Genomic DNA, 57,671 nt, shown 5'->3' with positions numbered 1-57,671 from the left:
GCATGAATGAGCCGATTATACTGAGCACGACAACAAAAAAAGTGCTCACATAGAGGTCTGAGCCGTCTTTCCCCATCTTATCGAAGAAATACTTGTTTACAAAGACCGCGAGACTTATTCCGGCGGCGGCCGTAATGAGTAAAAAAAAACCTAGTTTTTTATCTACGTTGCCTAGTTCGCTGTGCTTTTTTGAGCCCATCATCGCCTTTCCAAACTTATGGGCAATATTGCTTGAGACCGCAATAACACCAGGGATGCCCAGGTTCATCATACCCGGAGTCATTAAAAAAGCCCCCCCGGAGCCTATGAACCCTGAGATTGTACCTCCAATGAAACCAAGCACCACCAGGCCCAGCATGTACCATGGATGCGCGTCAAAAATCTGTGTCATGATGCCAGCGCTTTCTACAACATGTGGATCTACCATTTTATAATCCCTCCTAACCGAATTTATAACGCCTGTACCTTATTTCTCAAGTCTGAACAGCTTTGGCAAGATATGCACCGTATTTCCCCATACCCAGGCATGGACAACAACCACGGCCAATGTGACGGCAGCCCCCGTGACTGTCATAGACATAAACAACTTCTCGTTAAGTGTTACAATCTTAGGGAACAATACGCCGTACATTATCAACGACCCTATGGCATAGGCCATGAACACGCCCATGTTTATGCCCTTTTTTGCCCTTTCAGGGGTTGAATCCAGGGCGCGGGCGGTCGTCACCGGAGCCGATAACTCCTTTTTAAGGATTATCCCGTTTCTTATGAGGCCATCAAAGACACTGTCACCCACCAGCACAAGGCTCGCCGGCATAAGACCCTTCATCTTGCCTATAAATTCCTCCGGTTCAGTACCCACCACGTATGAACTGAACCTGACCCCATCTCTGGCAAGCTGCTCCGCGGCAGAGTCCAACCGCTGCTTATTCAATTGTGTACTCTCTGAGGCCGCCACCGGCATGATGCCTATTATCTCGGTGTCAGCCGATTTTGACGCCTTTAGCGCATATCGCAGCAGGGGGGAGTCCATTGCCCATTGGTCATCAATTACTATTATCCTCTTCAAGCCTTACCTCCTTCAGTATTTCCCATAAATATCTTAGGTTGTGGTGATTTCCCTGTTTTCGATGCCTGATATTGCCGAAAGCGCCATATCTATCGTTACAACTGACACGTCCCACCCCCTGCCGTAAGCTATGCCTATATGATATTGGTAATTACAACCTGATATCAACACGCAAAAATACATATTATCAGCAGTTGAATTGCTTATTTATTATAGGTAAATTACCTATGGCAATTTGCTGGCATATTCGCTACAATAGACTCATTATGGAGAAAATGCCCTAATTGAAATGGCGCATATATTTTTTGAGCATGATTTAGACGTAATATATTTTGTCTATGGCCTGTCATTTTTTATCATGGGCTACAGCATCCTGACCCAGTGCAAACCAAACAGTATCTATAAAATCGGCAGGATTATCTGGCTCCTTGGCCTGTTCGGCGTACTGCACGGCATAAATGAGTGGCTTGACATGTGGGCGCTCATTAAGGGCAGGACAAAGGCGCTTGATTATACGAGGTGGATATTTCTCATCGTGTCCTATTGTTTTCTCATGGACTTCGGGCTAAGGATGTGTTGCAACAAAAGGAAACAGGTATTTGACTGCAAATCTTCTTACAACATCTGGTTCATTGCCTCTATAGTGGCGGCAATAGCGGCAATTTCATTTCAATCTGACAATTTTTTGGTTACATCAAATATCCTGTCGAGGTATTTTCTTGGACTAACCGGGGCACTGCTTACAGGGACGGGATTTATCATGTATTACTACAGGGAGGATGAGAAACTCAAAAATGCCTCTAACATGAAGTACAAGTTCTGGATATTGGCCATGTCCTTTCTTATCTATGGCATACTTGGGGGGTTAATCGTCCCAAAGGGCGATTTCTTCCCGTCAAACGTGCTGAATGTCGAGTGGTTCCACTCGGTCACAAACATGCCCGTGCGATTAATCCGGGGGATTTTTATAACTATTTCAGCGTTGAATATAGGCAGCATCCTTTCCACCTTCCAGCGGGAGACCAATTACCGGCTGGAGGAGGCGCTGGCTCACAGAAAGGTAATCGAAGATGAGCTTATCACCTCAAAGGGGCAGCTCCGGTCTTTGGCCACACGCCTCCAATCCCTTATTGAGAAGGAAAGGACAAGAATCGCCAGAGAACTCCACGACGAATTAGGCCAGTCCCTCACCTCGCTAAAGATAGACATAGACGAGCTGCTCATATCAAACGCCTCTGCCAGCAGGACGGTCTTAATATCTCAAATACACGACATAGAGAAGTCCATAGACACGATTATTGACCGTATGCACAACATTGCCACAGAGCTGCGTCCGAGCATCTTAGACCAACTCGGCCTGTTGGCGGCCATAGAGTGGCAGGCAAGGAAATTCGAGCAGCGTACAGGGATTAAGTGTAACGTCAGGTACAATGCAAAGACCACCTTCGCACTTGGCAGTTTTGGCGCCGAGGCCGCCACAACACTCTTTCGCATATTTCAGGAGGCCATAACAAACGTCTGCCGCCACGCAAACGCGAATAAAGTTAACGCCTTCATGTATAATAGAGGCGATGTGCTTGTGATAAAAATAGTTGACGATGGTATAGGAATAGAAGGGCCTAAGATATTCGATCATAATTCCCTGGGGCTTCTGGGGATGCGCGAGCGTGTGGCCATGAGTGGATGGCAAATGGAGATTAAGGGGAAATCAGGAGTGGGAACTGCCGTGAAAATATATATTCCGGGTATGAGTTCTGAGAGATGATAAAGATATTGCTGGTTGACGACCATCCCATAGTAAGGGAGGGAATAATAAAGATACTTCACAGGCAGCCGGACATTGAGACGGTCATTGAGGCCGAGACGTCAAAGGAGGCGCTGTCGCATCTGAAAACGTCACAATTTAACGTTGTAATTCTTGATATTTCCCTGCCAGACAAAAACGGCCTTCTCACACTTGAGCAGATAAAGCACGACTATCCGGGCTTGCCTGTGCTTATTCTAAGCATGTACACGGAGGAGGAGTACGCCATACAATCGTTGAAATTGGGAGCCTCAGGGTACTTGACGAAAAAGGCCCTGCCGGATGAGCTATTGAAGGCCATACAGAAAATCGCGGCGGGAGGGAAATACATAACCGCCACACTGGCAGAGAAACTCGCTTGTGAACTCGATAGAAAATCGGACAAGCCCCTATATAAGTATTTGACAAACAGGGAATTCCACGTAATGGAGATGATAGTAGCCGGAAGGACCCCAAAGGAGATAGCTGAGCTGTTGACACTGAGCGTAAGAACCATCAACACCTACCGAAGCAATATCATGGAGAAGCTCCAGTTGAGAAACAACGCCGAACTGGTACGCTATGCCATAGAAAATAAGCTGTTTGATAAGTAGTGGCTCATAATAGCAAGGGGATTAAAGACGAAGGGGGGGTAACCCCCCCTTCACCCCGTAAATCTCGCCATGTTTTGTCAATCAAGTTTCACCTGCCGCTCGTTGGCGGCTTCACGCTCCGGCTAAAGGCTGCCGCGCTGTCAATTTTGGGTCTCAACTCTTTTTCCCTGAGCCTGAATATCCAGTCACCATCACAACCAAAAAAGAGACCGTCAGGCCGATGGACAGGCCGATTATCTCCGCTAATTTCAGATAAATCAACACAAACAATGCCCCCATCACCACTATCAGCCTTACCATATTGAATATAAGCATAACAGGGGCAACATTATCCGTGTTGAGCAGGCTGGTGATACTCTTTGAAAGAAACACGAAGTTCAATAGTCCCACAATCCCACCCAATAATATACTCCGCGACAGATTTCCATACCCTGCCACAAGCGCAATAAGCACAACAGCCACTAAGACCACCAGTGTTACAATGGTGACATTTCTAATCATCTTTTGACAATTCCTTCTTTGTAGTCCTGAACAATTCAACAAAACCAGAGATAATCCCCAAGATAAGAAACGTAACGGTAAGATACGGCCCTGTCTTAAAGAGCATGTCAAGCCCCTTACCTATAAAAAACCCGACAAATGTCGCCACAACGATGTTAATCCCAACCTGGCTGGCAAACAGCAGGTGCTTAAAACCACCCGGGGGTTTTTCAGCCACTAACCACCTCCGGGGCGCACGGGGAAAATACTGAAATAGGGGGAAACGGCAACAACACTGAGCAACCGGCATGACAGAAAGACACCGCCCCCCTGCGCCTGTCATTCCCGCGAAAGCGGGAATCCAGAGAGGCCAGGACACAAGGAGCCACCGTATTTTGCAAATGGCTCAATGGACAGGGATTTTTCGCCTCTGTCCCTTTGGAATCAGACTCAGTTCGCCCTTATAAATGGGTATGGCCGTTTTCAGCAGGATTGTATAGATAAGCGCCCCTACTGACCAGATACCGGCAGACACAAGCAGTTCTGTTGCCGAGGGCAGGTAATCGTATATCTCACCCAGCGTGTCGGGGATAAAGCCGGGGACAATCAATCCCATGCCTTTTTCTATATACACACCTATCAGCACCAAAACACACGCTATATTCATCGTAGTAAACCTATGCCTCATGCCGGGCATTAAGAAGATTATGAAGGCAGTAACATTACAGCACAGCGCAACCCATGTAAACGGCACAAGGACATTGTGGTGTACCCCGCTCTTTTCCAAACCGAAAAACAGATAGTCCATCGGGGCCATATGAACGCTCTGCGAATAAAACTCCTTAAATATCTCGGCCGCATACAAGAAAAGATTCAACCCCATCATGTACGCAATCAATTCGGCTATCTTTTGAATGGCCTCGTTTGACACATCAACCTCGGAGACCTTCCTTGCTATCTGAAAGACCAGAACCATAAGCGCCGGGCCGGAACACAGCGCAGAGGCTATAAACCTGGGGGCAACAATTGACGCATTCCAAAATGGCCGCGCCGAAAGGCCATTGTACAAAAACGCCGTCACTGTGTGAATACTGAACGCCCAGGGTATGGACATAAACACGATTGGCCACATGACAGACATCTTATACTCCTTCCCCTGCGCCGCCCTGTAGAGGACATACAGCACCGCCGATAGATTTATCAATAAGTAACCGTTTAACACAATGACGTCCCACACCAAAAGAGAAGAGGGAAAGTTAGGGTGCAGCATAAGGTGCCATGCGTAAATGGGCTTGCCCATGTCTGCAACAACGAACAGAATACACATTACCACCGCCATCACCGCCATCATCTCTCCGAAGAGGACGATTTCTTTTATCGGTTTAAAATTATATATGTACGACGGTATCACAAGCATCACGGCGGCGGCGGCCACGCCAACAAAAAACGTAAAGTTTGAGATATAAAAACCCCACGATACCTGATCTCTCATGTTCGTAACGATAAGACCCTTGTCGGTTTGCCAAAAATACGCGATTGCCCCCATGGCGATAAACAATCCCAGAACCGAAAGCCACGCATAATACAGTTTGTTACCCTTCATTAAGTGGCGCAGTAAGTCTTTAGCAAATTCTATCATGTCCTATGCCTCTCCTCTACAAACTAAAGAAATAAAAAAAACTGGGATGAGTGTTAAGTTCCTCTTTTAGCCTGAATACCCGCTTTGTCTCAATACACATACTGATTTCGCTCTCAGGGTCAAGGAGATTGCCGAATTTCCTCGCCCCTACAGGACATATCTCCACACACGCAGGGTACCTGCCAGGGTTTTCCCTCGTCCTCTGGATACAAAACGTGCACTTTTCCACATGGCCCTTGAACTTTGGACGATTGCCAAGATAGTGGGTATTCGCATTAAACTGCTCAGGGGGTACCTGAGGCTCGCCCCAGTTAAACTTCCTCGCGCCATATGGACAGGCAGCCATGCAATACCTGCACCCGATACACCAGTTGTAATCAACAACCACTATGCCGTCCGGTTCTTTCCATGTCGCCTTTGTCGGACACACCTTCACACAAGGCGGGTTGTCACACTGCTGGCACTGCACCGGCATATAAAAGTGTCCCGGTTCCGGCACCGTGTCGTGTTCATAGTATTTATTCGATTCCTCAAGGTCATTTACCCATTTCTCGCCATTTTTGAACTCTAATACAGTTATGTATTGTATCTGGGGGTTGCGCGAGAGATTGTTCTCGGTAACACAGGCATACACGCACCGCCTGCACCCTATACATCTCGAAAGATCAAGGCCATAGCCAAATTTTACACCCGGCAGGGCTTCGTTTGTCTTGATGTTTATCTGCACCCCGGTCTTGTCCTTGTACTCCTTTTCAAGCCTTTGGGCGACCTTCTTCTTTTCCTCCGGAGTCATCTCCCTGAAATATTTCTGAAAAAATGTCTCCCATAAAGACGCATCACTCTTGTCCACCGGCATAAGCAGTCCGCCAAGGCCAATCGCCGCACTTTTTATGAATTCTCTTCTTTTCATGTCCCGTACCCTATCCCTTATTTATAAAAAACCTTAATTTAGAAAAAATCCCTTCTACTTGTTAGTCTCGGGAATATATATCTTCTTATCTTCAATCATAACCGGCACAGAACCCTTTACTTTTGTAATGTCCAGGGGTTTGGCCGGAACCGGAAGCGGTTTTAATGGCTTAAACCTCGGAGAATGGGGATTGTGGCAGTTGACACAAAGATAATAGGTCTTTTCACCGTTGTAGTACCCTACTCTCTTGCCATGAATGCCGGTTTTCCAGTCCCTGTAAATATTTCCGTGGCATTGCCCACACAACCTGTACGAGTTCTCAAACGGGATCAGCTCCCCATTTGCAAGGTGCAGCATGTCTCTGTTTGAGATTTCATGGCAGTCCAGACACCAGCGCTGCTCCTGTGCGTGTTTTAATTGAATCTCAGTGTGAAACCCAAGCTCCCGCCTTTCCTTGTTCAGCGGCATAGACGCATGGCACGACGTACACGGGAAAATCCCCTCTGAAAAGGGCGGCTTTGTCGTAGTATACTTAGGCAGGCCAGCCTCAGCCGCCGCCAACTCTGGCAATATACAAAACACAAACATTGCTGATATGACTGCCGCTGATATGACCGCCGCCTGTAGTTTCCGTTTCATATTACAACACTCCTTCATTTACCACCCATAATAACGTTTTTGGAACCTCTGGCCAACCTCTGCCCAACCTCTGCCCAACCTCTGGCCTCTGCCAAAACTCCGGCAGGGGATTGCAACATCAACGTTCGGATTAATAGCAATTAATGCTTCGCATGGTCTTTACTACTAAGAAGCCCTTCCGTGAACCCGCAATCCTCTTCGTTGAAGACTTCGGTAAACACAGGAAGCACCCTGTTAAATATGAACAGCAGGATAAACGGCATAATCAGAAGTACCGTTATTGGGAACGGGCCTTCTTTGAATGCCTCAATGCTGTCGGGGATTATCGGAATCTTGTACGTTAAAAAGCCAGCAAAACTCCTCGACATTGACTGTCCACCGATTACCACGTCCCAACGCATCATAAATACACCTATTAACACCAGTGCCGCCGATATGAATGCCCTGAGCATCGTCAACCTCGGCAACAACAACAGGATAAGAGGCAGTATCATACCCAAGAGCCACTGAACGACTATCATCTTAATAGCAAACCGCTGAAACAACAACTCACTCATTATGCTCCATGATTCCTCGGCTGTGTAACCATGAAATATTAAATCCACACCTTCAAGCACAATTGCCGCTACCAAAAACCACAAAAGCACCTTGCACATACTCCTTATTGAAGCCCCGCATATAAAGTTTCTCTTCAGCGACATGCCCACGATGTAGGTTACTATACATCCTGCAACGCCAGAGATAATAGCCGACATCAGGAATATAAACGGCATAAGCGGCGTCTTCCAAAGGGGCACCGTTTTTACTGAACCAAAAATAAAGCCCACGTAACCGTGCAGGAGCGCCGCCGCGGGTATGCCAACCGCCGCCAGAATCTTTATTATCCTTTCGTCCGTGTGGCGCGCCTTTTCGCTTAGGTCAAAACTGCCAAGTGTCATAGCGTTATAGACAAGCCCAAGCAGACCCTTTTTCTCCTTTGCCTGCTCAATGATAAACGGCCTGAAAACGAACCATATCTCAGCCAGCACTACGGCCATGTACGACAGATAAACTATTGTAAATGCCGCAATTGCGGAGTAAAAATGCGGCGTCAGCATTAATTCCACTGAATTAAACGGCTGCGTCAGGTGCAACATCAAAGGTGAAGGGGCCATCAACAGCAACGCAAAAGAAAAAACCAGAGAAAACTTCGCTACGGGTTTTAACTCCTCCTTCCCAAAGACATGGTACATGCTCGATAACACGAACGCCCCAGCTACAAGACCCGTTATATACGGGTACACCACTATGTGTATCGTCCAGTAGATATACTCGTTTGGATACGTAAACCCTTCCTTTATAGTCCACAACGCCCCATGGGCCAGATGTGCTGCTTCCATCATTTCACCTCGCAAGTTTTATAAATTATTTTAAATTCCATTTGCCGTCAACGAACTATATCGTCCAAACCAATGTAAAACACGTGTGGTTCGTTGCCATACTCCGGCTTTAACACCATAACCCTTGACGTGTTGATAATCTTAAACACCTCGCTTGCCGGGTCGTTGAGCATCCCTATTTTTCTCACCCCGAATGCGCACGCATCCGAACAGGCAGTATTCATACCCTTCGTTATCCTGTGGTAACAAAAAGTACACTTGTCTGCTGTGTTGGTAATCGGGTGGAAAAAGCGCGCAAAATACGGACAATTGGTGATACAGTACCCGCACCCTATGCACCATTTCCTGTCAACAAGGACAACACCGTCGTCTGTCTTATATGTAGCCCCAACGGGACATACCTGCACACACGATGGTTTTTCACAATGATTGCAGAGCTTTGGAACGAAAAGCCCCTTTGCAATCTCGGCCTCATCAATGTCCTTGCCCTGCGGGTCATTCTTAGTAAAACCGTATCTTGCCCCATGTGGCGAGTCTATTATAACCTCGCCGTTTTTAAGCTGTATGTATCTCTCGACCCATGTCCTCTGGACATCGGTATCGAAAGGTATCTCGTTTTCCAATTTACAGGCCTTCACGCACATGCCGCAGCCCACGCATTTAGTCGTATCCACGACGAACGCCCAACGCTTTTTCTCGCTGTACGGACGTATCAGCGAGGCCGCCGCCTCTGGCTTGAATACCTCCAGCGCGCTTAACGGGATAACTGTGCCGCAAACGGCCAAAAGACCCATCTTTAAAAGTTCCCTTCGCGATAGATTCATTACATATCTCCTTATTTGCCTGCGGTCTTAAAACCGGCCGTGTGCACGTCATGGCACATAACACACTCTATGCCAGCGTTGTGCTTTGTCGGGTCAATCATCTTGAATGCAACCGTTCCTTTGCTTGTCGTGTAAGTTTGAGGCCTGTAGGAAAGTTCGGCATGGCACCGCTTACACAACTCGCGTGAACGTTCTATGCCTATATCCAGCAGGTAGCCAAAGTCCTCTTTCAGATTGATAGGATGGCTCTTCTTTGCCGGCTCAAACATGGCGTGGCAATTTTCACACTGTATGTTCTGATGCCCCGAATCCTTTATCTTATCGGCAAGCTCAGAATGGCATTGCTGGCAAAACTCCCTTCCCTTATGCTTAACGGGAAAATCCTTCCAAAACTGCTCACTGGCCAAACGATGCCACTGATACTTGTAATCCCCGTTTTTTGCGGTAAAGTCGGATGGAACAAATATAACCCGCACAACCAAAAGCGATACTACTACAGCTAATACTACGAACACTGGTCTCCATGCATGACTCATTTCATCGCACCTCGCTCATTTCATAGCACCTCATCGCACCTTTTTTTATAAAATTATGTTCATAATGTAAAACTCACGCTATTATAATACTTGCCCTATGCGATGTCAATGACTTTTTAGGCCGGACAAAAAAAAATTATTGCCCGTGTGGCCGGATTGTTGAATATTGCGGAGGCGGCAAGACTGCAAATATGTTCTGGCCTGATTTGATACACAGGAGCCGCCCCCCAACATGGGCTGGCGGCTCCTGTGCAATTATTAGCGCGGTCCTGCTATATGCCAGTCAGTATCGGAAAGCGTTGGCAGCACTTTTATGCTCTTTATTGTTATGCCGTTCATAAACCATATAACGTTGTACCCGTAGTTGGTTTTGTTTCTCCAGAGTATGTCCGGTTTGCCGTCGCCATCAAGGTCTGCCGTGCCTGCTATCTCCCAGTTGGTGTCAGCAACCGTAAGCGCTGCCAGCAAACCGGTTGAGGTTACCGTTGTCCCGCTCATGTACCAGTAGGCGATGCTGCCGGTCTGCTGATTTCTCCATAATATGGTCGTTGAGTTGTCACCCTTGAAGTCACCCGTGCCTGCTATTACCCAGTTTGTGTCTGTAACCGTGGGTATAGCCGTCTCAGTTTGGGCAGTGGTGCCGCTCATGTGCCACACGGCGTTTGCGCCGGTTGCGGTATTTCTCCACAGTATATCAGTGTTGCCGGTACCGCTGAAATTCCCTGTCCCCGCAATCGTCCAGTTTGTGTCGGTTACTGAGGGCAGCAACTCTGCCGATGTTGCATATCCATTGGTCATATGCCATACGGCATTGGCACCGGAGGTTTGGTGTCTCCATAGCAGGTCGGTTTCAACGCCGCTTCCGAAATTCCCTACGCCGACTAATTGCCAATTGAGTTCGGCAACAGTTGGCAAACTTGACGCGAGGCTCTGGGGGGCGTAAAGTCCGGCGGTTCTCCATAGAGAGTTTTCACCCGTAGAGTAATTTCTCCAAACAATGTCTGCCCTGCCGTCTCCAAAGAAGTCACCCTTGACAACCGGCGTAGTCACAGGCGCAGGCGTCGGTGTCGGCGTGGGGGTGGGGGTAGGCGTTGGTGTAGGAGTAGGAGTTGGTGTAGGCGTCGGCGTTGGTGTAGGCGTCGGCGTTGGTGTAGGCGTCGGCGTTGGTGTAGGCGTCGGCGTTGGTGTAGGAGTAGGCGTTGGAGTAGGCGTTGCGCCTGTGCCGCTTAACGTTATACTCGTAATGGCCGCGTTTGAGTTAATCTGCAGAGTGGTTGATTTCGCACCCGCCGATGTTGGTGAAAATGTAACGCCTATGGTGCAGCTAACACCTGGTGCCAGCACAGGCTGAATGGTCGAACATGTGAGGGCAGAGATTGTAAACATCCCTGTATCTCCCCCTGTAGTCGCTTCTGAGGTAACAACGACAATGCCTGAGCTTCCGGTGTTGGATATCGTAAATGTATTAACCGAAGATACACTTCCTACTTGCACCGCACCAAAATCAGATGTTGCGGGGCTTACGGATATGAATGGTGTAACACTGCCGCCACCCTGGTTTCCACCGCCACCGCCGCCGTTGTTGTTGTTAGGAGCGACATATCCGTAAGTCACAGGGTCCTTGATGTTGCCAACGCCAAGGTTGTTATCGCCTACCCCTCCTGAAACTAAATACAGGGTTGCCATCGGCACAGTCGTTCCATTACTGGTGGTTGTGCCTATGGTACCGCAGCCGGTGGACTGGGTTAGAACAGTGCCGCTTGGGTAGTGCAAAGTGCCGGCAGCGTAGTAAGAGCTGGTGAGAGTTGCTCCGCAGGTGAAGTCAAACCATGCGCTGTTACCATCTTGTTTGATTACCTTATTTACTGACGTTCCCGCAGGCAGAAGCATTACAACCGTGTTTACGCCCGCCGTAGCGCCATTAAGCTCAAAGGCCATCGAGCCTAAAGGGAGATAGTTGTTAGACGTGATGCCCAAAGTGCTCAAATCAGATGTAGTTGGCGCAGAGACACTCTGGACATTCGAAAATGTCTGGCTGGTATTAGTGGCCGCCATTGTCACATAGGTTTTCTGCCCGTTCGTATTGGTCGTTGTCATAGCCGATACGTTAGGCTTTGAAGCATCTGTAGTGCCGCCAAATAACGCACAGGTGGCGCAGTAGTTCGGGTCGTCTCCCGCAGGGCCGTATGTGCTGTTTGCCGGTTGACCGTCTACATTGCCATTTCGCGATGCCGCCGACTGGAATGTTGCGATGACAGTTTTATTGCCCGTACCACCCGTCAATATACACTGTGCGTTAGTTCCCATGCAGTCGCCGCTCCAGCCGACAAAAGTTGCGTCGCCGGCAACGAGATTCGGCGCGTCCGCGGCCGCGGCAGTCAACGTAATTGACGTACTCATGTCTATACCATCCTGAGAACACGCCGCCCCGCCGGTATGAGTACAGCCGGAGATAGTGCCTGTGCTGCTGACAGTGCCATTTTGGTTTGTACTGCTGTCAACAACTATGACCTTCACATCATAACCTGAAAAGCCCGTTTGTGCCTGGATAGGCGTCTGTACAATGGTTCCGCTGTCGCCTACCGCTATAAATGTCCCATAATCAGCCGCGTATGTTACCGCGTTGAGATTATTGGAGCTGATAGCGCTCACAGTCCATGTTTCGGCGTCAGGCGAGATAACCAATGTTCCGCTAGCGCCTACTGCCACGAATGTGTCGTCTGCGAATGTGACATCGTATATGGCATTACTTGTGTTTGAGGTCGCACCTGACCAGTTCACACCGTCTGACGACGTCTTTAATAATCCCTGGTCTCCAACAGCCACAAATGTACCATAAGATGTGTCGGAGAGGGCAGAACCAAAGGTTCCATAGGTTACACCCCAAAAGGTGGATGGAGATGGAGTTTCACTGCCTCCTGATGTAACGGGACGGTCTATATTATAGCCAGGTCCCCACCATGTTCCATTGTCTGAGGCTTTCAGCTTAGTTGCTCCTGACCCTACTGAAACCCAAAGGCCCATCGTGTATGCTGAACTATAGAGGGTGGCTGATACGTTGCTGTAGGATAATGTGTCTGACGGCCACACCCTCCATGTTATGCCGTCCACCGATTTCAGGATTGTTCCATTAGCGCCGGTGGCGATAAACATGTTGTTGTTGTATGTTACGCTATAAAGGGCTTGTGTCGTGTTTGGCGTTTGAGACGTCCACGTGGCACCGTCTGTTGAGGTAAGTATCACAGGAGTGCCGGACGCGGCTGAATGTAGTGCTCTGGGAGCATCGTCATTATGAACCACGCCTCCTCCTACGGCTACGAATTTAGCGTCGCCATAGGCCACACCCGTTAGTGTCATTGAAGTGCCGGATACAGCCGTCGTCCACGATTGCCCGCCGTTTGAGGAGATAAGAATAGTTCCGCTGTCGCCCACAACAACGGTAGTGTTCTGAGTAGAGCCGTTAACTACGAGTCCCCCGTATGCTATAGCGTTAAAGTTTATGCCTGTTGCACCGGCAGGTACGGTTCCTGAGCTCCAGTTGCTGGTTGCTTGTGTAAACGCTGCCGTTACCACACAATCCGCCGTAACGTTATCTATTGTGTAAACATTTCCGGTACCTAACGTGCCATGTGTTGCACAGTTATCGCTTACGTTTGTCGAAAGAAGTGTATATCTTTTGTCTGTTGGCGTAAAGGTTATGGTCGCTGAGCCGCCAAGCACGACGGGTTGAGACTCTGGAGCAGCGATGCCGCTTCCTGAAATTGATGTTGATACCAGTGCGGTACCGGCTTGCCTTCCCGTGCCGGTCATCGTTGTCAGTGACGGCGACGAGGCATCGTTTGACGCTATTCGCAGACTTGTAGTTTTAGCCCCCAATGACGTCGGCGAAAAGGTTACCTGTATAGTACAACTGCCGCTGGCCGCTATCGTTGGCGTCAAAGTCGCACATGTGCCGGTTGCGACGCTGAACATGGCCGCGTCGTTGCCGCTTGCGGCTATGGAGGATATGGCAAGGCTTGCGTTTCCTGTGTTGGATATTGTCACCGTCTGAGCAGCAGATGAACTTCCCACCGTCACAGAGCCAAAGCCGTTTATCGCGCTTACGCCTATTACCGCCGCTGTCCCCGTGCCGGTCATCGCTGTTAGCGACGGTGAGGAGGCATCGTTTGACGCTATGCGCAGGCTGGTTGTTTTAGCCCCCGACGACGTCGGTGAAAAGGTTACCTTCACCGTACAACTACTGCTTGCCTCTAGTGTTGGCGCCAGACTTGCACACGTGCCGGTGGTGACGCTAAACATCGCCGCGTCGTTTCCATTTGCAGCTATGGTGGATGATACGACAAGGTTCGCGTTTCCTGTGTTCGATATGGTTACTGTCTGGGCCGTAGATGAGCCTCCTACGGCAACATTGCCAAAGCTGTTTATCGTGCTTACACCTATTACCGCCGCTGTCCCCGTACCGGTCATCGTTGTTAGCGACGGCGAGGACGCGTCGTTTGACGCTATGCGCAGATTTGTTGTCTTAGCCCCCGACGACGTCGGTGAAAAGGTTACCTTCACCGTACAACTACTGCTTGCCTCTAGTGTTGGCGCCAGACTTGCACACGTGCCGGTGGTGACGCTAAACATCGCCGCGTCGTTTCCATTTGCAGCTATGGTGGATGATACGACAAGGTTCGCGTTTCCTGTGTTCGATATGGTTACCGTCTGAGCGGTAGATGAACTTCCCACCGCCACATTGCCAAAGCCGTTTATCGCGCTTACGCCTATTACCGCCGCTGTCCCCGTGCCGGCCATCGTTGTCAGTGACGGTGAGGAGGCGTCGTTTGACGCTATGCGCAGATTTGTTGTCTTAGCCCCAGACGACGTCGGTGAAAAGGTTACCTTCACCGTGCAACTACTGCTTGCCTCTAGTGTTGGCGTCAGACTTGCACACGTGCCGGTTGCAACGCTGAACATCGCCGCGTCGTTTCCATTTGCCGCTATGGATGATACGACAAGGTTCGCGTTTCCTGTGTTCGATATGGTCACCGTCTGGGCAGTAGATGAGCTTCCTACGGCAACATTGCCAAAACCGTTTATCGCGCTTACTCCTATTACCGCCGCTGTCCCCGTGCCGGTCATCGCTGTTAGCGACGGCGAGGAGGCGTCGTTTGACGCTATGCGCAGATTTGTTGTCTTAGCACCAGATGATGTCGGCGTAAAGGTTACCTGTATCGTACAACTGCTGCTTGCCTCTATTGTTGGAGTTAGACTTGTGCAATGCCCTTCCGCGCTGCCGGTCGCAACGCTGAACATCGCCGCGTCGTTTCCATTTGCCGCTATGGATGATACGACAAGGTTCGCGTTTCCTGTGTTCGATATGGTCACCGTCTGGGCAGTAGATGAGCTTCCTACGGCAACATTGCCAAAACCGTTTATCGCGCTTACTCCTATTACCGCCGCTGTCCCCGTGCCGGTCATCGCTGTTAGCGACGGCGAGGAGGCGTCGTTTGACGCTATGCGCAGATTTGTTGTCTTAGCACCAGATGATGTCGGCGAAAAGGTTACCTGTATCGTGCAACTGCCGCTTGCCTCTATTGTTGGAGTTAGACTTGTGCAATGCCCTTCCGCGCTGCCGGTTGCAACACTGAACATGGCGGCGTCGTTTCCATTTGCCGCTATGGTGGATGATACGACAAGGTTCGCGTTTCCTGTGTTTGATATTGTCACCGTCTGCGCCGTAGATGAGCTCCCTACGGCCACATTGCCAAAACCGTTTATCGTGCTTACCCCTATGGATGGGGCAGGTATTGACGAATCCACTGCTACCCCAAAAGGTTCGATCAGGCCATTACTGATGGTATAGGTTACTGCAGGATTATTTGTGTTTACCGGATATATCTTAACACTGCCTGCTGCGTCTGCCACATAAACATAGCTTGCATCCACCGCTACCCCAACAGGTTCATTCAGGCCACTACTGATGGTGTAGGTTGCTGCAGGATTATTTGTGTTTTTCGGATATATCTTCACACTGCTACTGCCTATGTCTGCCACATAAACATAGCTTGCATCCACCGCTACCCCAACAGGTTCACTCAGGCCATTACTGATGGTATAGGTTGCTGCAGGATTGTTTGTGTTTACCGGATATATCTTAACACTGCCTGCTGCGTCTGCCACATAAACATAGCTTGCATCCACGGCTACCCCAATAGGATCAGTCAGGCCATTACTGATGGTATAGGTTGCTGCAGGATTATTTGTGTTTTTCGGGTATTCGTAAACGGTCCTGGTGCCTTGGTCTGCCACATAAACATAGCTTGCATCCACGGCTACCCCAAAAGGCGCTGACAAGCCGCTGATGGTATACGTTGCTGCAGGATTGTTTGTGTTTTTCGGATATATCTTAACATCGCCATTACCTGGGCCTGTCACATAAACATAGTTTGCATCCACGGCTATCCCCTCAGGTACGCTCAGGCCATTACTGATGGTATAGGTTGCTGTAGGATTATTTGTGTTTACCGGATATATCTTAACACTGTTACTGCCCACATCTGCCACATAAACAGCGGCATCTGCCAAAGGTGAAATAAACAACATTACTAAAAAAACGACAGCTAATATAGGAGTTATTGAGTTTTTTAGGCTATACACAGTCAACCTCCTTTAAAAATGTTATCGTGGTAAGAAAATATTTTGATGCAAATAAACCCTTCAAGCCAATACCACTAGCCAAACTACGATATGTTTTCATAAACCCTCCTTAAGGCCGACTCTGCAACAATACGAAACGAGCTATCGCGTGATATAATAAGATTCAGTTCCCAACTCACCTCTACAGCATTGCCTTCAATGTTACCCTCCAGCCGCGATGGTGTAACCATTTCCATCACGGACTACTATATCTAAATAGGACTGACATTGTCAAGTATTATTTTCAACTGTTATGGATTTTCTTTATACACCTATTAAGATACATGGAATCCTCATCAGTCAATGACTATAGTCACAAGGCACAAATAATAACTAATAATCATGAATAATCATGGACAGTTTGATGACCGTTTCTTGAGGCAGTGTGGCAATCTAACTCATTGTTTTATAAAGATATATTCATGGTGGAGGCGGCGGGAGTCGAACCCGCGTCCGAAAGCACTACCCTCAAATCACTACATGTTTAGCCGGCCTATTTGACTACTTCGGGTTCCGGCCGCCAGCCAGCAGGCCCTCCTTCACCCAATCCCCTGTATCTTACACTGAATGCCGGGGCATTCCCTCAGTGCCAGCCTGCTTTATTACGCCCTTACCCGATAGCAGGTTTTTCAGGCAGGACGTCGCGCTTTGTTTAAGCGGCGAGTGCTAATTCGTTATTGGCGTTTAAATTGTTTCCCGCATTTTTACGTGGTTGCGGAGCCACGACATGCGACCTGAGTCTCATAACCCCCGTCGAATCCATTCGCCCCCATGTGCTACTGCCTTCTCATCTCTCTTTCCATCTCTCGCTCCTTTATACTCTCCCGTTTATCGTGCTGCTTCTTGCCCTTTGACAATCCTATTTCAACCTTTATATGCGCACCCTTTAAATATAGTTTCAGCGCTATCATCGTATAACCAAGCTGGCGCGCCTTGCCCCAGTACTTTCTGATCTCCTTCTTGTGCAGCAACAGCTTCCGCGTCCTTGATGGGTCGTGATTCATTATATTGCCATGGCTGTACGGACTGATATGGCAATTTATTAAAAACGCCTCCTCATCTTTTATTACTACATAGCTGTCCTTTAAGTTGGCCCTGCCCTCCTTTATCGCCTTTACCTCCGTACCCTTCAGGCTGAGGCCCCCTTCCACCGTCTCTTCTATAAAATAGTCATGGTACGCCTTCTTATTCTGTGCCAATATCTTCATGCATTATAATAGCATATCAGGCATACCATTAGTATCAGGCATAACGCGGTGAAAAGTCAACTGCCGATAAAGAGGCTGTTGTGGTAAAATGTGGTGTTAAAATACTATTATTATACTGTGGAAACGGCCTCTGAGATTCGCCTGACAGATGCTATGGCAGGTCTGCTTGCTGACGGTTTTACCGGACGCTCTATTGTGCGCTGGCACGCTGAGCAGATAGACGCCGTGGTAAGGGCGGCGCTGCCTGTGGGATTTGACGGCCACAACACGGCCGTGTTCGCCATTGGCGGCTATGGCAGGTGCGAGCTTGCGCCCTTTTCGGACGTTGACCTCATGTTTGTCATAAACGACAGAGGCGATACCCGGTATGTGGAGGCAATTTACTACAAGCTCCTCGATAGCGCCCTGCACCTAAGCCACAGCGTACGCACGATTGACGAGTGCATTGATGAGCTTAAAAAAGACGTAATCACAAGGACATCCCTTCTTGACGCGCGTTTTTTGGCCGGCAGCCGGACAATCCTCAAACAATACCGCGAAAAAGTGCAACCAGAGGTGTTCATCAGGGGACACAGGGATTTTTTCGTTGCAAGACTCAAGGAAAACCATAAGAGAATTACAAAATTCGGCAAATCGGTATACATGCTGCAGCCAAATATAAAGGAATCAGACGGCGGCCTCAGAGACGTTCACGAGGCCATGTGGCTTTCAAAGATCGCCCTGCACCTGAATTGCTTTGAGGACATGTCAAAAATCCTGCCCCCTGAGGACTACAAAAAACTCTTTAAATCGTATGACTTCTTGCTCAGGCTGAGAACGGCACTCCATATTGTCAGCGGCGCGGCCAATGATGTACTGTCATTTGAGCTGCAAAGTGCCGCGGCACGGGCGCTGGGGATAGCCGCGTCTAAGTATTTTCGCCCATCTGAGAGGCTCATGCGGTTTTACTACCTGAGGGCAAAGGCCGTCAGGGAAATCACGGCCAGAGTGAGAAACATCGCCGGGTCGGCCTATGTCAGAGTACCGCGCAAGTTCACTGTCGCCAAAATAAACGAGACATTCTCCTTGTCGCAAAACAGGATTATGATAAACTCCACCCTTGCCCTGGAAAAAGAACCCTGCCTGATTCTCGACGCATATCGTATGCGCGGCAGCTCCGGCAAAGATTTTACAGGGTTCTTACGGGACTTCATCAGGAGACACCTCTTCTTAATCAATAAAAAAACACGCTCATCCCCACGGGCGGTAAGCGCCTTTATGGACATACTAAAGGGCAACCGTGTCTTCACCGTCCTGAGGGCCATGCACGACGACGGCGTTTTAGACAGGTTTATCCCTGAGTTTGGGCATCTGCGCTCATTAGTCGTTTATGAATATTATCACGTCTATACAGTGGATGAACACACGTTGTTTACTATCAGGGCACTGGAGGCACTTGCCAAAGACCCCGACACCCTGTTAGGCATGACATATCATAATTACCGGCAAAAGCACATCCTTTATCTGTCACTCCTGTTTCACGACCTTGGAAAGTACAGGGGCGCTATGCACTCGGCCCAGGGCTATAAGCTCATAAAACCCATCATGGAGAGATTCAACTTAGGCAAGGACGAAAGAGACGATGTCCAGTACCTCGTCAGACACCACCTGCTGATGTCCCGCACCGCCTTCAACTCAGATATCGAAGACCCTGATGTGATTGCCTCTTTTTCTGATTCGATTAAGAATGAGCGCCTCTTAAATGCCATTTTTCTTATCACCTATGCCGATATGTCGGCGGTCAATCCTGATTTTTTCACCGACTGGAAAAAAAGCCTGCTTGCCAGCCTTTATGAGAGGACACTTAGATTCATGCGCGGCATCAAAGAAGACACTGACCGGTATATCAACGCATATCTGGACGAGAAAAAAGACCTCACCTCACCACAACTGGCCGCCGAGAAAATGGCAATCACAGGGTTTATCGGCTGCCTTCCTGAGCGCTATCTGGCCTCTGGCACTCCGCAGATGGTTGTAAAGGAATTCGCCCTATTTCTCGATTTCAAGCAATCAGGATGCGCGATTTCCCTGGAGAAACACAGGGACGACACGCTAGGCATAACCATTGTCGCCGCCGACAGGCCAGGACTTCTGTCCGGCATTGTCGGCGTCCTGTCATCAAGGATGTTTAACATCGTGTCATTGAGGACATTTAATAGCCTCGATACCGGCTTTATCATAGACAGAATCGAGTTATCAAACGTGAGCGCCCTGTGGTGGGACGGCCTTGAGCAACTGCTCAAAGAAGAGATAACCGCAGTGGCTATGGGCAAAAAAACCCCCGCTATCAGACAATATCCCACGAAGAAAAGCATATTTAGGCCTATGCTGGAGGTGGATAACGAGTCTAAGGTGCAATATACGATATTTGAGATAATGGCCGCGGACAGGGTCGGCCTCCTCTATGACATAACGCGCATATTCGCAAATAACTCGCTCAATATACTCCTGGCCAGAGTAACCACCGAGTCAGACCTTGCACATGACGTCTTTTATGTGTTAAACGGCCACCAGAAACCACAGTTCGATACGATAATGGCAGTGATGGCGGGGCTATGGCAAACCTTGAACTGAGAAAAAAATACCTGAAGTTTGTCCTTATTCTGGCCGTTATTTACGGGGCCATCCTCTCTGCCCACTACTATGGCTCGCGCTACGCGAAGGAGGCCATGAGCGTCGAACTGAAAAAACTCTTTGGTGACAGTGTGGCCATAGACTCACTGCAAATAAGCATATTCCCCCTCCAGGGCAGTATAAACGGCCTGTCCATCAAAGACGAACAGGGAAACCAGATAATAAAATTGAAGTCGGCAAGGGCCTACCTGAGGATACTTCCACTTATTTTTAAGCGCATCACCATACAAAAATTCTATGTGGACACACTGTATATAGATGCCGACAGCACACAGATAGACATGTTGATGAGAAAACTCAAAAAGGACGACAAATCGGGGGAATCCCCTTCAACTATCGAAATAGTATCCCTTGACATAAAAAGAAGCTCTGTCAAATTCAGAGATAAAGGGCGAGACTACAGCCTATCCCTTGCGGATATAAAAGGGCAGCTCACCACGCGTGAAATATGGGCGAAGCTCAGCGACATAGATTTTGACTCCAACGCCCTGAAACATGACCCGGCCATTAAGCCGCACATCAACTCCATTACGTTTAAGGCGGTCAGTACCCCCTCATCACTGCCCTCCGATTCCTATAATATCAATCTTCTTTCTATAATGGCCGATGGTGCTGAGATAAGGGCAAAGGGGGGGTTAAAGGGCGGTAAAATAGAACTCTTCACAAAGGCCAACATAAAAATAGACTACCTGAAGCGGGTCTTAGGCCTGAAGGAATCGGGGGTGGGTGATATAAAACTCTCCGGTGTGCTTGGCTACGACGGCAAAGAGCCAAACATGGACGTCTCGGTGGAAGGGAAAATCCCTGTCGAAACCCTGCTTGAACTCATAGGAGAGAAAGAGCCTATCTTCGGCGAAACGGCTTTTAAGGCGAAGGTCTCCGGCACATTGAAGACCCTGAAGGCAACTGGCCAGGCGCTTATGGCCAGGGGCGGTTTTTATGGGGTTGCGGTTGACACACTTTCGTGCGGCATCCTCTACGAAGATTTTAAACTTAAGTTTCACGATGGAAAGGCCACACTTTACAACGGCAAGGCAACGCGCGCGGAGGTGGTACTGAATATGCCCAAAGTAACCCACTTCACGCTGGATGTGGATGTCGAGGACATTGACAGCCAACCGGTGTTTAAACTGATAGAATGGGACCCGGGCGTCTCAGCGGGCAAGGTCTCTGGCAACATAAAATCAGCAGGGCGGCTATTCGACCCCGACGCGTCCTTTAAATACGTCCGGCTCAAAGACGCTAAGGCCACGTCGGCATTAAATATTGTAGAGCGTATAGACGAAATCACAGGCAGCGTCTCCGTGCGCGGCGATAATGTAACAATTCATGAGGCCAATATAAGAACCCCTCTCTCAGAGGGCAAAATTACCGGTACGCTAGACACAAAGACAGATGTCATAAACATGAGGGCAACTGTCAGGACAAGCGAAGCCGCCGATTTGCTGAGGCCATACAGCGAAGACCTTCACGGCACGGGCACATACGAGGGCGATATAAGGGGAACAGGCAAAAACCCGTTGATAACCGGCACTGTGGACTTGTCAAACGGCAACCTTTTTGGCATCGGCTTTGTCCACTCCAAATCCGCGCTAAGATATGTAAAAGAACGCCTCACAATTGAAAATGGCGCCGCCTCGTTAAACACCGGCACCTGTACCTATGACGGTACGGCCACAATAAAAGACGCGAAACATATATTCGACTTCAACAATCCGGCCCTTGCCATCTCAATAAGCGCAAAAGATATTGCTATTAAGGACATGGCAACAAAGCATCCGGCCGCAGCAGAGGCAGAGGGCATCATAAACACGTCGTTTAAGATAACCGGCACTCCACAGAGGCTGAGATTTGACGGAAGTTTGGATATCCCCGCTCTGACGGCGTTTAAGGCCAATATGGGGAGGCTTACGTCTTTGTTTACATACGAGGCTGATGTGATAAAGTTGGAAAATCTTACCGTTGCAAAGGGCGGCTCCAGCTTATCGGCGGACATGTCAATCTCAAAAAAAGGGAGGCCGTGGCATGATATTAAGGCCTTTACATATAATGTGAAGTCGCGGGGATGCGCTCTAAACATAAAAGACACCCCGGCTGCCGACTATGCCGTTGACGGGGCCTTGTCGTGTACTTTTAGCGGCGAGGGCAGTCTGAACTCTCCATCGCTCACATTTAGTGCGGCCTCAAAGGATTTAAGGGCAAAGGGTTTAAATATCGGGGCAACCGCCGTAAATGGCACCATGCGCAAAAACGCAATAGAGCTATCTGGCAACATATTTGACGGTAAGGTAGCCGCGCGGGGCAGACTGTCCCTGTCAAAGGCAATGCCGTGGTCTGCTGATGTTGAGATGAAACGTGGTAACTACGAGTTTCTGGCGTCTGGTTTTATGAAGGAAATCCCCCCGGAACTAAAACTCTATGCGGAGGGAAAGGCCGCGCTGTCCGGTACGCGGCACTCCATCACCGGCACTATGAATATGCCCCTGTTTAATCTATCCGCCGGTGAATTCACCTTTAGCAACACCGCCCCCGTGGGGCTTTCCATCGCAGACAGGGCAATAACATTTAACTCCTTCGCACTGAAAAGCGGCCCTGCTAAATTCACTATCACAGGCGGCCTTGTAATTGGCCGGAGTTATAATCTCAGGCTTGAAGGCTCTCCGAAATTAAAATTCTTTCAGGGTGTTTCAGAAAAAATCGCCCACCTCAACGGCGACGCCTCTATTTCGGTATCTCTCCTCGGAGATTGGAAAACGCCTCAGATAAGTGGAGAAACCGATATAAAGGACGGTTCAATCGGCTTTAAAAACGCCAAATATTTTATCAACGAGATAAACGGCAAGCTGATATTTGACAGCAACAAGATGGTCGTAAGCGGTCTCACAGGAAGGGTCGGCGGGGGAACATTCACCGGTAACGGGGCTGTGAATCTGAACGGTTTTCACATCAAACAGTTCTATCTTGATGGAAAACTAAAAGACATGCCCTTCACAGACTCCGATGGGTTTAAGCTGAAATACGAGGGCGACGTGGTATATAGGGGAACGGCGGACAGGCAAATCCTCTCAGGTACCATAGTGGTTGACATGGCCAAATACACAAAGGGCATAACGTGGCAGGACCTGATATTCGGCAGCCGGCCAGGGCAGTCTGCAAGCGGCGCGTTTAAGGACACACAGTTGAATTTGTCAATAAAGGGAGATAAGAACATCCTGATAGATAACAACATCGCCGAGACCGGCCTCAAGCTCGACGTAATTCTCAGGGGGACGCTGTCACAGCCGCTGATTTACGGCAGGGTTACAGCCGAGGGGGGAAAGGTGCGCTTTATGAACAGGGAGTTCGACATAATCAACGGCAACCTCGACTTTCCCGGCACCTCTGATATTAATCCATACCTGAACGTTATGGCGGAAACTACAATGAAAGGCTATAATATAAGGATGTTCCTTGATGGGCAGTTGAAACGATTCAATCTGACAATGACCTCTGAGCCGAAACTCAAAGAGGCGGACATCTTAAAACTCTTCGCCGGGCCGGACGGCGGCAGCACCGCGGCGGCAAGCATCATTACCGGCAAGTATCAGAACATTGTCGAGGAGAGAATCAGGGCACTCACCGGGCTTAACCGCTTTGAAGTGACATCCTCTACATCTGAGGACAAATCAACAGTCACACCGCAGGTAACTATATCCAAAAAATTCCTCAACAACAAACTCAACGTACTTCTAACCAGCGGCACGACCAAAGGTGAGGTCATAAAGCTCGAATATAAGCTAAACTCAAACACATCGCTCGTTGGCGAAAGAAGCGATATAGGGAGCCTTGGCGCTGATGTCAAGTTCAGATTCACATTTAAGTAGACTATCATACGCCCTGCGCGCGCTGCTCAGCGTGATGGCCATGATATACCTTCTGATGCCACGTCAACTGGAGGCGGAGGCCATCTCTAAGATAACCATAACCGGCCTTAGCCGCATCACGGAGAGGGAATTCCTCTACATGTTCGGAATAAGGGAGGGTGGTGAGGCAGACAATGACTCCATCGCCAAAGGGATAAAGACGGCCTTCTTAAAGGGCTGTTTTAACGACATCAGGGTTTATTCCTCCGGTGGCGGTGCTCTTAACATAGAGGTAGTTGAGCGGCCTTTTGTGGAGGCCATCAAGGTGGACGCCACAGGGCCGATAAGCCCCCGAAAGCTCAAAGATATGTTCGGCCTGAGGGAAGACACCGAGTACAACGAGGCCATCACAGAAAAGGCGGTGGCCGCCCTCAAAGGGACACTCGCAAAAAAAGGACTCCCATATGCCAAAATAAAGACAGATTCGCTCAAAGGCAAAACACCGGCGGGGGTAATAATCCACCTGACAGTTGACGAGGGGCAACCGTTGATTATCAAACACCTCGCCATTAATTCCCCGAATAATAATACAGAGGCCGAAGTGAAAGACATCCTGAGCATACGGGAGGGCGATATCTATGACAAGGATTCCATTGACGCGCTGATTGAGAAGGCAAAAGACACAATGATAAAAAACCTCCTCTATTTCAATCCGGTTGTCTCTGAAGACGTCTATGACGAGGCCACAGGTACTCTTACAATAAACGTAGACCCGGGAAAGAAACTCGCATTGTCCTTTAAGGGTAACAATAAAATCTCCAGTGATGCGCTGAAAAAGGAAATGCCGTTTGTCGAATATGGGAGCGTCAACGAAGACACAATAGACGAGGCCGCCGCCTCAATAGAGGCCTTGTACCATAAAAGCGGCTTTATCAACGTCAAAATAGAATACAAAATAAATGATAAACCCGGCGAAACAGACTTAGTATTTTTAATAACTGAGGGTGAGGCGTTTACTATTGCCGATATAGTTTTTTCGGGCACTACGGTAAAGCCAGAAAAACTGTTTGAGGCAATGGTGTCAAAAAAAGACTCCCCATATAATCCCGACACAGACGAAGACGACGAGGACGCCCTTGTTGGGTGCCTCCAGAGTGAGGGCTACAGCGCTGCATCTGTAAGAACCTTTAAACCTGAGATTAACGACGCTAAAAAAACGGCCACACTCAACATAGAAATCGAAGAAGGCAGCCGTCTTATCATAAAGGAAGTCAAGGTAGCAGGAAACATTGAGATAGCAGATGATAAAATCCTCGCCGCCGCTGACATAAAGCCCGGCAGGGCATACGTGGAGGCCGAGATATTTAACGCCCGCCAGACAGCCCTTACGTATATAACCCAGCAAGGCTATGCCGACGCCGACATAAAAATCGAACGGCAGGGCGCTCCAGAGACCACTGTAATCTTGAATATCAGCGAAGGGAAGAGATATCTCTTTGGCGATACAATCATAAGGGGAAACACGAGGACAAAATGGGAGGTATTCAGACGCGTGTTAAAACACAAACGGGGCGAACCGCTCAACATGGCCGTCGTCTATGGCGAGATGAGGGAATTATACAAGACCTCGCTGTTTACAAGCGTAAATATCTCGGCGGTAAACACAGGTGAAGGGGTGAAAGACATTGTATTTGAGGTAAAGGAGGCGGACGCCGGCACGATAGACTACGGGCTTGGCTACAGTGACTACGAAGGAATCAGGGGGTTTTTCGAGGTCAAGTACATAAACCTTCAGGGGATGGACCGCCAGATTGCCTTCAAGGCGAGGTTAAGCGAGCAATCAAGGAGGGTGTCGTTGACGTATGATGAGCCGTGGTTTTTGGGCAATACGCTGCCCTTTAACGCTACGTTGTTGTATGAAAGGAAGGAACAGCGAAATCTTGACTCAAAGACAGTGCTCTACCGCACAGAAAAATACTCCTCATCGGTGGGCGTAGGAAATAATTTTACTGAAAAACTCAAGGGTATGTTGTCATACGAGTTTTCGTTTACGAATACATGGGACGTCCAGCCCGACGCGGTACTGACAAACGAGGACACAGGGACACTGGTAATCAGCGGCATCGTGCCTTCACTGATATACGACGGCAGGGACAATCCCTTTAATCCCACAAGCGGCATTCTGGCAGGGACAACGCTCAAAGTGGCAAGCAAGTTCTTCTTGTCGCAGGCGAACTTCGCGAAACTCTCCGGCTATGTAAACTACTACGAGGGACTGTCCAAGGGCCTGGTACTGGCACTGTCTCTGAGGAGCGGCATAGGGCAGGGATGGTCAAACACAGAGGATATGCCCCTTATTGAGAGATTTTTCCTTGGCGGAAGCACAACGGTGCGCGGCTACAGCCAGGACAACCTTGGCCCAAAAGGCAGCAGCGGCGACCCCACAGGGGGAAACGCCTATCTCATGGGCAATGCGGAGCTGCGCATCACAATAATAGATAATCTGGGGCTGGTGACGTTTCTTGACAGCGGCGACGTATGGTCAAAAATCAATGAATACTCCCTGAGCGGCCTGAAATACACCACCGGACTGGGGTTGAGGTACATGACTGCGGCTGGGCCAATACGCCTTGACTATGGATATAAACTCAACAGGGGCCAAAACGAGGGAACGGGCAGATTTTATTTCAGCATAGGGCAGGCATTCTGATATGAAAAAGACATTTCTTATATCTATCATTCTTACTGTCACTGTTTTTTCGGGCATTGGGGAGGCGGAGCTGATTGACCACGTCTGCGCCTTTGTGGATAACGACGCCATCACCTTGTCAGAATTGACGAAGAGTTATAACGAGACAAGGGCAAAGATAGAAACGGTTACAAAAGAAGAGGTTCTTAACACGATGATAAACCGCATCCTGCTGAAACGGGCGGCGCTATCTATGAAAATCATAGGCACGGATGAAGATAGGATAATCGCCGAGTACATTGATTTAAAGGTTCGCTCCTACGTGATCATTAAAGAGGAGGACATAGAGAATTTTTACAACAAAAACAAGAAGGAATTTGTCGGCGCCGACATATCGGACGTAAAGGCGGACATCGAAAAACTCCTCACAGAACAGGAGGTAAACACGAGGCTGGCCGCCCTGCTTTCGGAATTAAGAAAACAGGCGTATGTGAAAATCCAGCTTGAATAAATTTACCCTGATTATGGTAAAATACATCATTAGGCACTGCCTGAGAGGCCTTATTTCTAATACAAACCGATGAGATACGAGGGAATATGCATCAAAAATATGATATAACGCTAAAAGACATTGTGAAAGATATTCCCAAAGTATTCCTGAAACTGCTTACCGGATATGAGTCTTAGGAATACCTTAGGGATATCTTTCAGTGTAATATCGTATTTTTATGCATATTCCCCCATTTTTCACAGATGTTTACAATTCTTAAATCCTTTCAGCAAACACAGAATAGCTTCCATGGGTATTCTACTATAATCAGGGCTAATTTGTTTTACCTGTCGGGACATCAGGAGTGCCTTGCATTAGTATCTGTGAGATGGTATAATCAACTGTGTACAAAAAGATACTTGCTGAAGGGGGCTAAAGGAGGATGAATGGCTCGTCCTGTTGAATTAGACGAATTAATCGGGAAGATTCAAAGTAAGACCGCCGTGGTTGGTGTTATCGGGCTTGGGTATGTCGGCATTCCACTGGTGGTTGAGTTTTGCAGGGCCGGGTTTCATTGCATCGGCTTTGATATAGACGACATAAGGGTCAACGCCCTCTGCGATGGCAGGAGCTATATAAAACATATTGACGAGGCGAAGATTAAGGCGTGTCTGCCGCTGTTTACTCCAACGACAGATTTTTCCAGACTCTCCGGCGTGGATTGTATCGTCATATGCGTGCCCACACCGCTTGGCCGCCACCACGAGCCGGATTTATCTTACGTATTAAATACCACAAGGACAATTGCCAAATACCTTTGCAGGGGAAAACTCGTAGTCCTCGAATCTACCACATATCCCGGTACTACCGACGAGGAGATGAGGCCAATACTTGAGGCCGCAGGACTAAAGGCCGGTGAGGATTTTTATCTTGCCTTCTCTCCTGAGCGTGAAGACCCGAACAACAAGGACTACTCGACCCCGACAATCCCTAAAGTCGTCGGCGGCTATACGCCCGGCTGTCTTGCCGCGGCGCAGGCGCTCTATGATTCCATAGTCGTCAGAACCATACCCGTATCTTCCACCAGGGTGGCTGAGGCCACAAAACTCCTTGAGAACATTTACAGGTCAGTTAATATAGCCCTCGTAAACGAGCTGAAGGTGCTCTTTGATAAGATGGGAATAGATGTATGGGAGGTAATTGAGGCTGCCAAGACAAAACCGTTTGGATATCAGCCGTTTTATCCCGGACCGGGTCTCGGTGGGCACTGCATCCCTATTGACCCATTTTACCTTGAATGGAAGGCACGGGAGTATGAGGTATCCACCAAGTTTATCAATCTCGCCGGTGAAATAAATACCTCCATGCCCCACTACGTCATCCAAAAAGCCATAGACGCCCTCAGCGAAAGAGGCAAAAGCATCAACGGCGCTACGATTCTCATACTCGGTCTGTCGTATAAAAAAGACCTTGACGACATAAGGGAATCACCGTCGCTTAAACTATTCGATATTCTGCAGAAAAAAGGCGCCATTGTGGATTATAACGACCCATATATTCCCGAAATGCCAAAGACAAGGAAGTACAGCTTTAAGAAGGCCTCAGTAGCGCTCACAGCGGAGAACCTTAGTCATTACGACTGTGTCTTAATCTCCACCGACCACTCGGCCTATGACCCTGAGTTCATCGCGTCAAACTCCCTGATGGTTGTTGATACGAGAAATCTTATAAAGGATTCTCATAAATATAAAGGTAAGATTATAAAGGCATAGACATTCTCATGCAGGAAGCGCCGATTAAAGACATTCTGATTGCAAACACCCCCGCCGCGCTCAGGCCCTTTATCGCGATGATGGACTTTATATCCGCCACAAATTGCTGGTGCGGTGGCGTACTTGAATACTGGACGCCGGAGTTTGAGCTTTATCTTCAGTGCGCAAGCTGCGGGTGTAAGTCGGTGCGATTCAGGCCAACCAATGAGAGCCTCGGCAGGTTTTACTCATCGGCCTACTGGTACGAATATCAACAAGTACACAAGTGTCCTACCGTTGATGAGCGATTTGAAGGGGATATGCTTGATAGAATCCCTCATTATATGAATTGGCTCAGGGGGTTATATCCGCCCCCGTGTAAGGTCATTGAAATCGGCTGCGGCAATGGCCGTCTGCTGTTTGAGCTTAAGCAGGCCGGTTATGACTGCACCGGCGTTGAGATGGACGAAAGGCTTGCCGCCCTTGTGACAAAAAAAACCGGAGTGCCGGTTCACCACGGGTCTTTCCCCGCTTCAAACGACCCTATTTACGATTTAATCGTCGTCATAGATGTACTTGAACACGCACCCGGGCAAATAGATTTCGTCCGAAACGTCAGGTCAAGACTGTCCTCCACTGGCAAGGTACTCGTACATTGTCCGGTTTTGGATACGCTTGAGGCCTCTGTCCAGTTCAGGTACATGTTCAATCCCCTTTCGCACCTGTGGATTCATAACAGCACATCATTCAACAAACTTTGGCTGGACGCCGGTTTAATGGCCGTTAAGGCAGGGGAACTGTTTAATATGCCAGTATATGCTATTAGCAGGCAATAATCAGGGCGGTCTCAGGCGATGTATTTAAGTGTCGCGTTTCTGAGTTTTTTCTTTACGTTTTTAATATTCTATAAAGGGCTTCACAAGTTCGGCGACCATCATTGCGCCCGCGCGTCTTTCATGGCGGCCTCCACCGTATGGGGATTTCTCTTAATCATATCAACGGAGATACTGAGTCTTTTGGGGGCATTGTCTTTTGGGCCGCTCGTCACGTTTTGGGGGATAGCCGCGGCCGGGGCATGTCTCATATATACCTCCTTACGCATCTTCAGGCCTGAGCCAATAGCGTTTAAAACAGCACCCAAACTAAGCGGCTTTGAGGTTGTCCTATTGTCGTATATCGCCTTTATTTTTGCGGCAACCGCTGTGATTGCCCTTATTGGCGCGCCTAACAATTGGGATTCCATGACATATCACCTGCCGCGGGTAATGCACTGGATTGGCAATCGCGGCGTTTCTCATTATCCAACCAATATAACGTTTCAGTTGTATATCAATCCGGGGGCTGAGTTCGCGCTTGCTCATTTCATCATACTCGGTGGTGGTGATAGAGCCGCCAATTTTGTGCAGTGGTTGAGCATGGCGGGAAGTGTGATGGGGGTGTCTTTGATTGCGGGAAGGTTTGGTGCGGACAGAAGGGGGCAGCTTATCGCCGCTGCCCTTGCGGGGTCTGTCCCTATGGGGATTTTGCAGTCCACATCCACGCAAAACGACTATGCGGCGGCGTTTTGGCTTGTGAGTTTTGTGTACTACGCGCTCCTCTTAATGGACACCCCAAAAAAGGCAACCGCCCTTGCCGCGGGCATATCGCTTGGGATTGCCGTCTTAGTGAAATCAACCGCGTATCTGTATGCCTTTCCGGTACTCTTGTGGTGTGGGTATGTGTTAATAAAAAAATCCCGCGCGCGGGCGTGGCTTCCTGTTTTTATTATACTGTCATTAGCGCTTATGCTTAACATCGGGCACTATGTCCGAAATTTATCGTTATATAACCATCCCATAGCGCCCGAAATCTATAGGGACAAGACCACGATAAGGGGTTTTGTTTCGCTGCCGCTTGTGATTTCCAATGCGATAAAAAACGCTGGCCTGCACATGGGCACTCCATCAGACGGCATTAACAAGGCCACCACAGGGGCTATACAGCGAGTGCATGAACTCATGCGCGTTGACATCAGGGACATTCGCACCACATCTCACCGCCTCCCGTTTGATATTCAATTCACCTTTAACGAGGACAGCGCGGGGAATTTTATCCATTTTTGGCTGATAATAATATGCGCGGCGGTGTTTTTTATCAGGAGGCGATATAGGAACGCCCCGGGGATGGCAATTTACGCGGTCTCTTTAGTGGCCGGCTTTGTACTGATGTGTCTGTTTATAAAATGGCAACCGTGGAACAGCCGCTATCACCTTGCGTTATTTGTGCTATGGACACCGTTTATTGCCACCTTTCTCAACTCCAATATAAACAGCAAGGCCATAATAAACGCGGCCATCGCCGTCGTCCTGTTGTCAGGGCTGCCGTGGGTCTTTCTCAACGAACGCCGCCCGCTTATTGGCAAAGACAACATATTCGCTACCGACAGGGCCTCGCAATATTTTATAAGCCGTCCGGATATCAAAGCATCCTATACCGGGGCCGCCTCGATAATCCAATCAAAGGGCTGTACTAACATTGGCCTGTCACTGCCAAATGACGACACATGGGAATATCCCCTTTGGATTTTACTGAACAGGCCGACTGCTAAGGCGCGCATAGAGCACGTCAACGTAAGAAACGCCTCCGCCCGTTATAGCACACAATACCCGTTTAATAACTTTGTCCCATGCGCGGTCATATCGCTGAGGCCGGAGGAGCGTGCAGGGTTCGTATTAAAAAATTTTGAATACGTAAAGGAATGGGAAAGCGGCCCGGTCATGGTACTATTTAAGCGATAGCCGCCGGAGGGTCTGATACGCCCCGTAGCCTCATACCATGTTTCAACAATACAAGTAACAATTTTTAATAGCTTCCCCGCGTTTTCCATGTTCAGGCATTTTTGACATCCTTCCATCTCATCTTTGAAATCGCCTTAATAATATCTTTTTCCCCGATAGTGCCGACCAATTGGCCGCCTTTAAGGACAGGCAGGTGGTGAATCTTTTTCTCTGCCATTATGTCGGCAATCTCATGTATTGACGCTTCCTCAGTTACTGTGGTTATATCCCGTGTGCATATGTCTTTAACGGTGGAAGCCGCCATTTTTGCAATTTCATGTTTGAAATGTAATTCGCTCTCCATAGGAATAAAGGCGTCGAATATCCTGATAACTGTCGGTATGTGGAACGATGTCTCCAGGTGAATCAGGTCATTTGTAGTCACAACCCCATAGAGCGAGCCGTCTCCTGCTATAACCGGCACGCCGGATATATCTTTTTCAATAAAAAGCCTGCCAAGCTCCTCAACCGTCGTCTCCGGCGTAACTGTCACGGCTTCCCTGTTCATTATATCTATTGCTTTGATTTCCCTCATTTCCGCACCTCGTCCTTTACTTATACTATAACAGAGGGCAGGGAATTATTACAAATTGAGCTGAAACAACTCAGGGCAATCGCATTAGAAATTGCCCCCCTTATTTTTGTCATTCCGGCTTGTCCAGAATCTGTCCTTATGCCTCAGAATATGCACAGTAATTACGAAACTCCCACTAAGGGGAAGATTCCGGACAAGCCGGAATGACAAAAAAGGCACCGGAATGACGGAAAGGGACAAAGCAGGAGTGATTGCATAGGTATCTTCTGCTTTATTTTTCAAATGCAATTGCCCTGGGAGACAACTCCGCCTTCCATCTTACAATAAGTCTGCTCCGCATGGTAGAATAGCTAATGGATGTTTTGTTTCTAAAGAAAAAAGGCCATAACCTGTTACGGGCGTTTGCCAATACGTTAGAAATGGAAAAGGTATTGGAGGGCTATCTATGCCCGCTTCAAATGTTCATTGAACTTACCGAAAATGGTTTAAATTCCGGGGCATTTAAGATACTAAAACATGACTTAACCGCCAAGCGCATTTTTTTAACACGTGTCGCTCTAAAATACCTCAGGAACATCGCCCTGTCAGTGGAAACTCCGCCAACCCCGATTCACGGAAATTCAGAGCTGACACCCTCCGGCAGCAATACACATATTCAACCGGCGCAACCTCTGCATCTTTGGGAAAATATAATTTCCATACCATTGTTTATCTATGGAGTTATATATGCCATTGCACGGGCAATCAGCCGAGGCTCATTAAAGACAGGCGATAAACAATGATTAGAAAACAGAAAGTTGAGCAACTACTGGCCGGTATTGACATTTGGACACCAATCCTAACCTTGCCGGCTGTCACCCATATCGCCAAACACAAACTGTATCAGTGTCAACGCCGCTATGGCCGCTGTCTCCGCCCTTAATATCCTGCTTCCAAGCGTTACGATTTGTGCGCCGGAGAACTCTGCACGCTTGACCTCTTCAGACATAAAACCCCCTTCGGGGCCGGTTATCGCGTAGATTGTCTGTTCTTTTATTTCTAAGTTTTGAATCTCTTTCAGCCCCTTGCCGCCGCCTTCGTAAAACATGATGGCTGTGGCGCCTGCTACTTGTATTGATTGTGTCAACGCATGGAAATCCATGGCCTCTGATATTTCAGGGACAATAACCCTCCCCGACTGCCGCGCCGCCTCTATGGCTATCTTTTTCCATCTATCTATCTTTCTCGTGTAGTCAAGTTGTGTGCGGAGCGTTATCAGCGGGATTATCCTCTTAACCCCAAGTTCGACGGCCTTTTGAACCACTAAATCCATCTTCGAACCCTTTAACATGCCCTGGCAAAGCGTTATCGAAAGCGGTGATTCAGTCATCGGCGGGGGGTGCGGGGTGATGGACATGTGTACCACGTTTTTGGCGCATGAGCTTATTATGCCCTTAAAAAACCGGCCCATTTCATCAAATACGAACAGCTCGCCGCCGGTCTTATACCTAAGCACAGTGAGGATATATCTTGCAGTCTCACCAGTGATGGCCGCCGTTACACCCTGTATTGCAGAGGATTCTACGAAGACATTTGGCATCAAACAGAAAAACCGTACTTTAGCCCGAAAACATCTCTTTCAGTTTTTCCCTGAATGTCTTTTGTACATCGTCGCCGCTGATACTGGCATACTCTTCAAGGATCTCGCGCTGGCGGGGGGTTATCTTCTTTGGGATGCCTATGTAGACCTTCACGATTTGGTCGCCACGAGCACCGCCGCCCACACGCTGCACACCCTCCCCTCTTAGCTTAAACTGCTCGCCCGATTGTGTAGATTGCGGGATTTTCAGCTTCGACACACCCTTCAATGTGGGAACCTCTATCTCGCCGCCGAGGACCGCTGTTGGATAGCTGATTGGAATTTCGCAGTAGATGTCCCTTTCGTGGCGTTTAAAAAACGGGTGCTCTATTACGTTTACAAATATATATAAATCGCCGGGAGGCGCCCCACGCTCCCCGGACTCTCCCTCTGCTGTCATCTTAAGGCGGGTATTGGCGTCAATGCCGGCCGGAATCTTTACCGCCAGGTTTCGCACCTTCTTCGTCCTGCCGCTGCCGCCGCACTCACCGCACGGGTCTGCAACCACCACACCCGCCCCGCCACACTTGCCGCATGTCCTGCTTACGGCAAAAAACCCCTGCTGAAAACGCACCTGCCCATTTCCATTGCACTGCTGGCACGTCTGAGGTGCCTTGCCACTTGCCGAACCGCTGCCGCCACACTTATCGCAACTCTCCATTCGGGGGATAGAGATTTTCTTCTCCACACCAAAGGCCGCCTCCATAAGCGTGATATCCATATCAAAACGCTGGTCAGCGCCACGCCTTGAACGAGGTCTCCTCTGCCCGCCGCCTCCACCGAAAATATCCCCAAGAAAATCATCGAATATATCAGTGAAAGCGCCAAATCCAAAATCAGCCCCGCCCCCGCCGCCACCCATACCTTGCATCCCTTCCATTGTGCCGAATCTGTCATAATGGGCGCGCTTTTTGGCGTCGCTCAGGCACGAGTATGCCTCGTTTACCTCTTTAAACTTCTCCTCGGCCTCTTTATTGCCTGAGTTGCGGTCAGGGTGATATTTTAGGGCCATCTTCCGGTAAGCACTTTTTAGCTCATCGGGCGATGCACCACGCTCCACCTCTAGTATGTTATAGTAGTCTTTCATTACTGTTTCTTGTTTTTATCTACATCTTCAAATTCAGCCTCTACTACTTCCTCCTCAGGGCCTCCAGCCTTTTGTTGGCCGCCTTCTCCTCCCGGCTGCTGTCCCTGTTCGGAGGCTGACTTTGCCGCCGCGTCCTTATATATATGCTCAGCAAATTTATGAGATACCGTTGTAAGGGCCTCAACCGCCTTTTTTAACTCCTCGGGGTCAGTGGCGGTGTCCTTCATATCCTTCAGGCGTTTAAGCGCCTCCTCTGCCTCTGCCTTTTCGGCCGGTGTGACCTTATCGCCATAGTCTTTCAGTGATTTCTCAACCGCGTATACCAGTGCGTCGGCCTCGTTTCTGACGGTCACAAGCTCCTTCTTTTTCTTGTCTTCCTCGGCGTGTGCCTCGGCGTCTTTGACCATCTTTTTTATCTCGTCATCAGAAAGGCCGCTTGAGGCGGTTATCTTAATAGACTGCTCCTTGCCCGTCCCAAGGTCCTTCGCCGAGACGTGGAGGATGCCGTTAGCGTCTATGTCAAATGTCACCTCAATCTGCGGTATGCCGCGCGGGGCGGGTGGAATGCCAAGCAGCTCAAAATTGCCAAGCAGCTTATTGTCATTTGCCATCTCCCTCTCACCCTGAAATACCTTTATCGTCACCGCCGGTTGATTGTCCGTAGCGGTCGAAAATATCTGGCTCTTCTTCGTCGGTATCGTCGTGTTCCTCTCAATGAGTTTCGTAAACACGCCGCCGAGGGTCTCAATCCCTAATGACAGCGGGGTTACGTCAAGCAAGAGGACTTCCTTTACGTCTCCTTTTAGAACCGCCGACTGGATGGCCGCCCCTACGGCGACGACCTCGTCCGGATTCACGGTTCTATTGGGTTCCTTGTTGAAGAAACTCTGTACGGTCTGAATTACTTTGGGCATTCTCGTTGAGCCGCCCACAAGGAGCACCTCGTTTATCTCCGAGGTGGTCAGGCCGGCGTCTTTCAGCGCCTTTCTGCACGGCTCTATGGAGCGCGTTATCAGGTCATCTACGAGCTGTTCACACTTCGCCCTTGACAGTTTAAGCAGCAGGTGCTTAGGCCCAGAGGCGTCAGCCGTAACAAACGGCAGGTTTATCTCTGTCTCCGAGGCGCTTGAAAGCTCTACCTTTGCCTTTTCAGCCGCCTCTTTCAGACGCTGTAGCGCCATCTTGTCTTTCTTTAAATCAATGCCCTGTTCTTTTTTAAACTCATCCACCAGCCAGTCCATTACGCGTATGTCGAAATCATCGCCGCCAAGGTATGTATCGCCGTTTGTGGATTTGACCTCAATGACGCCCTCGCCTATTTCAAGTATTGATATGTCAAACGTACCGCCGCCAAGGTCATAGACCGAAATCTTCTCTTCCTTTTTCTTGTCTATCCCATAGGCAAGCGACGCCGCCGTTGGCTCATTTATGATTCTCAGGACATTTAGACCAGCAATCTTACCGGCCTCTTTTGTGGCCTGGCGCTGGTTATCATCAAAATACGCGGGGACGGTTATTACCGCGTCCGTTACCGTCTCACCAAGAAAATCCTCGGCGGCCTGTTTTAATTTCTGCAGTATCATGGCCGAAATCTGCGGCGGGGCATAGCGCTTCCCCCGGATTTCCACATGTGCGTCGCCGTTAGGGGCCTCTACTATCTTATACGGCAGCCTGTTTATGGCGTCTTTCACCTCAGGGGAATTAAATTTTCTACCCATCAGGCGTTTTACGGAGAATATCGTATTTTCAGGATTCGTTATAGACTGCCTTTTCGCTATCTGCCCGACAAGTCTCTCATCTTTATCAGTAAACGCCACCACAGAGGGTGTTGTCCTGTTGCCCTCCTGATTCGGTATCACCACAGGCTCACCGGCCTGCACCACTGCCACGCATGAGTTCGTCGTCCCTAAATCTATCCCTATTGCTCTAGCCATTGTCTGCCTCCTTATTATTTATATCGCTATTGTTTTGTCCAGTTTTCAATTCCGCCTTCTTTGAGACCGACACCAATGCCGCCCTGATTAGTCTGTCCTTGAAGGTGTATCCCTTTCTGAATTCCTCGACGACTGTCTTATCGTCAAGGTCGTCGCGCTCCACCTCCGCCATCGCGTGATGGTAGGCAGGGTCAAAGGGTTTTCCTTTCGTCTCCACCTCTACAACACCGTTTGATGCGAGTATCTTCTTAAGCTCTTTAAGCGTCAGCTCAACGCCCTCTGCAAGGGCATCCGACGCCCCCGGTGCCACATGAGACAGCGCCGCGTCAAGGTTATCCTTCACCACCAGCAGGCTTGATACCAGAGATTCAGTGCCGTACTTATATATCTCATCCTTCTCTTTCTGCACACGCTTGCGGTAGTTGTCAAACTCGGCATAGAGGCGCATGTACTTGTCCTGCAGCTCGCCGCTTTCCTGCCTTAGTTTTTCAACCGTGCCGGTCTGAGTATCCCTGACTCCAAACTTAATGTCATCGCCCTTGTCCTCAGTTCCTGTGCCGCCCGCGGCAGCCCCGCCGCCGGTTATGTCAACTATATCTATCTTTTTATCTTCCAATGTCGTTGATACCTCCTATATATACTCAAGCTGCTTTGACAGAAAATTTGCCGATGTGCTCACAATTGATATGGCATTGGCGTAGTCCATCCTCTGCGGCCCGATAAGGCCCAGCACACCAAAAGGCCGACCCTTTTCGTAAAATGTCGAGGCCACGAGGCTCAACGCCTTCGCATCCAGCAGAGGGTCATTACCGACGAAGACCTGCACCCCTTCGCTTTGCAATATCTTATCCAGCAGGTTTATCATCACGCCCTTGTCGTCAATAGCCTTAGACAGTTCCTTTATCTTTTGTATGTCATCGAAATCCGGCAGGTTTATCAGCTCACTCATGCCGGATATAAATATGTCGGCGTTTATTGAGGAAAACACCGACTTACATAAACTCTTTGCCTTTTCTTTGAGTGTGTCGCATTTCTGCCGTTGCTCGGCCATATCCTCTATTAACGCCCTCTTTATTTCCCTGAGGGTTGACCCCGCATACTCCTTGTTCAGGTACCGGCTTATCTCGTTCATATCATTTTGGGTCAGGCGCCCGGAGGACTCAACTATCATATGGCGCACAACGCCGTATTCAGTGAGCAGGATTGCCACAATCATGTTTTCTTTGTATGTATGAAATTCAATCTTTCGTAATATGCTGCTCTCAGTAGTCCTTGACAGGACAACGCCCATATAGTGGGAGCAGTCTGACATCAGTCTTGAGATGACAGCAAGAAAATCGTCAAGGCACACCTTCGTATCCGTGGCCTTATCTGACAGCATCGAAAGGAGATTGTTATTTTGAGACATCCCGCACTCAAGCAGAGACTCAACAAAAAACCTGTAAGCACGGCCAGTAGGGATACGCCCGGACGAGGCATAGGGCTGGCTCAAAAACCCCAGCTCCTCCAAATCGCTCATCGTATTACGAATCGTCGCCGAGGATATGCCAAAGCCGTAGCGCTTGCTGATATAGCGCGAGCCAACCGGGGCCGCTATCCCTATGTAGCTCTCTATCACTGCAAATAATATCTTTCTCGTTCTGCTGTCCATAATCTCTGTCTATGTAATTAGCCTATCATTATACTAATACTATCAATAATTTAACAATGCCATAATCGCTGTCTGATGGCAAATACATCAGCAACCCAATATGTCATTGCCGCCCTTATTCTGTCATTCCGGCTTGTCCGGAATCTGTCCTTAATGCCTCAGAATATGCACAATCATCATTACACTCCCACTAAGGGAAGATTCCGGACAAGCCGGAATGACAGAATAAAGAGATTTCCAATATTCTGCCTAAAAAAACATGTCATTCCTGAACACTCAAATCAAACAACTCTGTCATCAAATCAAATATGCCTGTCATTCAATCATATAAGTCTGTCTCAAATAAGCCTGTCATTCCTGCAAAAGCAGGAATCCATGAAGGTTATAGGGGAGGCCAAACGGCCGCCCCTATGAAAAGCTCCCCTATCCTAGTACATATCTCCCATACCGCCCATGCCGGGGTGGCCGCCGCCCATTGGCATCTTGTCTTCCTTGTCGGGCAGGTCGGTTATCATCACCGATGTGGTCAGCATTAATGACGCGACTGACGCGGCGTTTTGAAGCGCGCATCTGGTTACCTTGGTCGGGTCAATTATGCCCTCTTTCATCATGTCGCAGAACTTCTCGTTCTGGGCGTCAAAGCCATAGTTGGGGTCTTTGGACTCCTTCACCTTCTCGATTATTATCGCACTCTCAAGACCGGCGTTGCAGATAATCTGCCTGATTGGCTCCTCAAGCGCCTTCTTAATGATGCTCGCGCCGATTTTCTCGTCGCCCTTTAATTCCAACCCTTCAATCGTCGCGATACATCTAAGAAGGGCAACTCCGCCGCCGGGCACTATGCCCTCTTCAACCGCGGCGCGGGTGGCGTGCAGTGCGTCTTCAACGCGCGCCTTCTTCTCTTTCATCTCGGTCTCGGTAGCGGCACCTACGTTGATTACGGCTACGCCGCCTACGATTTTGGCGAGCCGCTCCTGGAGCTTCTCCCTGTCGTAGTCAGAGGTGGTATCCTCAATCTGAGACTTTATCTGCTTTACACGGCCTTTGATGGCGTCCTGCTTGCCCTCGCCTTCCACAATAGTCGTGTTGTCCTTGTCTATCGTTACCTTCTTGGCGCGCCCGAGGTCAGTCATCTTCACGTTCTCAAGCTTCATGCCCAAATCATCTGATATTACCGTACCACCGGTCAGAATCGCAATGTCCTCAAGCATGGCCTTACGCCTTTCGCCAAACCCGGGGGCCTTCACGCCGCATACCTGAAGCGTGCCGCGCAGCTTATTCACTACCATCGTGGCAAGGGCCTCGCCCTCAATGTCCTCAGACAGAATGAGAAGCGGCCTGCCCATCTTCGCTATCTGCTCAAGCAGAGGGATCAGGTCTTTCATCGAGGAGATCTTCTTGTCATACAGAAGTATATGCGCGTTTTCCAGCACACACTCCATCCTCTCGGAGTCAGTAACAAAATACGGCGAGATATAGCCGCGATCAAACTGCATACCCTCGACTACCTCAAGGGCGGTTGCCATGGACTTGGCCTCTTCAACGGTGATTACGCCGTCTTTGCCGACTTTGTCCATCGCCTCGGCTATCAAATCGCCGACTGACGGGTCGTTATTGGCTGAAATCGTCCCAACCTGCGCAATTTCCTTTTTGTCCTGAACCTTCTTGGTCATTGATTTGAGCTTATCAATAACCGCTGTTACGGCCTTCTCCATTCCGCGCTTTAAGTCCATCGCGTGTGCGCCTGCTACAACATTCTTCATACCCTCTTTGTATATGGCGTGGGCAAGCACCGTGGCAGTCGTTGTGCCGTCGCCGGCGGTGTCAGAGGTCTTGGAGGCAACCTCCTTTAACAACTGAGCGCCCATGTTCTGGAAAGGGTCTTTCAGCTCTATCTCCTTGGCCACCGTTACGCCGTCTTTGGTGATTGTTGGAGAACCGTATTTCTTGTCAAGTATGGCGTTGCGTCCCTTGGGGCCGAGTGTGGCCTTTACGGCGGTGGCAAGGACGGTTATACCCTCAAGTATCTCCCTTCTTGCCGCTTCATCAAAAAGTAACTGTTTTGCTCCCATTTACACCCTCCTATGCGATTATTCCTAGAACGTCTTCTTCTTTGATTATTAAATAATCAACACTGTCAATCTGAACCTTTGAGCCGGAGTACTTATCGAAAAATACCTCGTCTCCAACCTTCAGCTCCTTCACCTCTGAACCGACCGCCTCGACTTTACCGCGCTGCGGCTTTTCTTTGGCCGTATCTGGTACATATAACCCGCCGGCAGTCCTCTCCAGCTCTTCTTTGTAGCTGACAAACACACGCTCTTTTAATGGTTTAAACTTCATAGAGTCACGCTCCCTTCGTTGTTATTAGCACTCACACGGAGTGATTGCTAATAATATAACATACATTGTCACCAATTGCAAGCATTTTTTTATATTATAGCCTTTGACCGGAACACTCAAGCCGCCAACGGGCGGCAGCCCGAATTCAGGGTATAAACCGTGGAGAGATTTACGGGGTGAAGGGGGGGTTACCCCCCCTTCGTCGTTAATCCTTTAATCCTTTAATTTTTAATCCTTAATTCTTAATTCTTATAGCTAACTCAGTCTCCGAACGGGCTTGCTGCCGGAGATATACCGGCCTTCGTCTTCTGTCTTAAAGCCGGAGACAGCCTCGCCGAGTTCTCCCGCTATGTCAGAGAAGGCGTTTACCTCATCCATAACGTCCTCAGACATGCGCAGAATATCTTTTGAAATATTAGATGATTTTTCGATATTTAAGGCGACCTCCCCTGAGGCGGCAGATTGCTCTTCCACAGCGGCGGCTATCTGGGTTATCTGGTCAACCACACCCTGCACGGAGCTTACCATTTGGTCGAGGATAACGCCTACTTCTTTTATGGAACCAGTGGCAACAGTAACCTTTTCGGATGAATCGGACATGGACTGCGTCGTCCTGTCGGAGTCCTGTCTGACTGATGCAATTTTTTGCGAGATTTCGTCAGTGGCCTTGATTGTCCTCTCGGCGAGTTTTCTTACCTCGTCGGCGACAACCGCGAATCCGCGTCCTTGTTCCCCTGCCCTTGCGGCCTCTATTGCGGCATTCAGGGCGAGGAGATTCGTCTGGTCGGCGATGTCTTTAATGACGCCTAATATGTTGCTTATCTCAAAGACACTGGTATTGAGGCTTTCCACCATGCCGGAAAGCTCTATTGTTGATTCATGAACCTCGTTGATAATCCCAATGGCCGTATCAGCGGCATCCTTACCACTTGACGCCGTTTTCATGGCAGTCATGCTTGTCTCTGATGCCGAAGAGGCATTTCTTGCAATATCTATGATAGTGGCCGACATCTCCTCGGTGGATACCGCTATGGAGGCCGCTTGCTCAGACTGATTCGCCGCTCCTGCCGACATAAGCCTGGATTTCTCTGTCAGTGCCCCTACCCTTGAAAAAACATTCTCTGAAGCATGTCGAATTCGCCCTATTATATCCCGCAGGGTATCGTTCATGGCCTTCATGTTTGTTGCCAGAACAGCTATTTCGCTATTTCCTTCACAGTCAATCGTACACGTCAAATCGCCATCAGACATCTGGTTCACACGGCCCAGCATGTCGGCCAGCGGCAGACATATGCTTTTTGATATAAACCACGACAACACAGCTAATATCATTACTATCATAAGCGTAATGCCCGCGCCCTTGATAACCGCCTGCTTTAGGGCAGTGCCAACATCGTCCAGATATATGCCGCTTCCGATTATCCAACCCCACGGCTCAAACCCCTTCACAAACGATACCTTTTCAACCGGCTTGTCAAACCCGGGCTTAGGCCACAGGTAGTACACAAAACCCTCCTTATTCCTTTTAACCTCGTCAACGAATTCCACGAACAGGTGTTTGCCGTTAGGGTCTTTAAAATCAGAGATATCCTTGCCATCAAGCTCAGGCTTATACGGGTGCATTACCATATTCGGGTGCATGTCGTTGATCCAAAAATACTCTTTTTCCTCGTATCTGAGCGACTTAATGACATCTATGGCGCGTACCTTCGCCTCATCCTCGGACATCTTGCCGTCTTTGGCCCGCTTGTAATAGTTATCCAGTACGCCGTATGCCGACTCCACGAGGCTTTTTGTCTTTAACTGCCTGTCGGCCATCAGTGTTACCCTATAAAAATATGCGTTTACCGTGATGGTTGCGATAAACCCCAGCACGGCTATCAATACAATTAACCACAACCTTTGGCCTATCTTCAAATTATTCAGCATATGACACCTCTCATCTTAACGGAGTTATTGTTCCAAAGCCGTACTGTAACACAATATCTATGAAACCCTCAATAGTTTTTTCATACGAAACCTGAAATAGCCTGAACGAGATTGACAAACTCACCCTCTTTTAAATAGTATAGGGTAGCGGGTGGACTGATACAGGACGCACAAACTTAAAGAGGCGGCTGGCATAAGTCGGGCTGGCAGGCGTAATGGGAATGGGTATTGGAGACCAGATATAAAATCCTTGTCATAGATGACGAGCGGGTTATTCATGATGTAATTAGTAGGCAGCTCGCCAGGAAGGGCTACGAGGTGCGTCATGCGTTCAACGGAGAGGAGGGGCTTTCGCTATGCGCAGAGGTGCAGCCCTCAGTGATTCTCCTTGATCTGAAGATGCCCGTAATGGATGGACATGAATTTCTCAATAAATTCAGAGGACGATTCTCTTTTCCATGCTCCATCATTGCCGTAACCGGCCATGCCGGGGATGCCGATTTTGAAAAGTGTTTCAGGAAAGGCGTTTTGTCTTTCCTTCACAAACCATTCAGCTTATACGAGTTGCTGGGGGTGATTGATAATTCCATAAATCTGCAGATAGCACAGCGGGCGCTGCTAAACGAATTGTCAGAAAGGGAGGCCGTCCAGAAAAAGCATGTGCGGCTTCTTGATGAGTTTGAGGCCATCTTTGAAAACGCCCCCTTTGGCATTGCGTATATGGATTCCGATTTTAACGTACTAAAGATGAACAGGTTCCTGTATGATTTTACCGGTTTTAAACCCGAGGACATAGTTGGAAAACCATGTTACGAGACTGTGGGCGAATTCGCTGCCGACAATGCCAAAGGCGCAATGGAAAAGGTATGCAGCTTCTGCAAAGTAGCCGAGTCTTTGATGACCGGAGAGCCTGCCGCCATTGAAAGGCTGATTGGACGACACTCTGTAAAGGTCACAACGATCCCTCTTTTCGATAAAGATAAATCCATCGGCCATTTCCTCGAAGTCATAGAAGACATAACATGGCAAAAAGAGGCGGAGGAGAAAATCGTTCGCCAGTATCAGATTCAGAGCGCAATAAACGCTATCTTACATATATCCATTGAACCTATCCCGCTTAAGGAAGTCTTACAGCAGGTGCTTGAGCTGGTTTTGTCCATCCCCAGGTTTTCCTTTCAATCAAGGGGTTCAATACATCTTGTGGATGACACGGCGCGGACACTCGTGTTGTGCGCCCACCACAATTATACCGAAGTCCAGTTGACGGCCTGTGGGACGATTCCCTTTGGCAGGTGTCTGTGTGGGCTTGCCGCCTCAACCGGCAGGATAGTTTTTTCTGACAGGATTGATGACAGACATACAATAAGGTATGATAACATAGCCCCTCACGGGCACTACTGCGTCCCCATTGTCCACAATAACAAGGTGCTTGGCGTCTTTAACATGTATATCCCCGAAGGCCACAAAAGGGCTTTTGAAGAGGAAGAGTTTTTGAGCGCCATTGTAAACACAATAGCCGGCGTTATTGTGCGCACCCAGAGAAACGCAGAGCTAAGAGAGCGTGAAGAGCATTTCCGTTCAGTCGTGGAATCCACAAAAAATCCAATTATTACAGTAAACAACAACAGTGATATAACCTTCTGGAACAAGGCCGCTGAGGCCCTCTTTGGTTATTCCTTTGATGAGGTGAAAAATACCCCTCTGACGAAAATAATACCGGAGAGATTTCAAAAGGCACATATGGAAGGAATCACACGGGTACTTCAGACGGGGGAAACAAAGATCATCGGGGAGATGGTTGATCTTTTCGGCCTCAGAAAGGACGGGACTGAATTCCCGATCGAATTTTCCTTAGCGAGATGGGAGGCAACCACCGGAACGTTTTTCACCGCTGTTTTGGTTGACATGACAAAGCGCAAACAAGCCGAGGAAACCCTTGCCGAGAGTTTTGAAAATCTGAGGAAGGCCCTTGGCGGTGTAATCCAGACCCTCTCAATGGCACTTGAGGCGAAGGACCCTTACACGGCCGGACATCAAAACAGGGTTGCAGACCTTTCAAGAGCAATAGCGGTTGAGATGGGGCTAACGCAGCATCAGATAGAAGGTGTGCGAATGGCTGGTGCCATTCATGATGTGGGCAAGATATGGGTACCATCTGAAATCCTCAGCAAGCCCGGCAGACTACACGAAAGCGAATTCATGCTTATAAAAAACCATTCCTATGTAGGATATGAGATACTAAGTAGTGTTGAGTTCCCCTGGCCGATAGATAAAATAGTCCTCCAGCACCACGAAAAGTTGGACGGCACTGGCTATCCACAAGGACTAAAAGGGGATGACATCCTTATGGAGGCCAGGATTATCTGCGTTGCCGACATTGTAGAGGCCATGTCTTCTCACCGGCCCTACCGCCCGTCCCTTGGAATAGACATCGCGTTGGATGAGATAGCCGCCGGTAAAGGGATTCGCTACGACAGCGATGTTGTGGAGGCCTGCCTGAGACTTTTCAGAGAAGCAGGATTCACGTTAAAGGAATCCCCTAAACATAATCACTCAACCAGCCTGAGCAATAACACTGCGATGCGAAAGTAATACATTAGCATATCCCCCGATGTCATTGAAAATAAACTGTAATATCAATATTGATTTATGAGCGAGCCACTCACCCGACTCAGCAAATCGCCGCTACAAACAAAAATCATCATTTGTCTGCTGTTAATAGCGGCAGTCTTTACGGTTTACGCACAGGTTAAGGATTTCAAATTCCTGTTTTATGACGACAATCAATATATACTTGAGAATCTTCATGTGCGGGGTGGGCCTTCGTTAAGGAATTTGCAGTGGGCTGTCACTTCGGCTGAATACAGCAATTGGTTTCCTGTGACGTGGGCGTCGCACATGGTGGATGTATGGCTCTTCGGATTATGGCCGGGGGGGCATCACCTTACGAACGTTGCCTTTCACGCTGGCAACGCTGTATTGTTGTTTTTGTTATTTTCGTCAGTTACCGGGGCGCTGTGGCGCAGTGTGCTGATTGCGGCGTTATTTGCGTTTCATCCCCTGCATGTGGAGTCAGTGGCGTGGGTGGCGGAGCGTAAGGATGTGCTGAGCGCATTTTTTTGGATTTCGGCCATGTGTGCATATGTGTTTTACGCGAGGCGGGCGTCTTTGGGCAGATATATGGCGGTCATATGTTGTTTTGTCCTTGGGCTAATGTCAAAGCCGGTCGTTGTAGCGCTGCCATTAGTGCTGCTTTTGCTGGATTACTGGCCTCTTGGGCGTTTTTCTGACGGCAAAGCTCCCGCAGTGTCTTTGTTCACAGAGAAAATCCCGTTTATAATATTATCTGCCCTCACGGGTTTTGTCACATATTATGTGCAAAAGACCGGAGGTGCGGTTGCCCCGCTTTCGGCATTGACGCTGAAACTACGAATGGAAAATGTCGCGGTATCTTATGTGAAATATATTATAAAACTGTTTTACCCCACCGGACTTGGGATAATGTACCGCCATCCGGCAGAGTATCCCGCGTGGCAGGTCGTTGGGGCGATTATTGTACTTGTGGCGGTTTCGATATTTGCGATTGCGGCTATGAGGAGGAGACCGTGGTTTTTTACAGGGTGGTTTTGGTACATATTGACGCTTATGCCGACGATTGGGGCGGTAAAGGTGGGGATTTCCTATATGGCCGATAGATATACGTATATGCCCTATGTTGGCTTGTTTATTATATTGTCAATGGCGGTGCCGACCGGGGCATACTCTGCCGGTGTGATAAGACGGATTGCGGCAAATACCGCGGCTGCCGCCGTAGTCATATGTATTATTCTGACCAATCACCAATTAAAATATTGGCGCAACAGCGTGACGCTATTTACGAGGGCGGCGGCTGTCACCACAGACAGCTATTTCGCGTATTACAGCCTTGGGTACGCGCTCAATATTGAAGGGCGGTTCGGCGAGGCAGAGTCCGCGCTGAAGGTGGCAGTTCTGATAAAACCAGATTATGCCGAGGCTCTCCTGCACCTGGGCATGTTAGAGCTGAGGCGGGAAAAACTTAATGAGGCACATGAAGTTTTTATAAAGGCCATAATGGCGAGGCCGACAATGCCTGAGGCATACAACGGGGCCGGTGTGGCCCTGATGAACATGGGAAGGTTAAACGAGGCCACCGCATATTTCAGGAGGGCGCTTGCCCTTGACTCTGGCAATGAAGACGCCGCACGCAATCTCAAACTTATTGCAGACTCAGCAAACGGCCAATAAACTAAAGGAGAATAAAAAAATGTCTGAACAAGCATGGTATGAACAATTCAGGGCAATGTTTAAAGGTCTCAATCAGTGTGTGTTTCTGAACTCTGCGGGGGTGGCGATGGTGTCCGGGCCTGTCAGAGAGGCCGTAAAGGAATGGGCTGACCTTGGGCAGTGTGTCACGTATGACTACAACGCCATTATTGCCGGGGCAAAGAAGAATGCCGCCGCGATAGTTGGTGGCACACCAGAGCAGATATTTTTTTCGAGAAACACGACCCACGGCATTCAGACATTCATTTTAGGCTACCCGTGGCAAAAAGGAGACGGCGTTGTGATAGCCGATTGTGAGTTTCCGGCAAATCGGCTGCCGTGGTTGTCTCTGCGCGATAAAAATGGTGTCGAGGTGAAGATTGTGAAGTCACAAAAATATAAGGTGACACTTGAGGATTATTATAGAACATGCGATAAATACACGAAAGTCATCGCCATCAGTTGGGTCCAATACCTGTCCGGGCAGAAGGCGGCCATCAGCGAACTTGGCCGGTTTTGCAGGGAAAACGATATATTGTTAGTAGTTGACGGCATTCAGGGCATTGGGGCTGCCGCGATGGATGTGCAGGAGATGCAAATAGATTGGTTAAGCGCGGACGGGCATAAGTGGATGTGCGGCCCTGAGGGTGTAGGGCTTGTGTGGGCGTCAGAGAGGGCGCTTCAGATAGTGCAACCGGCGTGCAAGGGCTGGTTTGGCGTAATAAACCCATTTGACTTTGAGGACTTTAATCAGGACTACGCGCCAACCGCCGATAAATACCTTGATGGAAGCCCGATGGTGCTTGGGATAATGGCCTTTAACGCCGCCCTTGACATGCTCCTGAGTTTTGGTATAGAGGCAATCGAAAGGCGTGTCTTGGAGTTGTCTTCATACACGATAAACGAGGCCGAAAAACGCGGATTTGAAGTCCTCACGCCATCAGACCCAAAAGACAGGGCAGGAATAGCGACATTTAAGCCATCGTCGGGCAACCCGGCACTAATCATGAAAAACCTGTTGGACAACAACATCGTCTGCTCATTAAGGGGTGGCCAATACCTGAGAATCTCGGCACACGCCTTTAATAATCATGAAGATATTGACAGGGCTTTTTATGTGATAGATAAACCTATATAATATTAATAAATTACGGTTGAATATGCTTTATACCAACTGTAATCAGAGGATGCCCCTGCTGCAAGTACGGGATGGCGGGCTAAAGGACAGCTCCTCACGCTGTCATTGACTTCATTCTTTAGTTCAGGCTATCATTATGTTATGAAGCCATTTAATTCACGGGGTGGCAAGATGGAAGAAGGCATTGTCTGTACACATATAACTCGGAATAAAATGGTCATGACAATTGGGTGCACTTTACTGCTTACCCTGATTTCCCTCACCTCCTGCGAGCAGAAACCCGTGCCAAAGGTGCTGCAGTACAGCGCCACACCGGCTGATAGTCCGGTGACTGGCTATCGTCTGGTACCTCATCCCCTTTACAATCCGACAAAACTCAATACCTTCTTCCAGCCGCTCGTGGATTACCTGAATCGTCAGGTGCCGGAGGCGCACATAGAACTGGAAGCCTCGCGTGACTACCAGGCCTTTGAGCAGAAGTTCCGAAGACGCGAACCATCAATCCTGATGCCCAACCCCTGGCAGACCCTTGAGGCCATTAAGATTGGGTATCACGTCATCGCGATGTGGGGCGATGCGGAAGACTTCAAGGGCCTCATCATCGTGCGCAAGGACGGCGGCATCAGGACACCAGATGATCTAAGAGGCAAGGTGGTCAGTTACCCATCGCCCACGGCCCTGGCGGCCGCCATGATGCCGCAGTATTTTCTGCACGGCAAGGGCATCAACATTAACAAGGACATCCAGAACATCTACGTTGGATCGCAGGAATCATCCATCATGAACGTCTATCTTGGCCAATCCGCTGCTGGCTGCACCTGGCCGCCACCATGGCGGATATTCCAGAGGGAACATCCCGTGGAGGCTGCCCAGCTCAAGGTAATCTGGGAAACTCCGTCATTAATGAACAATTCAGTAATGGTACGGGACGATGTCCCGGAGTCCGTGCGTCAGGGGCTGCGGCAGGCCCTGATTGATCTGCCGAAGACGCCGGAAGGAACGAAGATACTTGCCAACATGGAGACTGCGCGCTTTCATACCGCTGATGACTCAGACTACGACGTGGTCAGGCAATATGTTGCACGCTTCGAGAAGGAAGTACGCCCTGTGGAGAAAAAGTGATGTTAAACCGGTTGAAACGGCTCTTGACGGCCACCTTGCGCCGTCAACTTACCCTTGGCATTGTGCTGGTGGTCTCTTTGAGCATGGCGCTGTTCGTATGGGATATGACCAATCGCCAGCTCGTCGCGTTGATTGACAAGCAAGCCGACCGGGCGCGCTCTCTTGCGAGCAGCGTGGGGATGTCTTCGGCCATTTGGGTGGCATCGCGGGATTACAGCGGCTTACAGGAAATCGTCAATGGCCTCACTCAGTTTCCCGGTATGCAGTATATCATTGTGCTCAATTTGCATGGGGAGGTGCTGGCCCACAACGATGAGAGTAAGCGCGGACTGTATCTGAGCGACCTGCCGCAGGAAGCCAAAGTAAGACTGCTGCAGCACAACAAGAGCCTTGTTGATGTTGCCAGTCCCATCATGATGGCCGGTAGACACATCGGCTGGGTACGCATCGGCCTGGATTATCAGGAGATACATGACAGGCTGCACGATGCGGTGGTCAACGGCATAGCCTACGCGCTGATAGCAATTGTGCTGAGCACCCTGCTGGTCACGCTCACTGCGCGCTACATGACCCGCCGACTGTATACCATTGCGAAGGTCGCCGATGCCGTGCAGACAGGGAATTTACGACTTCGCGCCGAGGTCAGCGGCGAAGACGAAGCAGCGAAGCTTGCCCTCCAGTTCAACAACATGCTGGAAAGATTGTCTCAGGAAACTGCCAAGCGTATAGCTCAGGAGAATATGCTTATGCAACAGTCAAAGATGGCGGCCATGGGCGAGATGATGGCCGCTGTGGCGCATCAGTGGAGGCAGCCCCTGAGCAACATCAGCTATCTCATCCAGGACATCAGGGATGCGTGGGATTATAAAGAGCTTGACGACACTTATCTCAATAATACGGTAAAGGGAGCACTGATACAGATAGATTTCATGTCCAGTACGCTAAACGATTTTAAAAACTTCTTCAAGCCAGCCAAGGAAAAAGAGACATTCGATCTGATCGAAATCGCCGCGAATGTGTTTTCATTACTTTCACACCAGTTTAAAACCAACTCAATACGCTACCAGATCACATGTCACATACACGATAAGTCCTTCAACCATTACGCAGAGGTAGTCCCTTGCACCGCTACCACGATAACGTCGTATAAGAACTATTTCTCGCACGTCATTCTGAACATCATAAGCAATGCCAAGGACGCCATAGTAGATAAAAAAAAGGGTTTAACAGATGAGGCCGAAGAGGGAATAATCCGCGTCGATGCCTACAGGGACGGCGGTACGCTCAGGATGGAGATAAGCGACAACGGCGGCGGAATTCCCGATGAGATAATAGACAGGATATTCGACCCTTATTTCACAACGAAGGAAGGGGAAAAAGGCACGGGGATAGGGCTGTACATGTCGAAGATGATAGTGGAAGACGTTTTAGGAGGAAAAATAAGCACAAAAAATATCAATGGATGGGCTGTGTTTACAATCGAATTGAACGAAGTAGTGGAAGGTTTTCCAAAACAATAGGGACATATCCAATACTGTGCGGTATAGAAATTGCTTGGAAATTGCCAGAGGCAGGAATAGCAACCTTTAAGCCGTCCTCGCCCAAGCCGGCACTAATCATGAAAAACCTGTTGGACAACAACATCGTCTGCTCATTAAGGGGTGGCCAATACCTGAGAATCTCGGCACACGCCTTTAATAATCATGAAGATATTGACAGGGCTTTTTATGTGATAGATAAACCTATATAATATTAATAAATTACGGTTGAATATGCTTTATACCAACTGTAATCAGAGGATGCCCCTGCTGCAAGTACGGGATGGCGGGCTAAAGGACTGCGCCTCTTATTCCTGTTTCCATTATGTCACATTTTAAGACCTGACGCCTTTTACTCATTAGCTAAACCAACTCAAGGCGAAGTTCCCGCCCAATAATCGCGGCGGCGCGTTGCAGCGTCTCAATTGTCACATTGCCCCTTGCCTTGACAATACGGTCAACCTGAGTGCGGCTTGTGTGCATGAGGTTAGCCATTTCCTGCTTGGTAATTCCCTTCTTGCGCATTTCCTCGGCAATCTGCCACGAAATCACGCGAGTAGCCGCCTCCATCTTTGCGGCGTTGTACAAACCTTCCTCGTGCAGAAAGTCATCAAGCGTTGACCCTAGATGCTGATCGCTCATGTCTCAACCTCCTTCATTCGTCTGCGTGCTAATTCGAGTTCGTCTTTTGGCGTTCTCTGTGTTTGTTTGATAAAGCCGTGTAAAACTACAAGCTGTCCTTTGTACATAAAAAAAAGTAGCCGCGCGGTTCTATGGCTTGGTAGAGTGCTGCGCAGTTCCCACAATCCGCTGCCAAGGCAACGGCACAACGGCATTCCTACGGGCCATGCAACCTGCATAGTTGCAAGATCAAACCCGATTGTGCGCCTGTCGCCACCCGGCAAGTCGCGCAACCAGTCCCTGACCGGCTCAGCACCAAGCGATGTACGATAAAAGATAACGGGTATCTCTTTCAGCCGCTTTTCGCTCACCATCAAACCTCTAAGGATAGAGTACCATATAAAGTACACCAATTGCAAGATTGATTTGTATCTCTGTCAATAGTTCAGTATTATGTCCCCTTAATTCCGCCAATCACGATACATTGCCCTGTTGCCGTTAACTCAATAGGTTTTTAATAATGGCATGCGCGGCCGCCGCTATCCTATCCCTGTCCAACTTTTTCTTGTCTTCTGTCTCTGACCACCAAAACCGCGCATGCGGCATGGCCTATTACCTTTTCTGTTGTGCTGCCCATGAGGAGTTCTTTTATTCCGGTTTTTCCATAGCTGCCCATAACTATAAGGTCTGCGCCTTTGGTGCTTGCGGCCTCCACGATGGCCTCGTATGGCCTGCCCTCGGGCGTCAGTGTCTCCACAGAAGAAATACCTTCGGCCATTTTACAGACTATATCAATATTTGATATCGCCTTTGATAACTCATCGCCGCCGCTATTGGCAACACAGGACAGGACTATTATACCGCTGCCTAAGCGTTTCGCAATTCCAACTCCCTCGGCTGCCGCTGCCATACTATGTCTTGAGCCGTCGGTTGCTATAAGCACCTTCTTTCCTTCTATGCGTGCCTCCTTAGGAACGACCAGCACCCTACACGGCGCAACCCCTACAATGTTTACCACAACCCCCCGCATTAACCACTTTATAAAACCTTTATATTCATGCCTTTCAAGAACTATTAGGTCTATGTTAAGCCTTTTTACCTGTTGCACCACATCATTGTATGTACTTTCCCCGTGGAAAAGTATTACCTCACAAGCGACGCCGCAACGCTGTGCCGTCTTTTTAATCGAATCCAGACGTGCGGCGGTCTGCCTCTCCATCTGCTGAAAGTCATGGGGCGAAATCATTTCGTAGTCCGGGCTTGAACTCACCTCAGCCATCGCGTAAAGCTCGGCTTCACACCTTGATGACAGTTTTATCGCCTCTCCAATTGCCCCTTCACTGCACCCGGCACAATCTGTCAGCAACAAAATCCTTTTAATGTCGGACATCGGACACACCGGCACATATTCCATGTCTCACTCCTTAAAGCATGAAATTAAATGGACTTGCCGAGGGCGTCGCCGATTCTAAGGGCGATAAACCCAACGATGACACTCAACGCCACATAGAGCATTGCGGCTAACGACTCTCCTTGTTTGAGCAGTGTGCCAGTCTCGAATTCAAACGCCGAAAATGTCGTATAGCCCCCAAGAAACCCCACCACAATGAGCAGCCTCCACTGTGGGTCTATTATATTCCTTGCGGCAAGTATGGACATAACAAACCCTATCAGAAAACTCCCGCTTATGTTTATTACGAACGTCCCAAGGGGAAACACCCTGCCCCATTTCCCTGTTATCCAGAGGGCCAGGGCATATCTGGCAATCGCCCCAACTGCCCCGCCTATGCCTATGAGTAAATAATCGCCCATAGCTATTTAAACTCCGCAAGTTCTTTTAATAGTGGACGCTGCCCCATCGCCTCTTTTGCCTCACCAACGGTATAAAACGAACCGGTTATTACGACTAAGCCGCCTTGTTTATAAAACTGTCCGGCCATTTTAATGGCCTCACGTATGGATGGGGCAGTGCAGAGGGCTGGCGTTGAGGATGTGGAGAATTCCTTTGCCATCTCAAGGAGTACCTCCGGCCGTGCTGCCCTCTCATAGGACGGTGCGCTGAGGATTAGTGTGTTGGCCGTTGGCATGAGCGCCCTTAGCATTCCCACCGTGTCCTTATCGGCCATTGCTCCAAAAATCAGAATGACCTCCGAAAACGACTGCCTTAAATATAAATCGTGAAGGGTTGAAGAGAGAGCGGCGGCCGCCGCCGGATTATGCGCGCCGTCAAGCAGCACATCCATACCGGCGTGTCTGACCAGCTCGCACCTGCCCGGCCACTTAATGCCCCGCAGGGCCGACTCAATGCCCTCTGTGGAATTAAATAATAACTCGGCGCAACGCACGGCACATGCGGCGTTTTCCACCTGATGCCCACCGGTAAATGGGATTGTCAGCGCCTCAATCCCGCTGCCGCCGCGATATTTAAACGTCGTCCCTGTGATGTCCTGCCTTATGGGCTGCGCGTCGAAGTCTTCACCGAAAACCTCCAGCCGGGCGTTTTGCTGCGCTGCCTTTTGTCTTATCACGCCAAGCGCGCCCGGCGTCTGTGACGTGGTTATCACGGGCGTCCCTCTTTTGATTATTCCGGCCTTCTCCACCGCTATTTCCTCTATCGTATTTCCAAGGAATTCCCTGTGGTCAATGTTGATATTAGTTATTACAGACGCCTCCGGCATAATTATATTCGTGGCGTCGAAACGCCCTCCCATACCCGTTTCAAAGACCGCCCAATCAACTCCCTGCTTCCTGAAATATAAAAACGCTATTGCCGTTACAAACTCAAAAAAAGTCGGGGTTAGGCCGTCAACGCCACTGATGGCCTGATTTATCTCCTCGGTCAGGGCAACCACATCATCAGGAGATATCTCCCCGCCGTCTACCTTAATACGCTCAGTGAATCTAACCATGTGAGGCGACGTAAAAATCCCCGTCTTATAACCCTTTTCCATCAGAATCCCCTGAAGCATAGCGCACGTTGAACCCTTGCCATTAGTGCCGGCGACATGGATTGTTTTATAGGCGGTTTGAGGAGCGGCAAGCAGGTCAGATATATGGGTGATGTTGGCAAGGCCTAGTTTAATCCCGAACTTTTGAAGGCTATAGAGATAGGATACCGCTTTTTCATATCTGTGGTCAGGCATTTTTGTCCCGGGTATCTTTTGGGCCGCCCATCAGGATTCTGATGAGCCTTGCTATGGCCGCCTTCAAATCCCTCCTGTGGACGACCATGTCAATAAGACCTTTTTTGAGGAGGAACTCGGCCTGTTGAAAATCGTCAGGGAGCTGCTGGTTAATGGTCTGCTGGATTACCCGTGCGCCGGCAAATCCGATAAGGCTTTTTGGCTCTGCTATGATGACATCGCCAAGCATGGCAAAGCTGGCGCTCACCCCGCCAAACGTAGGGTCAGTCAGGACGGTAATATAGGGCAGGGGATGATTTTTAAGACGGCCTACGGCGGCTGAGACCTTTGCCATTTGCATAAGCGAAAAGATCCCCTCCTGCATTCGCGCCCCGCCAGACGATGTAAACACTACAAGAGGAAGGCGGTTTTCTATGGCCGCCTCAGCAGCCCTCGCCATTTTCTCACCCACGGCGCTCCCCATTGACCCACCCATGAAGGAAAAATCCATCACCGCTATGACAGCAGGGTGTTTATTAATCGTCGCCGTGCCGGCTGTTACAGCGTCTTTCAGGCCGGCCTTTGACTGGTTTGTTTTTATCCGCTGCTCATATGATATTGTATCGGTAAACTCAAGCGGGTCACAGGACTGCAGTTCGGGGGCAAGTTCGACAAAACTCCCCGCGTCCGCTGTGAGATTTATACGCTCTCTGACACCAATTCGGCTGTGGTAGTTGCACTTAGGGCAGACCTTCAGATTTTTCTCGAATTCCTTTTTATATACGATTTCCTTACAGTCGGCGCACTTGACCCAAAGCCCTTCGGGGATTTTAACTTTCTTCGATACGGCACGGCCTTGTGTTATCTCTTTTGTCTTTTTAAACCAGGGCATATGGCTCTATATTGCCGCCCTTAGGGATTTCACGAGCGTACGAAATGTTTCTTGTCCTTGTCCAATGGCCTTGACTATGGCGCTGCCTACGATGACCCCGTCGGCAATTGCCGCAACCGCCGCCGCCTCATCCTTTGTCTTTACGCCGAAGCCGACTGCCACCGGTTTTTTCGATATAGTGCGAATCTTTTCTATGCGCGCCTTAAGAGAGTCATCAATTGCGATTGCCGACCCTGTGATGCCGGTTAACGATACGTAATAGATAAATCCCCGCGACTGCCTGGAAACGAGGCCAATCCTTTTGTCTGTGGATGTTGGGGCAAGCAGAAAAATAGTATCTGGGCCGCCCTTGTGGCAGGAGGCCGTAAAATCAACCTCTTCATCAGGCGGCAAGTCCGGTATTATTATGCCGTCAACGCCGTTGCTAAGGGCGGCCTCAACGAAATTGCCAAGCCCAAACTTTAGTACGGGATTAAAATACGTCATTAAGACAATGGGAATCAGGGACTTTTGCCTGATGGTTTTTACCATATCAATGACCTTGCGAAGCGTCACCCCCCTGGACAGGGCGCTCATAGCGGCGCGTTGTATAGTAGGCCCATCGGCCACCGGGTCAGAAAACGGTACTCCAAGCTCGACAATATCAGCCCCCATAGCCTCCAGCTCCATGACGATGTCCACCGTTTCTGACACCGACGGCTCACCGGCCATGATATATGGAATGAAGGCCTTTTTGCCGCCGCCTTCCTCTTTAATTTTCGTGAATCGTTCAGTAATAGCAGAGTGTGTCATAGTGTTTACTTGTCCTCCGGGTATTTCTTCCTACTCCTGACCTGTGCCATCGGCAGGGTATTATAGCATTATGGCGTTATGCGCTGGGTAGTTTTTTTTTCAAAACGGTATGACAAACGGCAATACGGCAGGTCTGAGCGTATTGATTTCCTCTGTGTTGTTGAATTATAATGGAATTATGGCTGCGACATTACCGATAGAGGTTTATGACTTGCTTGAGCAGAAGGTCGGCAGAGAAGATGCCCGTGCAGTTGGGAAAATCCTGACTGCCTCTCTTGACGCTATTGAAAAAAGGGCAGAAGCCTTAGTTATTCAAAAGAAGGCGGAGATTAAAGATGAGTTAACTAAAGAACTATCCACTAAAGAGGATATAGCAAAGTTAGAGGGTAGGCTCAATGAGAGAATTACCGCCGGTGAAGGCAGGCTTAACGAGAGATTAACCGCCATGGACTGGAAAATAAAGGTATATTTTCTAATCCTTCTTTTTGTCACGCTCTTAACCAATAAGGATGCCCTCATCATTATTGGCAGAATTGTTGGCTTGTTAAAGTAACAGGCCAATCACCCGTCTTCTGGATAATCTGCCTCACTGCGGTTTATTAAATTTAGGAAATTTTTAAAGAACATTTGACTTTCCCCCACCCTTCCCATATCATTAAGACGAGTTATCAGGGATATAAAATTGAACAAAGAGGGGGTATTTATGGAAAAGATGATGAGTAGATATGAAATAATTATTTATTGGAGCGATGAGGATGACTCCTTCATAGCCGAGGTGCCTGAACTGCCCGGATGTGCGGCAGATGGTTGCACTTATCAGGAGGCACTATCAAATATAGAAATAATTATTGCAGAGTGGATTGATACGGCAAAAGAATCAGGACGTGCTGTTGCGCAGCCAAAGGGGCGGTTGATATTCGCATAAGGCCCGCCGAGCCAGACTGCTTTAATAAACATAGTAATTGGCAGTTTAACTTCTTACCAATAAACCCTATAACCGACATAGAGAAGCGAAAAGAGTTAAAAGCCCCCGTGCTTTAAG

General features: G+C 49.0%; 46 protein-coding genes and 1 other RNA gene (1 of these 47 running past the window's edge). 18 read left to right on the top strand and 29 right to left on the bottom strand.

What is annotated here, in order from left to right; genetic code table 11:
• Positions 1 to 427 carry the 5' portion of a sulfite exporter TauE/SafE family protein gene (locus AB7D94_RS00695; protein WP_420263717.1) on the bottom strand. Its footprint begins 662 nt before the window's first position, so the window shows 427 of its 1,089 coding nt (coding positions 1-427); it begins with the start codon at positions 425 to 427; the stop codon falls past the left edge of the window.
• Positions 428 to 466: 39 nt separating this feature from the next.
• The gene (locus AB7D94_RS00690; protein WP_420263716.1) at positions 467 to 1,069 is read right to left on the bottom strand and encodes a hypothetical protein; all 603 of its coding nucleotides are present in this window, start codon (positions 1,067 to 1,069) and stop codon (positions 467 to 469) included.
• Between the two features lie 289 nt (positions 1,070 to 1,358).
• Here AB7D94_RS00690 and AB7D94_RS00685 point away from each other — a divergent pair, with 289 nt between their 5' ends.
• The gene (locus tag AB7D94_RS00685) at positions 1,359 to 2,834 is read left to right on the top strand and encodes a sensor histidine kinase (protein WP_420263715.1); all 1,476 of its coding nucleotides are present in this window, start codon (positions 1,359 to 1,361) and stop codon (positions 2,832 to 2,834) included.
• Positions 2,831 to 3,466 (top strand): response regulator, encoded by a 636-nt coding sequence (locus AB7D94_RS00680; RefSeq protein ID WP_420263714.1) that lies wholly within the window; start codon positions 2,831 to 2,833, stop codon positions 3,464 to 3,466. The genes AB7D94_RS00685 and AB7D94_RS00680 overlap by 4 nt, the downstream gene beginning before the upstream one ends.
• A 153-nt stretch (positions 3,467 to 3,619) precedes the next feature.
• Here AB7D94_RS00680 and AB7D94_RS00675 read toward each other — a convergent pair whose 3' ends face one another.
• The 11 genes from AB7D94_RS00675 to smpB form a co-directional block, all read right to left on the bottom strand.
• Positions 3,620 to 3,967 carry an ATP synthase subunit I gene (locus AB7D94_RS00675; protein WP_420263713.1) on the bottom strand — a complete coding sequence of 116 codons (348 nt, stop codon included), beginning with the start codon at positions 3,965 to 3,967 and terminating at the stop codon, positions 3,620 to 3,622.
• Positions 3,960 to 4,184: an AtpZ/AtpI family protein gene (locus AB7D94_RS00670; protein WP_420263712.1), complete on the bottom strand. Its 225-nt coding sequence runs from the start codon at positions 4,182 to 4,184 to the stop codon at positions 3,960 to 3,962. The genes AB7D94_RS00675 and AB7D94_RS00670 overlap by 8 nt, the downstream gene beginning before the upstream one ends.
• A gap of 168 nt (positions 4,185 to 4,352) precedes the next feature.
• Positions 4,353 to 5,585: a sulfate reduction electron transfer complex DsrMKJOP subunit DsrP gene (dsrP, locus tag AB7D94_RS00665; protein ID WP_420263711.1), complete on the bottom strand. Its 1,233-nt coding sequence runs from the start codon at positions 5,583 to 5,585 to the stop codon at positions 4,353 to 4,355.
• Between the two features lie 16 nt (positions 5,586 to 5,601).
• A complete protein-coding gene (locus AB7D94_RS00660) occupies positions 5,602 to 6,495 on the bottom strand; it encodes a 4Fe-4S dicluster domain-containing protein (protein WP_420263710.1) in 894 nt (297 codons plus the stop codon).
• A 54-nt stretch (positions 6,496 to 6,549) separates the two neighbouring features.
• Positions 6,550 to 7,134, bottom strand: a complete 585-nt coding sequence (locus tag AB7D94_RS00655; RefSeq protein ID WP_420263709.1) for a hypothetical protein — start codon at positions 7,132 to 7,134, stop codon at positions 6,550 to 6,552.
• A 140-nt stretch (positions 7,135 to 7,274) separates the two neighbouring features.
• A complete protein-coding gene (gene nrfD / locus AB7D94_RS00650) occupies positions 7,275 to 8,516 on the bottom strand; it encodes an NrfD/PsrC family molybdoenzyme membrane anchor subunit (RefSeq protein WP_420263708.1) in 1,242 nt (413 codons plus the stop codon).
• Positions 8,517 to 8,560: 44 nt separating this feature from the next.
• Positions 8,561 to 9,337, bottom strand: coding sequence for a 4Fe-4S dicluster domain-containing protein (locus AB7D94_RS00645; RefSeq protein WP_420263707.1), 777 nt, complete (start codon positions 9,335 to 9,337; stop codon positions 8,561 to 8,563).
• A gap of 11 nt (positions 9,338 to 9,348) precedes the next feature.
• Positions 9,349 to 9,873, bottom strand: coding sequence for a cytochrome C (locus AB7D94_RS00640; protein WP_420263705.1), 525 nt, complete (start codon positions 9,871 to 9,873; stop codon positions 9,349 to 9,351).
• 258 nt (positions 9,874 to 10,131) lie between these two features.
• Entirely contained in the window at positions 10,132 to 16,515 is a 6,384-nt protein-coding gene (locus AB7D94_RS00635; protein WP_420263704.1) for a choice-of-anchor D domain-containing protein, read from the bottom strand.
• A 462-nt stretch (positions 16,516 to 16,977) separates the two neighbouring features.
• Positions 16,978 to 17,325, bottom strand: a transfer-messenger RNA (tmRNA) gene (gene ssrA / locus AB7D94_RS00630).
• Between the two features lie 5 nt (positions 17,326 to 17,330).
• On the bottom strand, positions 17,331 to 17,762 hold the full coding sequence (gene smpB, locus AB7D94_RS00625; RefSeq protein WP_420263703.1) for an SsrA-binding protein SmpB: 432 nt from the start codon (positions 17,760 to 17,762) through the stop codon (positions 17,331 to 17,333).
• 93 nt (positions 17,763 to 17,855) lie between these two features.
• Between smpB and glnD the strand changes: the two genes are divergently transcribed.
• From glnD to AB7D94_RS00590, 7 genes are all read left to right on the top strand, one after another.
• Positions 17,856 to 20,375, top strand: a complete 2,520-nt coding sequence (glnD, locus tag AB7D94_RS00620; protein ID WP_420263702.1) for a [protein-PII] uridylyltransferase — start codon at positions 17,856 to 17,858, stop codon at positions 20,373 to 20,375.
• Positions 20,357 to 24,298: a translocation/assembly module TamB domain-containing protein gene (locus tag AB7D94_RS00615; RefSeq protein WP_420263700.1), complete on the top strand. Its 3,942-nt coding sequence runs from the start codon at positions 20,357 to 20,359 to the stop codon at positions 24,296 to 24,298. The genes glnD and AB7D94_RS00615 overlap by 19 nt, the downstream gene beginning before the upstream one ends.
• On the top strand, positions 24,270 to 26,987 hold the full coding sequence (gene bamA, locus AB7D94_RS00610; protein WP_420263699.1) for an outer membrane protein assembly factor BamA: 2,718 nt from the start codon (positions 24,270 to 24,272) through the stop codon (positions 26,985 to 26,987). The genes AB7D94_RS00615 and bamA overlap by 29 nt, the downstream gene beginning before the upstream one ends.
• Before the next feature lies 1 nt (position 26,988).
• Entirely contained in the window at positions 26,989 to 27,477 is a 489-nt protein-coding gene (locus AB7D94_RS00605; protein ID WP_420263698.1) for a hypothetical protein, read from the top strand.
• Between the two features lie 425 nt (positions 27,478 to 27,902).
• Positions 27,903 to 29,228, top strand: a complete 1,326-nt coding sequence (locus AB7D94_RS00600; RefSeq protein WP_420263697.1) for a nucleotide sugar dehydrogenase — start codon at positions 27,903 to 27,905, stop codon at positions 29,226 to 29,228.
• A gap of 8 nt (positions 29,229 to 29,236) precedes the next feature.
• Entirely contained in the window at positions 29,237 to 30,043 is an 807-nt protein-coding gene (locus AB7D94_RS00595) for a class I SAM-dependent methyltransferase (RefSeq protein WP_420263696.1), read from the top strand.
• 18 nt (positions 30,044 to 30,061) lie between these two features.
• Positions 30,062 to 31,984, top strand: coding sequence for an ArnT family glycosyltransferase (locus tag AB7D94_RS00590; RefSeq protein WP_420263695.1), 1,923 nt, complete (start codon positions 30,062 to 30,064; stop codon positions 31,982 to 31,984).
• A 91-nt stretch (positions 31,985 to 32,075) separates the two neighbouring features.
• Here the strand turns inward: AB7D94_RS00590 and AB7D94_RS00585 are convergent, their stop codons facing one another.
• Entirely contained in the window at positions 32,076 to 32,558 is a 483-nt protein-coding gene (locus tag AB7D94_RS00585) for a CBS domain-containing protein (RefSeq protein ID WP_420263694.1), read from the bottom strand.
• Positions 32,559 to 32,911: 353 nt separating this feature from the next.
• Between AB7D94_RS00585 and AB7D94_RS00580 the strand changes: the two genes are divergently transcribed.
• Positions 32,912 to 33,340 carry a hypothetical protein gene (locus AB7D94_RS00580; RefSeq protein ID WP_420263693.1) on the top strand — a complete coding sequence of 143 codons (429 nt, stop codon included), beginning with the start codon at positions 32,912 to 32,914 and terminating at the stop codon, positions 33,338 to 33,340.
• Positions 33,341 to 33,396: 56 nt separating this feature from the next.
• Here the strand turns inward: AB7D94_RS00580 and AB7D94_RS00575 are convergent, their stop codons facing one another.
• The 8 genes from AB7D94_RS00575 to AB7D94_RS00540 form a co-directional block, all read right to left on the bottom strand.
• The gene (locus AB7D94_RS00575; RefSeq protein ID WP_420263692.1) at positions 33,397 to 34,137 is read right to left on the bottom strand and encodes a 16S rRNA (uracil(1498)-N(3))-methyltransferase; all 741 of its coding nucleotides are present in this window, start codon (positions 34,135 to 34,137) and stop codon (positions 33,397 to 33,399) included.
• Between the two features lie 19 nt (positions 34,138 to 34,156).
• Positions 34,157 to 35,263, bottom strand: coding sequence for a molecular chaperone DnaJ (gene dnaJ, locus AB7D94_RS00570; RefSeq protein WP_420263691.1), 1,107 nt, complete (start codon positions 35,261 to 35,263; stop codon positions 34,157 to 34,159).
• Complete coding sequence (gene dnaK, locus AB7D94_RS00565; protein ID WP_420263690.1) at positions 35,263 to 37,197, bottom strand: molecular chaperone DnaK; 1,935 nt, start codon at positions 37,195 to 37,197, stop codon at positions 35,263 to 35,265. Before dnaK ends, dnaJ begins: the two co-directional genes overlap by 1 nt.
• On the bottom strand, positions 37,190 to 37,813 hold the full coding sequence (gene grpE / locus AB7D94_RS00560) for a nucleotide exchange factor GrpE (RefSeq protein WP_420263689.1): 624 nt from the start codon (positions 37,811 to 37,813) through the stop codon (positions 37,190 to 37,192). The genes dnaK and grpE overlap by 8 nt, the downstream gene beginning before the upstream one ends.
• A 15-nt stretch (positions 37,814 to 37,828) precedes the next feature.
• Positions 37,829 to 38,848 (bottom strand): heat-inducible transcriptional repressor HrcA, encoded by a 1,020-nt coding sequence (gene hrcA / locus AB7D94_RS00555; RefSeq protein WP_420263688.1) that lies wholly within the window; start codon positions 38,846 to 38,848, stop codon positions 37,829 to 37,831.
• Between the two features lie 428 nt (positions 38,849 to 39,276).
• Positions 39,277 to 40,920 (bottom strand): chaperonin GroEL, encoded by a 1,644-nt coding sequence (groL, locus tag AB7D94_RS00550; RefSeq protein ID WP_420263687.1) that lies wholly within the window; start codon positions 40,918 to 40,920, stop codon positions 39,277 to 39,279.
• 10 nt (positions 40,921 to 40,930) lie between these two features.
• On the bottom strand, positions 40,931 to 41,191 hold the full coding sequence (locus tag AB7D94_RS00545) for a co-chaperone GroES (protein ID WP_420263686.1): 261 nt from the start codon (positions 41,189 to 41,191) through the stop codon (positions 40,931 to 40,933).
• 255 nt (positions 41,192 to 41,446) lie between these two features.
• Positions 41,447 to 43,120, bottom strand: coding sequence for a methyl-accepting chemotaxis protein (locus AB7D94_RS00540; RefSeq protein WP_420263685.1), 1,674 nt, complete (start codon positions 43,118 to 43,120; stop codon positions 41,447 to 41,449).
• Between the two features lie 228 nt (positions 43,121 to 43,348).
• Here AB7D94_RS00540 and AB7D94_RS00535 point away from each other — a divergent pair, with 228 nt between their 5' ends.
• The 6 genes from AB7D94_RS00535 (at position 43,349) to AB7D94_RS00510 (ending at position 51,414) form a co-directional block, all read left to right on the top strand.
• Complete coding sequence (locus AB7D94_RS00535) at positions 43,349 to 45,712, top strand: PAS domain S-box protein (protein WP_420263683.1); 2,364 nt, start codon at positions 43,349 to 43,351, stop codon at positions 45,710 to 45,712.
• A gap of 57 nt (positions 45,713 to 45,769) precedes the next feature.
• Positions 45,770 to 47,386 (top strand): tetratricopeptide repeat protein, encoded by a 1,617-nt coding sequence (locus AB7D94_RS00530; RefSeq protein ID WP_420263682.1) that lies wholly within the window; start codon positions 45,770 to 45,772, stop codon positions 47,384 to 47,386.
• Positions 47,387 to 47,405: 19 nt separating this feature from the next.
• Positions 47,406 to 48,542: an aminotransferase class V-fold PLP-dependent enzyme gene (locus AB7D94_RS00525; protein WP_420263681.1), complete on the top strand. Its 1,137-nt coding sequence runs from the start codon at positions 47,406 to 47,408 to the stop codon at positions 48,540 to 48,542.
• Positions 48,543 to 48,713: 171 nt separating this feature from the next.
• Positions 48,714 to 49,664: a phosphate/phosphite/phosphonate ABC transporter substrate-binding protein gene (locus tag AB7D94_RS00520; protein ID WP_420263680.1), complete on the top strand. Its 951-nt coding sequence runs from the start codon at positions 48,714 to 48,716 to the stop codon at positions 49,662 to 49,664.
• A complete protein-coding gene (locus AB7D94_RS00515; protein WP_420263679.1) occupies positions 49,664 to 51,184 on the top strand; it encodes an ATP-binding protein in 1,521 nt (506 codons plus the stop codon). The genes AB7D94_RS00520 and AB7D94_RS00515 overlap by 1 nt, the downstream gene beginning before the upstream one ends.
• A gap of 98 nt (positions 51,185 to 51,282) precedes the next feature.
• On the top strand, positions 51,283 to 51,414 hold the full coding sequence (locus AB7D94_RS00510; protein WP_420263678.1) for a hypothetical protein: 132 nt from the start codon (positions 51,283 to 51,285) through the stop codon (positions 51,412 to 51,414).
• 151 nt (positions 51,415 to 51,565) lie between these two features.
• Here the strand turns inward: AB7D94_RS00510 and AB7D94_RS00505 are convergent, their stop codons facing one another.
• From AB7D94_RS00505 to trpA, 7 genes are all read right to left on the bottom strand, one after another.
• Positions 51,566 to 51,844 (bottom strand): helix-turn-helix domain-containing protein, encoded by a 279-nt coding sequence (locus AB7D94_RS00505; protein ID WP_420263677.1) that lies wholly within the window; start codon positions 51,842 to 51,844, stop codon positions 51,566 to 51,568.
• Positions 51,841 to 52,197, bottom strand: a complete 357-nt coding sequence (locus AB7D94_RS00500) for a type II toxin-antitoxin system RelE/ParE family toxin (RefSeq protein WP_420263676.1) — start codon at positions 52,195 to 52,197, stop codon at positions 51,841 to 51,843. Before AB7D94_RS00500 ends, AB7D94_RS00505 begins: the two co-directional genes overlap by 4 nt.
• Positions 52,198 to 52,367: 170 nt before the next feature.
• Positions 52,368 to 53,237, bottom strand: coding sequence for a universal stress protein (locus AB7D94_RS00495; RefSeq protein WP_420263675.1), 870 nt, complete (start codon positions 53,235 to 53,237; stop codon positions 52,368 to 52,370).
• Between the two features lie 23 nt (positions 53,238 to 53,260).
• Complete coding sequence (crcB, locus tag AB7D94_RS00490) at positions 53,261 to 53,635, bottom strand: fluoride efflux transporter CrcB (RefSeq protein WP_420263674.1); 375 nt, start codon at positions 53,633 to 53,635, stop codon at positions 53,261 to 53,263.
• Between the two features lie 2 nt (positions 53,636 to 53,637).
• Positions 53,638 to 54,966, bottom strand: coding sequence for a bifunctional folylpolyglutamate synthase/dihydrofolate synthase (locus AB7D94_RS00485; protein ID WP_420263673.1), 1,329 nt, complete (start codon positions 54,964 to 54,966; stop codon positions 53,638 to 53,640).
• On the bottom strand, positions 54,959 to 55,837 hold the full coding sequence (accD, locus tag AB7D94_RS00480) for an acetyl-CoA carboxylase, carboxyltransferase subunit beta (protein WP_420263672.1): 879 nt from the start codon (positions 55,835 to 55,837) through the stop codon (positions 54,959 to 54,961). Before accD ends, AB7D94_RS00485 begins: the two co-directional genes overlap by 8 nt.
• Positions 55,838 to 55,843: 6 nt before the next feature.
• Positions 55,844 to 56,629 carry a tryptophan synthase subunit alpha gene (gene trpA / locus AB7D94_RS00475; RefSeq protein ID WP_420263671.1) on the bottom strand — a complete coding sequence of 262 codons (786 nt, stop codon included), beginning with the start codon at positions 56,627 to 56,629 and terminating at the stop codon, positions 55,844 to 55,846.
• Between the two features lie 178 nt (positions 56,630 to 56,807).
• On the opposite strand from trpA, the gene AB7D94_RS00470 reads away from it, so the two are divergent.
• Both AB7D94_RS00470 and AB7D94_RS00465 read left to right on the top strand, forming a co-directional pair.
• Positions 56,808 to 57,182 carry a hypothetical protein gene (locus tag AB7D94_RS00470; protein WP_420263670.1) on the top strand — a complete coding sequence of 125 codons (375 nt, stop codon included), beginning with the start codon at positions 56,808 to 56,810 and terminating at the stop codon, positions 57,180 to 57,182.
• 162 nt (positions 57,183 to 57,344) lie between these two features.
• Positions 57,345 to 57,554, top strand: a complete 210-nt coding sequence (locus AB7D94_RS00465) for a type II toxin-antitoxin system HicB family antitoxin (protein ID WP_420263727.1) — start codon at positions 57,345 to 57,347, stop codon at positions 57,552 to 57,554.
• Positions 57,555 to 57,671 lie beyond the last annotated feature (117 nt).

It is taken from the genome of Candidatus Magnetominusculus dajiuhuensis (assembly GCF_046044395.1).
In the GTDB taxonomy this organism is placed as follows: Bacteria; Nitrospirota; Thermodesulfovibrionia; order Thermodesulfovibrionales; family Magnetobacteriaceae; genus Magnetominusculus; species Magnetominusculus dajiuhuensis.
Note: the sequence above shows the minus strand (reverse complement) of the source record. Positions and strands in the feature narration are given on the sequence as shown.

What these genes read in the sequence shown, in the direction of transcription:
- AB7D94_RS00585 (WP_420263694.1), bottom strand. Translation starts at nt 32,558, where the DNA reads ATGAGGGAAATCAAAGCAATAGATATAATGAACAGGGAAGCCGTGACA.
- crcB (WP_420263674.1), bottom strand. Translation starts at nt 53,635, where the DNA reads ATGGGCGATTATTTACTCATAGGCATAGGCGGGGCAGTTGGGGCGATT.
- AB7D94_RS00615 (WP_420263700.1), top strand. Translation starts at nt 20,357, where the DNA reads ATGGCAAACCTTGAACTGAGAAAAAAATACCTGAAGTTTGTCCTTATT.
- bamA (WP_420263699.1), top strand. Translation starts at nt 24,270, where the DNA reads ATGTCAAGTTCAGATTCACATTTAAGTAGACTATCATACGCCCTGCGC.
- AB7D94_RS00580 (WP_420263693.1), top strand. Translation starts at nt 32,912, where the DNA reads ATGGATGTTTTGTTTCTAAAGAAAAAAGGCCATAACCTGTTACGGGCG.
- hrcA (WP_420263688.1), bottom strand. Translation starts at nt 38,848, where the DNA reads ATGGACAGCAGAACGAGAAAGATATTATTTGCAGTGATAGAGAGCTAC.
- AB7D94_RS00530 (WP_420263682.1), top strand. Translation starts at nt 45,770, where the DNA reads ATGAGCGAGCCACTCACCCGACTCAGCAAATCGCCGCTACAAACAAAA.
- AB7D94_RS00660 (WP_420263710.1), bottom strand. Translation starts at nt 6,495, where the DNA reads ATGAAAAGAAGAGAATTCATAAAAAGTGCGGCGATTGGCCTTGGCGGA.
- AB7D94_RS00545 (WP_420263686.1), bottom strand. Translation starts at nt 41,191, where the DNA reads ATGAAGTTTAAACCATTAAAAGAGCGTGTGTTTGTCAGCTACAAAGAA.
- AB7D94_RS00575 (WP_420263692.1), bottom strand. Translation starts at nt 34,137, where the DNA reads ATGCCAAATGTCTTCGTAGAATCCTCTGCAATACAGGGTGTAACGGCG.
- nrfD (WP_420263708.1), bottom strand. Translation starts at nt 8,516, where the DNA reads ATGATGGAAGCAGCACATCTGGCCCATGGGGCGTTGTGGACTATAAAG.
- groL (WP_420263687.1), bottom strand. Translation starts at nt 40,920, where the DNA reads ATGGGAGCAAAACAGTTACTTTTTGATGAAGCGGCAAGAAGGGAGATA.
- AB7D94_RS00510 (WP_420263678.1), top strand. Translation starts at nt 51,283, where the DNA reads ATGAAAAACCTGTTGGACAACAACATCGTCTGCTCATTAAGGGGTGGC.
- AB7D94_RS00640 (WP_420263705.1), bottom strand. Translation starts at nt 9,873, where the DNA reads ATGAGTCATGCATGGAGACCAGTGTTCGTAGTATTAGCTGTAGTAGTA.
- AB7D94_RS00645 (WP_420263707.1), bottom strand. Translation starts at nt 9,337, where the DNA reads ATGAATCTATCGCGAAGGGAACTTTTAAAGATGGGTCTTTTGGCCGTT.
- AB7D94_RS00470 (WP_420263670.1), top strand. Translation starts at nt 56,808, where the DNA reads ATGGCTGCGACATTACCGATAGAGGTTTATGACTTGCTTGAGCAGAAG.
- AB7D94_RS00465 (WP_420263727.1), top strand. Translation starts at nt 57,345, where the DNA reads ATGAGTAGATATGAAATAATTATTTATTGGAGCGATGAGGATGACTCC.
- accD (WP_420263672.1), bottom strand. Translation starts at nt 55,837, where the DNA reads ATGCCCTGGTTTAAAAAGACAAAAGAGATAACACAAGGCCGTGCCGTA.
- AB7D94_RS00605 (WP_420263698.1), top strand. Translation starts at nt 26,989, where the DNA reads ATGAAAAAGACATTTCTTATATCTATCATTCTTACTGTCACTGTTTTT.
- AB7D94_RS00525 (WP_420263681.1), top strand. Translation starts at nt 47,406, where the DNA reads ATGTCTGAACAAGCATGGTATGAACAATTCAGGGCAATGTTTAAAGGT.
- AB7D94_RS00500 (WP_420263676.1), bottom strand. Translation starts at nt 52,197, where the DNA reads ATGGTGAGCGAAAAGCGGCTGAAAGAGATACCCGTTATCTTTTATCGT.
- AB7D94_RS00520 (WP_420263680.1), top strand. Translation starts at nt 48,714, where the DNA reads ATGGAAGAAGGCATTGTCTGTACACATATAACTCGGAATAAAATGGTC.
- dsrP (WP_420263711.1), bottom strand. Translation starts at nt 5,585, where the DNA reads ATGATAGAATTTGCTAAAGACTTACTGCGCCACTTAATGAAGGGTAAC.
- AB7D94_RS00505 (WP_420263677.1), bottom strand. Translation starts at nt 51,844, where the DNA reads ATGAGCGATCAGCATCTAGGGTCAACGCTTGATGACTTTCTGCACGAG.
- AB7D94_RS00595 (WP_420263696.1), top strand. Translation starts at nt 29,237, where the DNA reads ATGCAGGAAGCGCCGATTAAAGACATTCTGATTGCAAACACCCCCGCC.
- AB7D94_RS00495 (WP_420263675.1), bottom strand. Translation starts at nt 53,237, where the DNA reads ATGGAATATGTGCCGGTGTGTCCGATGTCCGACATTAAAAGGATTTTG.
- dnaJ (WP_420263691.1), bottom strand. Translation starts at nt 35,263, where the DNA reads ATGAAAGACTACTATAACATACTAGAGGTGGAGCGTGGTGCATCGCCC.
- AB7D94_RS00485 (WP_420263673.1), bottom strand. Translation starts at nt 54,966, where the DNA reads ATGCCTGACCACAGATATGAAAAAGCGGTATCCTATCTCTATAGCCTT.
- smpB (WP_420263703.1), bottom strand. Translation starts at nt 17,762, where the DNA reads ATGAAGATATTGGCACAGAATAAGAAGGCGTACCATGACTATTTTATA.
- AB7D94_RS00600 (WP_420263697.1), top strand. Translation starts at nt 27,903, where the DNA reads ATGGCTCGTCCTGTTGAATTAGACGAATTAATCGGGAAGATTCAAAGT.
- AB7D94_RS00680 (WP_420263714.1), top strand. Translation starts at nt 2,831, where the DNA reads ATGATAAAGATATTGCTGGTTGACGACCATCCCATAGTAAGGGAGGGA.
- AB7D94_RS00540 (WP_420263685.1), bottom strand. Translation starts at nt 43,120, where the DNA reads ATGCTGAATAATTTGAAGATAGGCCAAAGGTTGTGGTTAATTGTATTG.
- AB7D94_RS00685 (WP_420263715.1), top strand. Translation starts at nt 1,359, where the DNA reads ATGGCGCATATATTTTTTGAGCATGATTTAGACGTAATATATTTTGTC.
- trpA (WP_420263671.1), bottom strand. Translation starts at nt 56,629, where the DNA reads ATGACACACTCTGCTATTACTGAACGATTCACGAAAATTAAAGAGGAA.
- dnaK (WP_420263690.1), bottom strand. Translation starts at nt 37,197, where the DNA reads ATGGCTAGAGCAATAGGGATAGATTTAGGGACGACGAACTCATGCGTG.
- AB7D94_RS00515 (WP_420263679.1), top strand. Translation starts at nt 49,664, where the DNA reads ATGTTAAACCGGTTGAAACGGCTCTTGACGGCCACCTTGCGCCGTCAA.
- AB7D94_RS00675 (WP_420263713.1), bottom strand. Translation starts at nt 3,967, where the DNA reads ATGATTAGAAATGTCACCATTGTAACACTGGTGGTCTTAGTGGCTGTT.
- AB7D94_RS00655 (WP_420263709.1), bottom strand. Translation starts at nt 7,134, where the DNA reads ATGAAACGGAAACTACAGGCGGCGGTCATATCAGCGGCAGTCATATCA.
- AB7D94_RS00590 (WP_420263695.1), top strand. Translation starts at nt 30,062, where the DNA reads ATGTATTTAAGTGTCGCGTTTCTGAGTTTTTTCTTTACGTTTTTAATA.